Origin of the sequence: Mammaliicoccus sp. RAM2, from assembly GCF_045897195.1 — a bacterium.
GTDB lineage: Bacteria > Bacillota > Bacilli > Staphylococcales > Staphylococcaceae > Mammaliicoccus > Mammaliicoccus sciuri.
Genome location: NZ_JBJNWI010000001.1, coordinates 519,042 through 576,712 on the forward strand (window position 1 = coordinate 519,042; position 57,671 = coordinate 576,712).

Annotated in this window: 64 protein-coding genes and 1 riboswitch (2 of these 65 cut by a window edge); of the genes, 20 read left to right on the forward strand and 44 right to left on the reverse strand. The window is 31.7% G+C overall.

The features are described 5' to 3' along the window. Positions 1-504, reverse strand: partial view of an AAA family ATPase gene (locus ACJTHF_RS02650; RefSeq protein ID WP_078355478.1) — the 5' portion only. Its footprint begins 81 nt before the window's first position; the window shows 504 of its 585 coding nt (coding positions 1-504); its start codon is at positions 502-504; its stop codon lies off the left edge, out of view. Positions 505-799: 295 nt separating this feature from the next. Between ACJTHF_RS02650 and ACJTHF_RS02655 the strand changes: the two genes are divergently transcribed. Next, positions 800-895, forward strand: a complete 96-nt coding sequence (locus ACJTHF_RS02655) for a type I toxin-antitoxin system Fst family toxin (RefSeq protein ID WP_107603061.1) — start codon at positions 800-802, stop codon at positions 893-895. A 157-nt stretch (positions 896-1,052) separates the two neighbouring features. On the opposite strand, the gene ACJTHF_RS02660 is transcribed toward ACJTHF_RS02655, so the two are convergent. Further along, the gene (locus ACJTHF_RS02660) at positions 1,053-1,424 is read right to left on the reverse strand and encodes a hypothetical protein (RefSeq protein WP_058591673.1); all 372 of its coding nucleotides are present in this window, start codon (positions 1,422-1,424) and stop codon (positions 1,053-1,055) included. Positions 1,425-1,587: 163 nt separating this feature from the next. Between ACJTHF_RS02660 and ACJTHF_RS02665 the strand changes: the two genes are divergently transcribed. After that, positions 1,588-1,674, forward strand: coding sequence for a type I toxin-antitoxin system Fst family toxin (locus tag ACJTHF_RS02665; protein WP_107603069.1), 87 nt, complete (start codon positions 1,588-1,590; stop codon positions 1,672-1,674). Positions 1,675-1,839: 165 nt separating this feature from the next. Here the strand turns inward: ACJTHF_RS02665 and ACJTHF_RS02670 are convergent, their stop codons facing one another. Next, positions 1,840-2,247: a GNAT family N-acetyltransferase gene (locus ACJTHF_RS02670; protein WP_058591674.1), complete on the reverse strand. Its 408-nt coding sequence runs from the start codon at positions 2,245-2,247 to the stop codon at positions 1,840-1,842. Positions 2,248-2,347: 100 nt separating this feature from the next. Beyond that, the gene (locus ACJTHF_RS02675; RefSeq protein WP_078355477.1) at positions 2,348-2,557 is read right to left on the reverse strand and encodes a hypothetical protein; all 210 of its coding nucleotides are present in this window, start codon (positions 2,555-2,557) and stop codon (positions 2,348-2,350) included. A gap of 332 nt (positions 2,558-2,889) precedes the next feature. On the opposite strand from ACJTHF_RS02675, the gene ACJTHF_RS02680 reads away from it, so the two are divergent. Further along, on the forward strand, positions 2,890-3,378 hold the full coding sequence (locus ACJTHF_RS02680; RefSeq protein ID WP_232156638.1) for an ABC transporter permease: 489 nt from the start codon (positions 2,890-2,892) through the stop codon (positions 3,376-3,378). Between the two features lie 177 nt (positions 3,379-3,555). On the opposite strand, the gene ACJTHF_RS02685 is transcribed toward ACJTHF_RS02680, so the two are convergent. Continuing rightward, positions 3,556-4,074, reverse strand: coding sequence for a GNAT family N-acetyltransferase (locus ACJTHF_RS02685; RefSeq protein ID WP_084755184.1), 519 nt, complete (start codon positions 4,072-4,074; stop codon positions 3,556-3,558). Positions 4,075-4,180: 106 nt separating this feature from the next. Between ACJTHF_RS02685 and ACJTHF_RS02690 the strand changes: the two genes are divergently transcribed. Next, entirely contained in the window at positions 4,181-4,624 is a 444-nt protein-coding gene (locus tag ACJTHF_RS02690; RefSeq protein ID WP_025905009.1) for a YtoQ family protein, read from the forward strand. Between the two features lie 52 nt (positions 4,625-4,676). Here ACJTHF_RS02690 and ACJTHF_RS02695 read toward each other — a convergent pair whose 3' ends face one another. After that, on the reverse strand, positions 4,677-5,138 hold the full coding sequence (locus ACJTHF_RS02695) for a threonine/serine exporter family protein (protein WP_084755189.1): 462 nt from the start codon (positions 5,136-5,138) through the stop codon (positions 4,677-4,679). A gap of 10 nt (positions 5,139-5,148) precedes the next feature. Next, entirely contained in the window at positions 5,149-5,907 is a 759-nt protein-coding gene (locus ACJTHF_RS02700) for a threonine/serine exporter family protein (protein ID WP_048541818.1), read from the reverse strand. 229 nt (positions 5,908-6,136) lie between these two features. On the opposite strand from ACJTHF_RS02700, the gene ACJTHF_RS02705 reads away from it, so the two are divergent. Next, positions 6,137-6,577: a MarR family winged helix-turn-helix transcriptional regulator gene (locus ACJTHF_RS02705; RefSeq protein WP_049319662.1), complete on the forward strand. Its 441-nt coding sequence runs from the start codon at positions 6,137-6,139 to the stop codon at positions 6,575-6,577. A 45-nt stretch (positions 6,578-6,622) separates the two neighbouring features. Here the strand turns inward: ACJTHF_RS02705 and ACJTHF_RS02710 are convergent, their stop codons facing one another. From ACJTHF_RS02710 to ACJTHF_RS02725, 4 genes are all read right to left on the reverse strand, one after another. Further along, positions 6,623-7,192, reverse strand: a complete 570-nt coding sequence (locus ACJTHF_RS02710) for a DNA-3-methyladenine glycosylase I (protein ID WP_049319661.1) — start codon at positions 7,190-7,192, stop codon at positions 6,623-6,625. Between the two features lie 10 nt (positions 7,193-7,202). After that, complete coding sequence (locus ACJTHF_RS02715; protein ID WP_078355471.1) at positions 7,203-7,688, reverse strand: DUF1648 domain-containing protein; 486 nt, start codon at positions 7,686-7,688, stop codon at positions 7,203-7,205. 87 nt (positions 7,689-7,775) lie between these two features. Then, positions 7,776-8,990 carry a NupC/NupG family nucleoside CNT transporter gene (locus ACJTHF_RS02720; RefSeq protein WP_048541811.1) on the reverse strand — a complete coding sequence of 405 codons (1,215 nt, stop codon included), beginning with the start codon at positions 8,988-8,990 and terminating at the stop codon, positions 7,776-7,778. A 181-nt stretch (positions 8,991-9,171) separates the two neighbouring features. Beyond that, positions 9,172-9,381 (reverse strand): hypothetical protein, encoded by a 210-nt coding sequence (locus ACJTHF_RS02725; RefSeq protein WP_048541810.1) that lies wholly within the window; start codon positions 9,379-9,381, stop codon positions 9,172-9,174. Between the two features lie 201 nt (positions 9,382-9,582). Between ACJTHF_RS02725 and ACJTHF_RS02730 the strand changes: the two genes are divergently transcribed. The 3 genes from ACJTHF_RS02730 (at position 9,583) to ACJTHF_RS02740 (ending at position 12,780) form a co-directional block, all read left to right on the forward strand. Beyond that, on the forward strand, positions 9,583-10,413 hold the full coding sequence (locus ACJTHF_RS02730) for an aldo/keto reductase (protein ID WP_078355470.1): 831 nt from the start codon (positions 9,583-9,585) through the stop codon (positions 10,411-10,413). A gap of 49 nt (positions 10,414-10,462) precedes the next feature. Further along, positions 10,463-11,395: an aldo/keto reductase gene (locus ACJTHF_RS02735; RefSeq protein ID WP_107602289.1), complete on the forward strand. Its 933-nt coding sequence runs from the start codon at positions 10,463-10,465 to the stop codon at positions 11,393-11,395. A gap of 344 nt (positions 11,396-11,739) precedes the next feature. Further along, on the forward strand, positions 11,740-12,780 hold the full coding sequence (locus tag ACJTHF_RS02740) for an NAD(P)/FAD-dependent oxidoreductase (protein ID WP_107602292.1): 1,041 nt from the start codon (positions 11,740-11,742) through the stop codon (positions 12,778-12,780). Between the two features lie 77 nt (positions 12,781-12,857). Here ACJTHF_RS02740 and ACJTHF_RS02745 read toward each other — a convergent pair whose 3' ends face one another. Together ACJTHF_RS02745 and glpT are read right to left on the reverse strand one after the other, a co-directional pair. Then, positions 12,858-13,661: a helix-turn-helix transcriptional regulator gene (locus tag ACJTHF_RS02745; protein WP_232156639.1), complete on the reverse strand. Its 804-nt coding sequence runs from the start codon at positions 13,659-13,661 to the stop codon at positions 12,858-12,860. A 427-nt stretch (positions 13,662-14,088) separates the two neighbouring features. Continuing rightward, entirely contained in the window at positions 14,089-15,450 is a 1,362-nt protein-coding gene (glpT, locus tag ACJTHF_RS02750; protein WP_048541804.1) for a glycerol-3-phosphate transporter, read from the reverse strand. Positions 15,451-15,636: 186 nt separating this feature from the next. Between glpT and ACJTHF_RS02755 the strand changes: the two genes are divergently transcribed. Beyond that, a complete protein-coding gene (locus ACJTHF_RS02755; RefSeq protein ID WP_058591680.1) occupies positions 15,637-16,218 on the forward strand; it encodes a TetR/AcrR family transcriptional regulator in 582 nt (193 codons plus the stop codon). A gap of 13 nt (positions 16,219-16,231) precedes the next feature. Continuing rightward, positions 16,232-16,777, forward strand: coding sequence for a hypothetical protein (locus ACJTHF_RS02760; RefSeq protein WP_106417329.1), 546 nt, complete (start codon positions 16,232-16,234; stop codon positions 16,775-16,777). A gap of 40 nt (positions 16,778-16,817) precedes the next feature. Here the strand turns inward: ACJTHF_RS02760 and ACJTHF_RS02765 are convergent, their stop codons facing one another. Next, a complete protein-coding gene (locus tag ACJTHF_RS02765) occupies positions 16,818-17,843 on the reverse strand; it encodes a hemolysin family protein (RefSeq protein ID WP_078355441.1) in 1,026 nt (341 codons plus the stop codon). A 232-nt stretch (positions 17,844-18,075) separates the two neighbouring features. Between ACJTHF_RS02765 and ACJTHF_RS02770 the strand changes: the two genes are divergently transcribed. Further along, positions 18,076-18,720, forward strand: coding sequence for a FusB/FusC family EF-G-binding protein (locus ACJTHF_RS02770; RefSeq protein WP_058591683.1), 645 nt, complete (start codon positions 18,076-18,078; stop codon positions 18,718-18,720). Between the two features lie 178 nt (positions 18,721-18,898). Here the strand turns inward: ACJTHF_RS02770 and ACJTHF_RS02775 are convergent, their stop codons facing one another. Genes ACJTHF_RS02775 through ACJTHF_RS02790 form a run of 4 tightly spaced genes read right to left on the reverse strand, consistent with a single transcriptional unit; the run spans position 18,899 to position 22,202 of the window. Continuing rightward, positions 18,899-19,501, reverse strand: coding sequence for a response regulator transcription factor (locus tag ACJTHF_RS02775; RefSeq protein WP_058591684.1), 603 nt, complete (start codon positions 19,499-19,501; stop codon positions 18,899-18,901). Further along, positions 19,498-20,604 (reverse strand): sensor histidine kinase, encoded by a 1,107-nt coding sequence (locus ACJTHF_RS02780; RefSeq protein ID WP_058591685.1) that lies wholly within the window; start codon positions 20,602-20,604, stop codon positions 19,498-19,500. Before ACJTHF_RS02780 ends, ACJTHF_RS02775 begins: the two co-directional genes overlap by 4 nt. Next, complete coding sequence (locus ACJTHF_RS02785; protein ID WP_078355440.1) at positions 20,604-21,335, reverse strand: ABC transporter permease; 732 nt, start codon at positions 21,333-21,335, stop codon at positions 20,604-20,606. The genes ACJTHF_RS02780 and ACJTHF_RS02785 overlap by 1 nt, the downstream gene beginning before the upstream one ends. A gap of 6 nt (positions 21,336-21,341) precedes the next feature. Next, positions 21,342-22,202: an ABC transporter ATP-binding protein gene (locus ACJTHF_RS02790; protein WP_058591687.1), complete on the reverse strand. Its 861-nt coding sequence runs from the start codon at positions 22,200-22,202 to the stop codon at positions 21,342-21,344. 175 nt (positions 22,203-22,377) lie between these two features. On the opposite strand from ACJTHF_RS02790, the gene ACJTHF_RS02795 reads away from it, so the two are divergent. Continuing rightward, positions 22,378-23,256: a hypothetical protein gene (locus ACJTHF_RS02795; protein WP_107602285.1), complete on the forward strand. Its 879-nt coding sequence runs from the start codon at positions 22,378-22,380 to the stop codon at positions 23,254-23,256. A gap of 213 nt (positions 23,257-23,469) precedes the next feature. On the opposite strand, the gene ACJTHF_RS02800 is transcribed toward ACJTHF_RS02795, so the two are convergent. The 4 genes from ACJTHF_RS02800 to ACJTHF_RS02815 all read right to left on the reverse strand — a co-directional run bounded on the left by ACJTHF_RS02800 (position 23,470) and on the right by ACJTHF_RS02815 (position 28,116). Further along, the gene (locus ACJTHF_RS02800) at positions 23,470-25,167 is read right to left on the reverse strand and encodes an FTR1 family iron permease (protein ID WP_107609491.1); all 1,698 of its coding nucleotides are present in this window, start codon (positions 25,165-25,167) and stop codon (positions 23,470-23,472) included. Then, positions 25,142-26,380, reverse strand: a complete 1,239-nt coding sequence (gene efeB, locus ACJTHF_RS02805; protein ID WP_058591691.1) for an iron uptake transporter deferrochelatase/peroxidase subunit — start codon at positions 26,378-26,380, stop codon at positions 25,142-25,144. Before efeB ends, ACJTHF_RS02800 begins: the two co-directional genes overlap by 26 nt. A gap of 6 nt (positions 26,381-26,386) precedes the next feature. Continuing rightward, positions 26,387-27,247: an iron uptake system protein EfeO gene (efeO, locus tag ACJTHF_RS02810; protein ID WP_119469613.1), complete on the reverse strand. Its 861-nt coding sequence runs from the start codon at positions 27,245-27,247 to the stop codon at positions 26,387-26,389. Positions 27,248-27,486: 239 nt separating this feature from the next. Next, complete coding sequence (locus ACJTHF_RS02815) at positions 27,487-28,116, reverse strand: PepSY domain-containing protein (RefSeq protein WP_232156641.1); 630 nt, start codon at positions 28,114-28,116, stop codon at positions 27,487-27,489. Between the two features lie 131 nt (positions 28,117-28,247). Next, positions 28,248-28,347, forward strand: a riboswitch (SAM riboswitch). Positions 28,348-28,421: 74 nt separating this feature from the next. On the opposite strand from ACJTHF_RS02815, the gene ACJTHF_RS02820 reads away from it, so the two are divergent. Beyond that, positions 28,422-28,640, forward strand: coding sequence for a hypothetical protein (locus ACJTHF_RS02820; RefSeq protein ID WP_048541782.1), 219 nt, complete (start codon positions 28,422-28,424; stop codon positions 28,638-28,640). 42 nt (positions 28,641-28,682) lie between these two features. Here ACJTHF_RS02820 and ACJTHF_RS02825 read toward each other — a convergent pair whose 3' ends face one another. The 10 genes from ACJTHF_RS02825 to ACJTHF_RS02870 all read right to left on the reverse strand — a co-directional run bounded on the left by ACJTHF_RS02825 (position 28,683) and on the right by ACJTHF_RS02870 (position 39,753). Then, entirely contained in the window at positions 28,683-29,573 is an 891-nt protein-coding gene (locus tag ACJTHF_RS02825) for an NAD(P)/FAD-dependent oxidoreductase (protein WP_232156642.1), read from the reverse strand. Between the two features lie 70 nt (positions 29,574-29,643). After that, the gene (locus ACJTHF_RS02830; RefSeq protein WP_025904984.1) at positions 29,644-30,024 is read right to left on the reverse strand and encodes an RrF2 family transcriptional regulator; all 381 of its coding nucleotides are present in this window, start codon (positions 30,022-30,024) and stop codon (positions 29,644-29,646) included. A gap of 124 nt (positions 30,025-30,148) precedes the next feature. Further along, entirely contained in the window at positions 30,149-31,873 is a 1,725-nt protein-coding gene (locus tag ACJTHF_RS02835) for an ABC transporter ATP-binding protein (RefSeq protein WP_025904983.1), read from the reverse strand. A gap of 311 nt (positions 31,874-32,184) precedes the next feature. After that, complete coding sequence (gene celB / locus ACJTHF_RS02840) at positions 32,185-33,540, reverse strand: PTS cellobiose transporter subunit IIC (protein ID WP_049319640.1); 1,356 nt, start codon at positions 33,538-33,540, stop codon at positions 32,185-32,187. A gap of 21 nt (positions 33,541-33,561) precedes the next feature. After that, positions 33,562-34,065 (reverse strand): hypothetical protein, encoded by a 504-nt coding sequence (locus ACJTHF_RS02845; RefSeq protein WP_049319639.1) that lies wholly within the window; start codon positions 34,063-34,065, stop codon positions 33,562-33,564. Between the two features lie 14 nt (positions 34,066-34,079). Beyond that, a complete protein-coding gene (locus tag ACJTHF_RS02850) occupies positions 34,080-34,403 on the reverse strand; it encodes a PTS cellobiose transporter subunit IIA (protein ID WP_058591695.1) in 324 nt (107 codons plus the stop codon). Between the two features lie 13 nt (positions 34,404-34,416). Beyond that, the gene (locus ACJTHF_RS02855) at positions 34,417-36,405 is read right to left on the reverse strand and encodes a BglG family transcription antiterminator (RefSeq protein ID WP_058591696.1); all 1,989 of its coding nucleotides are present in this window, start codon (positions 36,403-36,405) and stop codon (positions 34,417-34,419) included. A gap of 35 nt (positions 36,406-36,440) precedes the next feature. Further along, positions 36,441-36,758 carry a PTS cellobiose transporter subunit IIB gene (locus ACJTHF_RS02860; protein ID WP_037589330.1) on the reverse strand — a complete coding sequence of 106 codons (318 nt, stop codon included), beginning with the start codon at positions 36,756-36,758 and terminating at the stop codon, positions 36,441-36,443. 18 nt (positions 36,759-36,776) lie between these two features. Beyond that, entirely contained in the window at positions 36,777-38,207 is a 1,431-nt protein-coding gene (locus ACJTHF_RS02865; RefSeq protein ID WP_084755211.1) for a 6-phospho-beta-glucosidase, read from the reverse strand. Between the two features lie 631 nt (positions 38,208-38,838). Then, a complete protein-coding gene (locus tag ACJTHF_RS02870) occupies positions 38,839-39,753 on the reverse strand; it encodes a hypothetical protein (protein WP_058591698.1) in 915 nt (304 codons plus the stop codon). A gap of 156 nt (positions 39,754-39,909) precedes the next feature. Between ACJTHF_RS02870 and ACJTHF_RS02875 the strand changes: the two genes are divergently transcribed. Further along, positions 39,910-40,836 (forward strand): ABC transporter substrate-binding protein, encoded by a 927-nt coding sequence (locus tag ACJTHF_RS02875; RefSeq protein WP_058591699.1) that lies wholly within the window; start codon positions 39,910-39,912, stop codon positions 40,834-40,836. Between the two features lie 94 nt (positions 40,837-40,930). Here the strand turns inward: ACJTHF_RS02875 and ACJTHF_RS02880 are convergent, their stop codons facing one another. Next, a complete protein-coding gene (locus tag ACJTHF_RS02880) occupies positions 40,931-41,662 on the reverse strand; it encodes a class I SAM-dependent methyltransferase (RefSeq protein ID WP_084755212.1) in 732 nt (243 codons plus the stop codon). A 158-nt stretch (positions 41,663-41,820) separates the two neighbouring features. After that, the gene (adcA, locus tag ACJTHF_RS02885) at positions 41,821-43,410 is read right to left on the reverse strand and encodes a zinc ABC transporter substrate-binding lipoprotein AdcA (RefSeq protein WP_107603208.1); all 1,590 of its coding nucleotides are present in this window, start codon (positions 43,408-43,410) and stop codon (positions 41,821-41,823) included. A gap of 175 nt (positions 43,411-43,585) precedes the next feature. Between adcA and ACJTHF_RS02890 the strand changes: the two genes are divergently transcribed. Further along, the gene (locus ACJTHF_RS02890) at positions 43,586-44,527 is read left to right on the forward strand and encodes a nucleoside hydrolase (RefSeq protein ID WP_107603207.1); all 942 of its coding nucleotides are present in this window, start codon (positions 43,586-43,588) and stop codon (positions 44,525-44,527) included. Between the two features lie 67 nt (positions 44,528-44,594). Here ACJTHF_RS02890 and ACJTHF_RS02895 read toward each other — a convergent pair whose 3' ends face one another. Beyond that, positions 44,595-45,257 (reverse strand): ABC transporter ATP-binding protein, encoded by a 663-nt coding sequence (locus tag ACJTHF_RS02895; RefSeq protein WP_058592453.1) that lies wholly within the window; start codon positions 45,255-45,257, stop codon positions 44,595-44,597. Positions 45,258-45,268: 11 nt separating this feature from the next. Continuing rightward, the gene (locus ACJTHF_RS02900; RefSeq protein WP_058592454.1) at positions 45,269-46,318 is read right to left on the reverse strand and encodes an ABC transporter permease; all 1,050 of its coding nucleotides are present in this window, start codon (positions 46,316-46,318) and stop codon (positions 45,269-45,271) included. Between the two features lie 143 nt (positions 46,319-46,461). Here ACJTHF_RS02900 and ACJTHF_RS02905 point away from each other — a divergent pair, with 143 nt between their 5' ends. Further along, positions 46,462-47,166: a DUF5694 domain-containing protein gene (locus tag ACJTHF_RS02905; RefSeq protein ID WP_048541752.1), complete on the forward strand. Its 705-nt coding sequence runs from the start codon at positions 46,462-46,464 to the stop codon at positions 47,164-47,166. A gap of 13 nt (positions 47,167-47,179) precedes the next feature. Beyond that, a complete protein-coding gene (locus tag ACJTHF_RS02910; RefSeq protein WP_058592455.1) occupies positions 47,180-48,208 on the forward strand; it encodes a siderophore ABC transporter substrate-binding protein in 1,029 nt (342 codons plus the stop codon). Positions 48,209-48,596: 388 nt separating this feature from the next. Here the strand turns inward: ACJTHF_RS02910 and ACJTHF_RS02915 are convergent, their stop codons facing one another. From ACJTHF_RS02915 to ACJTHF_RS02950, 8 genes are all read right to left on the reverse strand, one after another. Next, positions 48,597-49,112: a D-lyxose/D-mannose family sugar isomerase gene (locus ACJTHF_RS02915; RefSeq protein WP_049319626.1), complete on the reverse strand. Its 516-nt coding sequence runs from the start codon at positions 49,110-49,112 to the stop codon at positions 48,597-48,599. 14 nt (positions 49,113-49,126) lie between these two features. Continuing rightward, positions 49,127-50,221, reverse strand: coding sequence for a PTS fructose transporter subunit IIC (locus tag ACJTHF_RS02920; RefSeq protein ID WP_232156646.1), 1,095 nt, complete (start codon positions 50,219-50,221; stop codon positions 49,127-49,129). A gap of 23 nt (positions 50,222-50,244) precedes the next feature. Next, entirely contained in the window at positions 50,245-50,553 is a 309-nt protein-coding gene (locus ACJTHF_RS02925; protein ID WP_049319624.1) for a PTS fructose transporter subunit IIB, read from the reverse strand. A gap of 12 nt (positions 50,554-50,565) precedes the next feature. Next, complete coding sequence (locus ACJTHF_RS02930) at positions 50,566-51,432, reverse strand: ketose-bisphosphate aldolase (protein WP_049319623.1); 867 nt, start codon at positions 51,430-51,432, stop codon at positions 50,566-50,568. 12 nt (positions 51,433-51,444) lie between these two features. After that, a complete protein-coding gene (locus ACJTHF_RS02935; RefSeq protein ID WP_078355126.1) occupies positions 51,445-51,909 on the reverse strand; it encodes a PTS sugar transporter subunit IIA in 465 nt (154 codons plus the stop codon). Beyond that, positions 51,910-53,382, reverse strand: coding sequence for a BglG family transcription antiterminator (locus ACJTHF_RS02940; RefSeq protein WP_078355125.1), 1,473 nt, complete (start codon positions 53,380-53,382; stop codon positions 51,910-51,912). 158 nt (positions 53,383-53,540) lie between these two features. Then, positions 53,541-53,975 carry a DUF3995 domain-containing protein gene (locus ACJTHF_RS02945; RefSeq protein ID WP_058592456.1) on the reverse strand — a complete coding sequence of 145 codons (435 nt, stop codon included), beginning with the start codon at positions 53,973-53,975 and terminating at the stop codon, positions 53,541-53,543. A gap of 43 nt (positions 53,976-54,018) precedes the next feature. Next, positions 54,019-54,834, reverse strand: a complete 816-nt coding sequence (locus tag ACJTHF_RS02950; protein ID WP_232156808.1) for a metallophosphoesterase — start codon at positions 54,832-54,834, stop codon at positions 54,019-54,021. 110 nt (positions 54,835-54,944) lie between these two features. Between ACJTHF_RS02950 and ACJTHF_RS02955 the strand changes: the two genes are divergently transcribed. The 3 genes from ACJTHF_RS02955 to ACJTHF_RS02965 all read left to right on the forward strand — a co-directional run. Then, complete coding sequence (locus tag ACJTHF_RS02955; RefSeq protein WP_232156650.1) at positions 54,945-55,730, forward strand: arylamine N-acetyltransferase family protein; 786 nt, start codon at positions 54,945-54,947, stop codon at positions 55,728-55,730. Between the two features lie 10 nt (positions 55,731-55,740). After that, a complete protein-coding gene (locus ACJTHF_RS02960; protein ID WP_058592458.1) occupies positions 55,741-56,178 on the forward strand; it encodes a MarR family winged helix-turn-helix transcriptional regulator in 438 nt (145 codons plus the stop codon). A gap of 174 nt (positions 56,179-56,352) precedes the next feature. After that, positions 56,353-57,671, forward strand: the 5' portion of a protein-coding gene (locus ACJTHF_RS02965; RefSeq protein ID WP_232156652.1) for a DHA2 family efflux MFS transporter permease subunit. 85 nt of this gene lie beyond the right edge of the window; only the first 1,319 of its 1,404 coding nucleotides appear in the window; the start codon lies at positions 56,353-56,355; its stop codon lies beyond the right edge, outside the window.

Here is a 57,671-nt window from a genome sequence, read left to right on the forward strand (position 1 = left end):
ACTCTTTTGAGCGACTTCATTAACAACTTGGTCAACATTTAATTGATCTGTATATATTTTATATTCTGTAACAATATTATCAAAAAACTCAATACAGTCGTCCATTTGAACACGAGCAAACGTTTCTCCCAATTCCAATCTTTTATTCAAACGTCTATTTAAAGTTTTCTTATTTGCATACAGTATATAATGATCTAACCGAATCCCATCTTTTTTTAAGCGTTCAATAATTTCTTGGTAGTACTCAATATTAATAATAGTCATAGGTACAATGATTATACCGTCATATGACTCTGCTATATACTTTAATAAATCATAGTTAAAGTATCTCCATTGATCATGGTCTTGAAAATTATCTTTATGTAAATTCTTTGGTATATTATGACGTATAAAGGAACCTAAATTTTCAGGATCATAAACAAAAGATTTAGATAATCTCTTATTCAATTCGAAAGCCGTAGTTGTTTTTCCAGAACCAAATGCCCCATTTAACCAGATAATCATAAATTCACCCTTTTCTATAGAAGATAACAATTAGTTCATAATATAGATTAAAATTCTATTTAATCATATATTAGAAACATTATATCCTTAACTACAAATAATGAAAATCGGTATTGTCAAAAGTAGTATTTAAGTAAAAATTCAAAAACAAAATGCAGTTTACAAAAAAATTAGGTACAAACATTAAATCAAACACAATTTTATAATAAAAGTTTTTAATTTTTTAATATAATGATATAATTATATCGTCGCCCACCTCTATGGCGTAATTCTACATAGAGAGGAGGTGTTGAGAATGACAACTGCTTTTGTCAATATCATTGCACCCATTATATGTGGATGTGCAATAGCTTACTTTTCTCATTGGTTAGAGAATCGTAAGAAAAAATAAAAGGCGACGTTTAGCCGACACCATTAATAAAACCCCCTCACTATGGCAGTAGTGAGGGGGTTTGGTGTTGAGTCACAACAATTGCTTTTGTTAGTAACATTATACCACCTATTGCATTTCATGTCATGTGTAAAATTGACATTGATGTTCAAAAAATTTATTTACTTTTAGCAATAGACATACCCATTTCATTCTTTATGTCATTTGCTACAGTCTGTAATTCAGGAAAATAATTATTAGCAAAACCTATAATTATTTTGTTCTTCACAAATTCATTTAATTGTCTATCCTCTGGAATAGTCTGATCTATCAATTCCAAAAGTTCTCTATGATTTATATCATCTAAACTTACATTACCCAAATACTTCATAATAGCTAACATAAGTTTATCAAACACCTCATGTTCAAAATCAAAATCCAATAATAATAAACTTACAGAGTTTGTCTCTATTTGATTATCACCAATTCTAACTGATAGTTCGCTTATAGCTTGATAAAGTAATCTAAAACTCTCTTTATTCTCAAGCATATTCAAACACTCCTTGATTTTAAAATAATTAGTATGTGTATTACCACAATCATCTTCTAAATTAATGATAACCAAAACTCTAAATCAAGTCCAAACTAACAGTAAATGAAACATTGCATTTAAAACCCCCTCACTAGTGCAATAGTGAGGGGGTTTTACAGTAATTACTTTTGTCCACATCGTTGCACCCATTATATATGAATGTGCAATAGCTTACTTTTCTCATTGGTTAGAGAATTATAAAAAATAATAGGCGACTTTTAGCCAACACCAATAATAAGTTCAAGCACTACTCCATATAAAGATGAGATATAATGTTAAAATATAACAATTCTTTCTATTTATTACATTATATCATCTAATACATATCATGTCATGTTTAAAATATACATTAATCACCTTATTTTTATATCTTTCAGAACTCTTTGATACACTTATATCTAATAATTCCTGGATATTTCTCCCCTAAAGAAATAATTTTAAATCCTAGTTTAATATAAAAACCTACTGCGTCATTATCCGTTTCAGCTACTAACTTCTGTTTAGGGAATAATTGATGTATTTTATTTATAATCTCAGTTCCTAGCCCTTTATTCTGTATGTGACTTTGAATAGCGATATGTTTAATCACAACTTCTTGTTCAGTACTGATTAACCCCACTAGTCCTACTATACGTTCATTATTACTAACAGAATACAGTTCATTTTCAGTTATACTGTAATACTCTTCAACATCTTTTATATTTTCTATATTCAATATATTTTGAAATAGATCCCTAATAATTGAGTTACTTTCGACACTGGCTATTTTGTTGAATTTCATCAATACCTGCACCTTCTATAGAATTATATTTCACTCTAATATCACACTTTTGATTATTGTTTATTCATCATTAAATATAGCATTAGTATCTTAATATGGTCTATCTAGAACTTAAGTAAGTTAACAATAGTACGACTATTAAATCTACGTGACTAAGCTTTTCCCCAGTTGAAAGTAATATATGTTTTACTATATAATTATTCTTTGTTCTTCTTTGTTGTTTCAAAAACTTTGCGCAGATAATGTATAATTTCCAAAATAAATAATAAATTACAAAAACAATTGAAAATATAAAGAGTATTTTAATCATAAATACCCCTCCTAACATTAATCACTTCTTTCATTTCAATATGAGTAAATAATGAAGAAATCGCACCTATATCTTTATTAAGGAAAACAGATATAGATGATGATTAATATTATCGCTAACACGAAATTTGTTACTAATATCATTCTAAATAGCTTTTTGGAAACTTTTCTATTATACCTCTTTAATCCATATACCTGTACCCACGTGCTAAATGCAGTATATCCTATGATAAATAAAAAAATGATTAAAAATTGTAATGCAATCACTCCCAAATACACCTATTCTACCTATGACTCACTACGTTTAAATTAATTTTACATCAAGTAGCAAAAATGAACTTTCCAATTTCAATATTACCTAGTTATATCGTAGTGAGTAAATTTTATAGTCATTTAGTGCTATTGGGTATTATAACTTTAATATGCTTTATTGCTGGATTTACACCATCTATATATTTAATACAATTATTAATATTTATTCCATATGCACTTTTACTTTCGATATCGATAGCTATATTTACATCGACTTTAAACGTCATCATAAGAGACACTCAAATGATTATACAAGCTTTAATGAGAATGTTATTTTTTGTATCGTCTATTCTTTATCTACCAGATAATAAAATTGTCATAAATATCATCAAATATAACCCCATTTATTTTCTTGCTGAAGGATACCGTTCAGCGACTCTAAATAAAGAATGGTTCTTTATTAATAATTGGGATTTAGTGATATATAACTTTGTTTTTCTGATAATAACGTTTGTAATTGGAGCATATGTTAACTTTAAATATAGAGATTACTTTTCAGATTTTATGTAGAATTTATTATCTCTATTGCGATTTTCATAATAAAAAGAGACCTGAAATTAGGTCTCTTTTTTGTATATCATTTTCTAATTTTTTCTTTTACGGTTAACCAAATAATAACCATAAAGTCCGCAAGCTAAAATAAATAAAAATATAAGCATATTCTGCCTCCTTATATTATATTCATCACTATATTTCTGTCTCAACGATATAATCGGTTGATATGTCATTACCGGCTACGAATTGATGAGATCCTACTATTTTATATCCATGTTTAGTATAGAAGTTGAGTGCTTGATGATTATGCTCCCATACGCCTAGCCATAGTTTTGATTTTTGTTGTTCTTTAGCAATTTCAAAGGCTTTTTTCATGAGTTCACTGCCGATTCCTTTTGACTGAAATTGTTTATACATGTATAAACGTTGTACTTCTAGATAGTCATCTCCCATTGGTTCTGTTTGTGCTGATCCAATGTTGAGTTTCATGTATCCTGCGATTTCTTGATTGATTTTGGCAAAGAAGTACCATGATTCTTTATTTTGCAATTCACTTAAAAGTGTTTCATGATTGTATGCTTCTTCAAAATATTGATTCATATCTTCTTGTGGCATGTCGTCTACAAATGTATCTTTAAAAGTCGTTCTACATATTGTTGATAAAGCTTCTATTTCATTTTCTTGAATAGCTGTTATTTCGATTGTATGCATATTGAGAGCCTTCTTCCATACTATTTTATTAATATTTTTCTAATCATATCAAAGAAAACGATTGTTTTAAATATGTTAAACTAATAAAAAAGGAGTGAATATTCGTATGACAAATTTAACGATTTATTTAGCAGGACAAATTCATGATAATTGGAGAGAAGAAATCACTCAGAAGGCTGAACAACATAATTTACCACTAACGTTTGTTGGTCCACAAACCAACCATGATCGTTCTGATAATATTGGCGAATCTATTTTAGGTGAACAACCTAATAATTATTATAAAGATAATGCCGCTTCTGATATTAATAATTTTCGTACACAAGTATTAATGAATAAAGCTGATGTTGTCATTGCTTTATTTGGTGAAAAATATAAACAATGGAATACAGCAATGGATGCTTCAACGGCGATTGCTTTAAACAAGCCGTTAATACTTATACGACCAACTGACTTAATTCACCCGCTTAAAGAGTTATCTAACAAAGCTAATGTAACTGTTGAGACAGTGGATCAAGCATTAGAAGTACTTAAATATATTTACGAATAAAAATAAAAGGTTATGACGCTTATTATTTACAAATACATGCGTGATAACCTTTTTATTTAACTTTATTTAATTGTCGATGTTTCTTATATTTATAGTAAACTTTCGATAATAAATCTGCTATGAGTAACCCAAGTGCTATTGAACTTGAGATAAGTGCAACTTTTATCATCGTAATTAATGCTTCATGATAATCATTTAATACTAAATTTTTAATCGCTTCATAGGCTGTGCCACCTGGTACAAGTGGTATGATACCAGGAATAATAAAGAGAATAACTGGCGAGAAGAATTTTCTACTCATCATATGCCCTGCCACACCTATAAACAAACCGCCTATAAATGAAGATTGTACGTCAGAACCATTAACCATCATACCCGTTTGAAAAGCACCCCACCCTATGGCACCAACTATACCAGCAGGGGTTAATAAATATTTAGGTGAATTAAATAATAAAGCAAATAAGAAAGCCGTACCAAAACTAAATACAATGTTTAATATTATCGTTATAATCATAATTCACCTCTTATGAGAATATTAACAACACGATACCTACACCGACACCAATGGCAATAGAAGTAAAGGTTGCTTCTAATCCTTTAGATATACCCACTAATAATTGACCTAAAAATAAATCTTGAATCGCATTTGTTATGAGCACACCTGGAACGATCGGCATAACTGCAGATATAATCGCAATATTTAACGCATCTCCTCCAAATAACATTTGATTATAAATGGCGATTAATGCGATGACACTCGCGGCAATAATTTCTGCTATAAATTTAACACGTGTCCATGAATGTAGAATTTCTACTATAGAATAACCTATTGCACCTCCAATAAATGTGGCGATGATATCTTCTTTATGTCCACTAAATAAATATAGGAAGAAAATTGAAATAAAACCTGCAGCAATCATTTTAAACGGTAACGAGTATGGTAATGGGGATTTATGTATAGTACGAATACGCTTCAATGCCTCTTCAGCTGATATTTGCCCTTTATCTAACATTCTAGAAATGTTATTCACGCGATGAATATTACCTAAATTCGTATCTCTTTTACTGACTCTATATACTCTAATATTGTCGTCAATATCTAAAGCGAAATTTATAATTGTTGAACTGACATAACATTGATTATTCGGATACCCTAATCGTTTAGCCATTCTATACATTGTATCTTCAACTCGAAAAGCCTCCGAACCCGCTTCTAACAATACTAAACCAGCATTCATCACAATTTCTTGAACTATAGATTTAGGATAGCGTTGTTGATTCATATACTACACACCTCACTTTATCTTTATATATATAATAGAGTATCAAAAATAACATTACAATCGGACTTTTATTTCTATAAAATTCAATTTTATATAAATGCAAAAACTGAGATTTTATAAAACTGTATTGAGTGCGATAATTTTTTCTATTTTATGAACATTTCGTAAATAACTTGACTTTGTTTTCATTTCATAATAGGCTTAATTTTGACGTAAGGAGGATAATAAAATGGATATACCACCAATCAACAAACAACTTGGATTCATGTTATATGTTGCGTCAAAAGAGCTTATAAAAAAATATACACCAATATTGAAGAAATATAATCTAACTTATACAGGTTATATCGTTCTTGTAGCTATAGATAAAAACGAAGTAATCAATATTAAAACTTTAGGCGACAGACTATACTTAGATTCTGGGACTTTAACACCACTTTTAAAGAAACTTGAAGAAAAAGGATTCGTTAATCGCGAAAGAGCGATTAATGATGAGAGAAATTTACGTGTTTCTTTAACTGAATTGGGTATCGAAACGCAAGGCCAAATCTTAGAAGATATCTATCAAACATTCCAAGATTTAAACATGGATACTGATCATTTTAACGAATTACGTGATTCAGTTGAAACATTTATTCAAACAAATCTTAATAATGACAAAGATGCATAATTTTGAAATAACATAAAGAGGCTGGGACAAGGTTTAAACATTGTCTCAGCCCTTTTTATTTCTATTATAACTATGATATGGACAAGTGATGAGATGGTCATCTATTATACCGATACTTTGTAAGAAAGAATACATGATTTTAGGACCAACAAATTTAAAACCTAATTTCTTTAAGTCTTTGCTTAATTTAATAGAAAGATCTGTTTCTGCCGGCACTTCTGACATGTCATGCCATTCATTTATAATTGGCTCACCATCTACATATGACCAAAGAAAATCTGCAAAACTGCCATATGTTTGTTGTATTTCTTGAACTAATAATGCATTACTTTTTACGGACTTTATCTTACCTATATGTTTAATAACATTATATTCAATTTTAATGTGTTCTAATGCTTCATCTGTTAACACTGCACATTGATCAATTTTAAATTGTTTAAAAGCTACTTGATATGCTTCTCGCTTTTGAATGACCGTTTCCCAAGAAAGACCAGCTTGTGCACCTTCTAATGATAGCATCTCAAAGATGTAATCATCATTTTTATTAATTCTACACCATTCATTTTCGTGATATTTTTTCATTAAATCACTATTTGGCCAAGTACATTCTGACATATATTTCCACTCATTTCGTATTTTCATTTTTATCTAACATATAATTTCGAGCCATAAATATGATAATCGTTATGCCTATCACACTTAATATAATGATTGTTTCCCATACACCCAACTTAAAAGGCATACCAAGCGCTGTATATAAGTCTTTAATGACGAGAAATGTAAATAATGCCATCATTTCGAATTTGATAAAGTAAATTAATAATTTAGCATTTTCTATTTGGGCTTTATTTGGTTGATCATAAAGTGATGGAACATGTATGTATTTATCTATCTTTGGATTACTGACTAAATAATGAAGTATAAGCCATATCAATAATCCTAATACAGGCATAAAGAATATAAAAGTCTTAGTCGACCATGCATCTGCATTTCCTGCAAAATTATAATGACTCGGTATTTTGTCAGGTAAATCGGCAAAGTTAATCATAATTAATATAATAGAAATTAACCACAAAACAATACTCGATATATCTAATACTTTTTTGAGCATGATATATCCCCCTTTATAAAAAAAGCAACAAGTACATTAAATGTGCTTGTTGCTTTTAAGTTTAAACTTTAAAAGTGTTTATTGAACTTACCAAGCAAATAATCCAACGAATGCTGCTGTTAACAGCGATACTAAAATACCTGATAACAACATCATTGGTACGTATTTAGATACGAAATTAGATACATCTTCTTTAACGATACCTTTCAAAGTACCTATTATCATACCAATAGTAGAGAAATTAGCAAATGATACTAAGAATGTACTAATTACTGCTGCTCTATGTGTTGAATATTCACTTATTTCTTTACTAATCGTGCTCATAACAACAAACTCATTTGTTACTATCTTAAGTGCCATTTGTTGAGCAACTACCCATGCTTCCCCAACTGGCATACCAAGTAAAATTGCGAATGGGAACATAAAGATTCCGAGGATATACTCTAATCTTATGTTTGGTAAATATGGAATTGGATCCATAATACCTAGTAATTTATTAATCAAGTCCGCAATCGCAACAAATGCGATAACAAATGCGATAATGATTAATACAAGTTTACCTGCATTGATGACTGAATCACCTAAAAATGAGAAGAATGGCTGTTTTTCCCCTTCGTCTATCTCAGCCACAACATCATCTTCTGGGTCTAAATCAAACGGATTTAAAATTGTTGTTACAATAATCGCGTTAATGATGTTTAATGGTATTGCCGTTAATACATATTCTCCTGGTATCATCGTGACATACGCACCAACAATTGCCCCTGATACAGAACTCATAGACATCATTGCAAGCGTAAGTACTCTGACTTTATTCATAGATGTTAATTGTTTAGATGAAACTGCTAAAGCTTCCGTATTTCCTAAGAACATCATTTCAATTGAGAAGAATGACTCAAATTTAGGTTGTCTTGTTATTTTTGAAATAACCCAACCTAACATTGAAATAAATTTTGGTAAAATACCTAAATACATTAAAATATCGAATACTGGTACAACTAGTAAAATTGGTAGTAACGCTGAAACTGCCATATCCATTTTCCCTGGCCCTGGTGCTGTAAAGCTACCAAATGCAAATCCAATTCCCGAAAAAGCAGATTCTAAAAGCCATGATACGCCATCAGCCGCACCTTTAACGAATCTCGCTCCGAAAGAAAATTGTGTGAAGAACCATGCTAATACTAAGTTAATGACAATTAGTATTAAGACTGATTTCCAATCAACATTCTTTTTGTCTCTAGAAAAAAGAAAAGCGACACCAATGAATACCAACAAACCAATTATGTTGATGATTAAAAACATTGTTTATTGTCCACCCTTTTCGTTTAATTAAAAGCATCATTATTATAACATGCAACTTAAAAGTATGTTACTACATTTTTACATACTATTTACGATTTTTATATAAATAAAAAAACGAATAAACCATCAAGGCTTATTCGTTGAAGTTTCAATCATATACATTTTTACTCGTTAAATTTAATTATTTAGAATATTGATCAAATTGATTAATAGATTGATCGCATTTCATACTGATAGCTAAATATACGATATAACCAGAAACCAGTACCATGATTAAAGCATAAACTGTTAATACATAAATATTAGAAATAATTGCCGTATTAAACAGTACCAACATGAGTATCATGATTGCATCTATAATGCTTAATGATATGACACATACACGCTCCATTTTAACCCTTCTTTTCTCAATAATATGACTCTAGCTATTAGCTACTTATCTTGCGCAATGAGATACATCTTACTACATTCACTATATGAATTCAATACGTTTTCCAAAATATTTATAAGCTGATTATTCCTATCAACAAAAATAGTTATGATATAGTTTACAAGTGTACAGTCATTATATTTATTTAGGAGGCATTTTATCATGGAAAATTATCATTTAAATGATGGACAAGTGTTACCGCAAGTAGGATTTGGTACGTATAAATTGAACGGATCATCTGGTGTGCATGCAATCGTAAACGCATTAAACAATGGATATCGCATATTAGATACTGCATATAACTACGAAAATGAAGGTACTGTCGGAAAAGCGATACAAGAAAGCCATGTTAGTCGCGATCAAATTATCGTAACATCAAAGCTACCTGGTCGTTATCATAGTTATGATCAAGCCATTACTGCTATACAAGAATCGATTTATCGATTAGGTGTAGAATATATTGACTTATATTTAATTCACTGGCCAAACCCTAAACAAGGCAAATATGTAGAAGCTTGGAAAGCACTCATAGACGCACAGAAACTTGGCCTTATTAAATCTATAGGTGTATGTAATTTCTTAGAAGAACATATTGATACATTAGAAAAAGAAACTGGTGTACTACCTGCAGTTAACCAAATAGAATTACATCCTTATTTCAACCAAAAAGATGTACTCGAATATCATCAAGAAAAAGGTATTATAATAGAAGCTTGGAGTCCTCTAGGTCGCGCTTCAGAAGTTATAAACGATAAAGAAATTGGTAAAATCGCTGAAAAATATAATAAAACAATTCCACAAATCATTTTAAAATGGCACGTTCAAAATGGTATTGTCCCAATTCCAAAATCAACATCTAACGAAAGACAACTACAAAATTTAGATGTGTTTGATTTCTATTTAGAATCAGAAGATTTACACGCAATCGATGCATTAACTAAAGCTGATGGACGACTTAAAGATCAAGATCCAGCAACTTATGAAGAATTTTAATTCAAACTTATTCAAATTTAAAACAAACAATGAGAAAAGGATGATTGAAATGGCAAAACGTGTAAAATTAGGTAAATCAAATATTGAAGTTAACCCAATTGGTTTAGGAACTAATGCTGTTGGCGGTCATAATTTATATCCAAACCTAGATGAAGAACAAGGTAAAAATGTTGTAAGAGCTGCCCTAGACAATGGCGTTAATTTATTAGATACTGCTTTCATCTATGGTCCTGGAAGATCAGAAGAACTTGTCGGAGAAGTCCTTAAAGAATACAATCGCGAAGATGTCGTTATCGCTACTAAAGGGGCTCATTACTTTGACGGTGATGATACGAAATTATCTAACGCCCCTGAATTTTTAAAAGAACAAGTTGAAAACAGCCTTAAAAGATTGCAAACTGACTATATCGATTTATATTATATTCATTTCCCAGATGATGAAACACCTAAAGACGAAGCAGTTGCAGCTTTACAAGAATTAAAAGATTCTGGAAAAATTAAAGCAATCGGTGTTTCTAACTTCACTTTAGAACAACTTAAAGAAGCCAATAAAAATGGTAATGTAGATGTTATTCAACATGAATATAATTTATTAAATCGTGAGAATGAACACATCTTAGAATATACCGCAGAACATGATATTACATTTATTCCATATTTCCCATTAGCTGCAGGATTATTAGCTGGTAAATATGATGAGAATACAACATTCGATGATTTAAGAGCAGAAAAACCAGAATTCCAAGGTGAAGCTTTTAAAGAAAATCTAAAAAAAGTAGACAAACTTAGCGAAATCGCTCAAGAGCATGGCGTAGACGTAGCGCATATTGTGTTAGCATATTATTTAACAAAACCATCATTAGATGTGATCATACCAGGCGCTAAACGAGGCGAACAAGTTATCGATAACTTAAAAGCATTAGAAGTGAACTTAACAGAAGAGAACATTCAACTTATAGAATCACTCTTCCCAATCGCATAAGTTTGATAAGAAGGCTGAGACAGGAAAAATTGTCTCAGCCTTTCATTATGTGACAGTGTGTTAGCTTTCATTTTTTATGAATTCTGGTAATTAGAGGGCGGTCACTAAGGGACATTCCTCAGAATTCTGTCTCTAACACCACCTCATTTTTCGACCATACAGTCATCTATCTATCAATCCCGCCCATACAAGTATGCCCACCTAATTTTTATTCATCTAAAAAAATTCACATATGTATTTAAATAAAAATTATGACAATTCCTTCATTGATATTGATTATCATTTGCAAATATAGGATAATAACCGTAAGTTGAAATAATTAGGAGGAATCATGACTGATGAATATTACAGACGTTACGATTATCGGCGGGGGTCCAGCGGGATTATTTGCGAGTTTTTATTCCGGGTTAAGAGGAATGAGCGTAAGAATAATAGATTTCCAAAATAAATTAGGCGGTAAAATGCATGTCTACCCTGAAAAAGTCATTTGGGATATAGGGGCACTTGCGCCAAAACCTTGTTATGAAGTTATTCAAGATTTAGTGCAACAAGGCTTACATTTCGGTCCAGAAGTGTGCTTAGAAGAAAAAGTTATTGATATTAAAAAAGTTGAAGAACAACATTTTATTATATATACAGAAAAAGGTCATGAGTATCATTCAAAATCTGTCATTATTGCTGTTGGTGGTGGCATAATTAAGCCTTTAACTTTAGATATTGAAGGTGCTGAGCGTTTTGAATTGTCCAATTTAAATTATGTTGTGCAGTCTATCCAGAAATTTAAAGACAAACACATATTAATTTCGGGGGCAGGTAACTCTGCATTAGATTGGGCTTGTGATTTATCAGAATATGCGAAAAGTGTTACGCTTTGCTACAGAAAAGAGGAAATTTCTGGGCATGAACATATGAAACAATTATTAGATAAACTTGATATCACTAAAAAACCAAGTATGGTTATTAAACAACTTAACAGTGATCCTAATAAACCAGTTATCACAGAGGTTGTTTTAGAACATGTTGATACAAATGAACAAGAAATCGTACCTGTTGATGAAGTCATCATTAGTCATGGTTTTGATCGTGAATCAGAGTTACTTCATAATGCACAAACAAAAGTCAATTTAGTTAATGATTTCTTTATTGAAGGTTTAGGAAACAGTCAAACTTCAGTACCTGGTATATTCGGTGCAGGTGATATTCTTAAACATGATGCAAAAGTCCATTTGATTGCTTCTTGTTTCAATGATGCCGCAAATGCTGCGAACTTAGCTAAAAGCTATATCGATCCTGAAGCACAAGCAGGCGGTCGCGTATCGAGCCACAATGATATCTTCAAAGAAAAAAACAAAGAAGTTATCAAAAAATATATTGCACAATCTTAATACGAACTATTTACCTTCCAATCTGTTTAACCTTAAAAGAGATTGGGAGGTTTTATTTACATAAAAATACTAAATTTTTATGTACATATCATACTTGAATAATCCTCTTGAAACTTTTTTAAATAATATTTAACTTCCTCATCTGATAAATCTCGCTCATGATCTACTTCATTAAAAAAGCTTTGTCGTTCAATTTGTGCGTGTTTACGTTGTATCATATCACGATACTTTTTTGGCGTAACACCATAATACAATTTAAAAGAATAAATATAAGACGATACATTATAAAATCCATGTTTTTCAGATATGTCGATTATTTTTTCTTGTGTATGAATTAAATCATACGTGCTATTTAACAATCTGATGTCCGTTAAATAATCTTTAAAGTTCACACCCATTTGTTCTTTAAATAATTTCGAAAAATACGATTCAGAAATATGATATTTATCGGTAAATGTATTGATGGTTATACGTTCATTATAATGATCATATATATAATCTTTAATTTCATCAATTATCGGGTTCATATGTCGGTTAACAATTGGACATTCTTTTGAATAAACCGTTAAACGGTCTCTATAAAATTCTAATATTGTAATAAGTTGCTTCATTATTTTTAAATTGCGGTTGTTTTCTTGTATTAAATATAAATCACACAAGCATATTAAATGGTCTCTTAAAGTGACTAATTCTGTTTGGTTTTGTATATACTGATGATATGAAAGTAACTCCGGTATCATCGTTGATATTAATGACTCATACAAATGAATTTGTACAACAATATTCCCTTCTAGCACATCGAGTTTATACCACTCATTATGTTTAACAACAAACGTTTCCCCTTCTTTATATTGGTTACTATTCTCTTTGATCGTAACCATAACATGCCCCTTTAATACTACAAAAAAAGAAATACCTATATGATTGCGATATTTAGTAGCAGAATATTTTAGGTATTTGATTTCATATATATTTCTCACAACAAATCTCCTAATTCTTTGATATCTTAATAAATTTAATCCAAATCCCATAAGTAAACATCGAATTACTTATTTAATAATATAGAATTATAATGACGTTATTATAATTCGAAAACTTTAATCAGTAAATATATAAATTGAAGAAAATCAGATTAAGGTAAATGTTTTAATATTTTGAAAGAATCATACAATTTATAAAGTGAGAATATATTGAATCGTATCATTGAATTTCGCGAACGTTTACCATTCGATATTTCGACTTAATACAACTTCATTAAATACAAAAAGAGACTAAGGTACAACTACCCCAGTCTCAGTTCATATAATATTATGATTTTACAACTTCTTGTCCACGTTTGTTCCAAGTTAAGATAAAACTTAGCATTGCAAGGACACTAATAATTGTCAATAATAAAAATCCTGAATCCCATCCGAACTTATCAACTGTTAGTCCCATAATGATATTAGCCATTACAGCACCACCTAAATAACCAAATAATCCAGTTAATCCCGCAGCAGTACCTGCTGCTTTTTTAGGTACATAATCTAATGCTTGTAAGCCAATCAACATAACTGGTCCGTAAATTAGGAAGCCTATCGCGACTAATGCAATATTGTCTACTAATGGGTTTCCTGCTGGATTTAACCAATATACAATGACAGCGATTGTCACACCTAACATGAATATAAATCCTGCTGGTCCCCTTCTACCTTTGAACACTTTATCTGAAATATAACCACATAATAATGTTCCTGGGATACCTGCCCATTCATATAAGAAGTATGCCCAACCTGATGCATTTAAATCGAAACCTTTTTCTTCACTTAAATACGTAGGTGCCCAGTCTAGCACACCGTAACGAACAAAATAAACAAAGATATTTGCAATAGCAATCATCCAAACCCATTTGTTATTCAATACATATTTAAAGAGAATATCTTTTGTTGATAGCTCTACTTCTAAAGATTTCTGTTCTTTATTCGGATAATCATTTCGATATTCTTCAATTGGTGGTAATCCCATTGATTGAGGTGTGTCCCTAACTAGAATATACGAAACAAGTGCAATAATTAATGCAATAATAGCCGGATAAATAAAAGCACCTTCAAAGCCTTTTAAGTAACCAAACGATAATGTTCCTGTAATCGAAATACCTAACAAAGCTATTGGTGCCATCAATCCACCACCAACATTATGAGCGACATTCCAAATTGCTGTCTTACCACCACGTTCACTAACACTGTACCAATGTACAAGTACTCTACCAGATGGCGGCCACCCCATACCTTGGAACCAACCATTTAAGAAAAGCATAATAAACATGATAAATACACTAGATGTTAAGACAGGTATAAAACCCATCAATAAATTAACGATTGCCGTTAATACTAAACCTAATGTTAAAAATATTCTTGCGTTACTCCGGTCACTTACTGTACCCATAATAAATTTACTAAAACCGTAAGCAATTGAAATAGCTGATAAAGCAAACCCTAATTCCGTCTTACTAAAGCCTTCATCAATTAATGCTGGCATCGCAAGTGAAAAGTTTTTCCTTAATAAATAGTAACCAGCATAACCAAGAAATATACCTATAAAGACTTGAAGTCTCAATTTCTTATATGTATCATCTACCTGTTCACTTGGCAGAGGATCTATATGTTTAGCCGGTTTCAAGAAATTCGCCATACTCATACCTCCTAATATTAATTATTTGTAAAGAATGTAAAGATTTTGTAAATTCCAATTTATAATTTCATCATATGTATTGCAAACGTTAAAGTCAATGCATTTTTATATTTTTATTAATTAATTTAATTTATTTTTTAAACTTTTATTTAACACAGGTGTATTAAAATATGTTAGACTTCTACTATGCCAAAAATTATTAATCATAAAGAAAAAAAAGAACAAATTATTCAATATGCTTTTCAGTCAATTGTTGAAAATGGTGCAAAGGGATCTACGGTTAGACAAATTGCTAAACTCGCACAAATGACACCTGGACAAATTAGATACTATTTTCCAAGTCATTCAGAATTACTCAGTGCAGTTATGTCTGAAGTAGAACTAAAAGTAAGAAGGAGAATCGAAGCAATACTCACGTCTGATAACCAAGACACAATTGATAAAGTAAAAGCATGTTTACTCACCGTTTTACCGTTAGATGAAGAGAGATTAGCTGATATGGAAGTATGGATGGCCTTTCGATATGACAGCCATGAATACGGACAAAGTACTTTAGATGATGGATTAGACGAACTATGTACAACGGTATTAACGATTTTAGAACGCGACAACTTATTAAAAAACAACAGCAATATACATCTTAATTCAATGAGACTTCACGCATTAATTGATGGATTAGCACTTCATAAATTGTTAAATCCAAAACAGACCTCAAATGAAGATATTGAAGCAATTGTATTCGAAGAAATTTCAAAGCTTACGAGATAAAGGAGGATAAGTCATGAATTTTATTGTGTGGCTCATTATTTTTTGTGAAGTTGCATTCTGGGTCGTTATACTACTCGGACTCGTCACAAGATATGTATTCAGACAGAAAAAGCTTGGGCTCATTTTTCTAGCACTAACACCCGTTATTGATTTGATTCTATTAATCACAACAGCAGTAGATTTAATGAATGGCGCAACGGCCGAAACACCTCATGCTATTGCTGCTGTTTATATATCCGTTTCAATTGTCTTTGGTAAAAGTATGATTCAATGGGCTGATGACCGCTTCAGATATTATGTCATGAAAGAAGGCAGCAAACCTGAGAAGCCTAGTGGGTTCGCGTATGCGAAACTGTATGCGAAAAGTTGGTTCAAACATTTACTCTCTTACATTATAGGGACAGGTATTCTACATTCAATCATTTACTTAATTCATGACAAAAGTAGGACTGAAGCTATGGATGGTGTCATCCACATTTGGTCAATAGTGCTCATTATTGATTTAGCCATCACCATCTCGTATTTCATATGGCCACCAAAAAAGAAACAGTCAGAATAAAAGAACCTGAGCCATTTTTTGGCTCAGGTTCTTTTTACGTCTATCTATCGTGTTCATCTTCAATGTTACCGACAATATTTTCAAGTATGTCTTCCATCGTAATCATACCTGCTAATTGACCGTCTTCATTATGAACGATTGCGATATGTGCACGTTGCTTTTTCATTTTATCCAATACGTTTTGAATGGCGTCTGTCTCTTTGACATATATGATTTCGTGAATTAATTCAGTTATATCTTGTATGTTGTCTTTCAATAAATCTTTCGCATGTATATATCCAATAACATTTGTTTTATCATCTTGATACACTGGATATCTTGTATAATAACCATTTTTCACAAATTGAATGGCTTCTTGTTGACTAGATTTACTATTGATCATTGTCATATTGTCTCTAGAAATCATACAATCTTTAACAACAAGTTCATCATAAATAAATACTTTATTAATATGTTCTAATTCTGTTGATGAAATTTCTCCGCCTTGGTGACTTTCTTTAATCAACATCTTCAATTCTTCTTCAGAGTGATATAATTCAGATTCTTTCGCAGGTTTCATACCAAATAAGCTCAATATCATTCTTGCTGACCCATTTAAAATAAAGATAAAAGGATATAATAATTTGTAAAACAGTATAATCGGTCTTGCAAAGAACAATGTAACTTGTTCAGCTTTTTGAATTGCGATAGTCTTTGGCGCCATTTCTCCTACTACAACGTGTAAATATGTTGCAATAATAAATGCGCTTGCTAAAGTTAAGATATGAATAACCGATTCTGATAATCCAAAGCTACTATAAAGTGGATGCAAAATAAACTCAAATGTTGATTCTCCAACCATACCAATTCCGAGTGCTGTAATGGTTATACCTAACTGACATGCCGCTAAATACTCATCAAGATGTTCAACTACCTTTTTAGCTGGTTGAGCGTTCTTATAATTCTGTTCTGCTAAATAGTTAATTCTAGATGACCTGACCTTTACAATCGCAAACTCCGTCGCAACAAAGAATCCGGTTAAAGCGAGTAATACAATAAACGTGATTAAACTAATTGTGGTCCCCAATTATTAATTAATTCCTCCATATAATAAAAAATTCCAACCATATTTGGTTGTCTTTTAATTTTACACTATTTCGAATAATTTTTATAATAATATACATTTGAAATTACATTGCTAAAGGACTATACTAGTGTCTGATAAGGAGGGATCTTAAGATGCTACTAAATGTGTCATGTTCTCTACAATTATTCATACCCAACGATCAAATGAAATAATTTAAAAGAAGGGATTTAATATGAATAATTACATTAAACCATATCAATTCGTTAGTATTAAAGAAAAATCAGAACAGTTATTTAACGTTTATAAATCTGTAAATGATATAAAAACAATCGATACGTTTCAAGCTATAACATACGACCATATTTCACAGCTTTTTGAGGAAAAGTATTCAGAAATAGAAGATTTCACAAAAATCATTATGAATAAAAAGATTTCTCGATCACAAATTGAGAAATTATTATTTGGGCTTAAAAGCTACGTCGTCCCATTTGAACAGCCTTCAAGTAAGCAACTTGAAAAGATCTTTAAAAAGACTAAAAAGTTAAAACAACCAGAATGGGATAACATAGACTTAAAAGAGTCTTCATATATAGGTTGGAATGATTCTGGTAAACAAAAGAAATTTATCGTGCTCTATGAAGACGATAAATTGATAGGCGTATCAGGCGATTTATCACCAACCATTAAGCCTGGAATCTGTAGTATATGTAAGAAAGAATCCAATGTTTCCATGTTTCTATCTACGACGAAATCTAAAGGTGATGGAACATATACTAAAAATGGTAATTACATTTGCCATGATAGTGAACATTGTAATCAACAACTCGATCAACTAAACGGATTATATGAGTTTATACACACCGTAAAAACAAAATAATCAATAAGGAAGCTGAGCACATCATCAAATGATGGCTCAGCTTTTCATTTATCGGACTGGTAATCCTGTTTTCGGGTCGATAAATTTTTTTATCGGTCCGTATTTCTCATTTCTGGACCGGTAATTTTATTTATCGGTCCAGAAATTCCCTAATAACCTTTACTCCCCTTGCACCTCACTATATCCATCCTTTTTCTATTGCTTTCTGCCATGCATCAAACCGGTTATCTGCTTCTAATTTATCTATAATAATCGATGTATAATTTCTGATTGTGCCGTCTGATAAATATAATTCTTTTGATATTTCTTTACTGGATAAGCCTTTGCCTATTTCTTTCAATACGAGTTGTTCTTTCGGACTTAATGGGTTTCTATATTTAAACATTGATGTCATTAAAGATTCACTATATTCTTTATTACCGTCCATCACATTCTTAATTGTTTCTACAAGTTCATCTATTGATCGTTCTTTCAATACATATGCATCAACATCATTTGCTACCGCACTTTCAAAGTATCCTGGTCTTTTAAAAGTTGTAACGATGATGACTTTCGTATTTAAATTTGAATCTTTTACTTTTTTCAATACTTCTAATCCTGTCATTTTAGGCATTTCGACATCTAGTATCGCGACATCTGGCTCGAGAGTTTGAATACGTTCTAATGCATCTTCTCCATTTGAAAAGTCCCCTAAAATATTCAATTCATCATTCATTTCCATCAATTGAACCATGGCTTTCCGTAACATTTCTTGGTCTTCTGCTATAACAATTGATATCATAATGTGTCATCCCCTCTAGGCAATGTGATCGTCATTTTTAATCCTTTATTTAAATTACTTACTTTTAATTGACCTTTTAATGCATGAACACGATATTTAATACTCTTAAAATCATCTTCATCAATGTGTTTCATACCTATGCCGTCATCTATGATTACCAATGTTAAATGTTCATTTTCTTCAACGATTTCACCTGTTACTTTAGTAGCCTGTGCATGCTTAATGACATTGTTAACCGCTTCTCTCAAAATCATTGACAGTGCTGACTGCCGAGTTGGACTGAGTGACTGAGCTCGATCAGCATTTTTAAATTCAAATGATAAGTTCGCATTTTCTAACAATGTCTCCATCGTCTTCACTTCTTCTTCAAAAGACTGCAACTTCAAATCATCTACAATTGCTCTTACTTTAACAAGAGCTTCTTTAGATAATCCATTCACAGATGCCATTTCTTCTTTCGCTTTATCAATATCTTTGTCCACTAACTTCATCGCAAGTTCAGATTTAATACTTAAACTCGCAAACACATGACCTAACGTATCATGTAAATCTTGTCCGATTCTATTTCGCTCTTGTTCAGCAATTAACGTATTGATATGTTCATTTTTACTTCTAATTTCTTCCTTTAATTGTTCAGATTCTAACGCTTTAAAATTTCCAAACATAATAAATATAATGACAATACTCATAGGTATCATAATAATTAAATAGTCTCTATGATCAACTGCAATAATATAAATCGCAATCATAAACGACACAATATACATCAATACTTCGATAGATTTCATTTTAGTTTGAAAGACATATGGAATAATATAAGCTGCATAGAAAAAGAATAATAAATGAGAAGCATTAAAATAATCTACAAAATAAAATATACCTAAAAAATGAACCGTTAAAAGTATTCTTCTAAGTATAGTTCTTTTAGATAAATTTACATAAATCATCATTAAGTAACTTATCGTAAATAGAGCGGTAACCAATATACCGCTCCATAAAGGTCCTCTATGACCAAGTACTGTCAAACTCAATATCGGAAAGATGAGATAAATTAAGTTTGATGAACCTATAGGATTCTCTTTAATTCTTTCTATTAATGTCATTAAACCACTTCCGTCTTTTTACGTATAATCAACGCAATACTTATAAACAGTATACAATAAATTGCCAATATAAGAAGTGAAACAAAGTGTATACCACCTTGAGTTGTCACAGATAAAGAAAGTTCTCTTAAATTATATGTTGGCGTTGCAAAAGATACATGCTTTAGCCAATCTGGAAACTGATCTGTTGGGAACCAAAGTCCACCCAATACAGCAAGTCCTAAATATATGATATTCGCGATAGCACTAGCTTTTTGAATATCTTTTATTTGAGATATGAGAACGCCCATTGATAAAAACATGCTAGAACCAACCCATAACATCAATCCTGAGCCGATCCACTCACCTGCTGACATTTCAACACCTTTATAAAAAGCACCTGTTAAAAATAATGCGATAATAGCTAAACAAAACATGCACATTAATTTCATTACTTTCCCTGCATAGTAATAACTCGGTGATAAAGGTGTTTTGAATAAATTTTTTGACCATCCTATTTTCTTATCTTCAATCATCTCTAATGGAAATGTCATAATACAGAAACTACTTAAACTGAACGTCGCCATACTAAACATATATTCTTTATAAAATTTAGCTTCGTATTCTTTAGGTAAATCCAGTAGCGCTGTGAATATTAAATAAAATACTAACGGTAACATAATCGAAAGTATTAAATATGATTTTTTTCTCGTTAACAATAACAATTCAGATTTAAAATACGCCCATAACATATCTCATCAAACCCTTTCTTCATTTTTTGAAAATATCGTATCCATTAATGACTCTTTAATAATTTCTACCTCATTAAAATCAATGCCATAGTCTATAAAAGCTTTAATAACAGGATTTACATCTTCAGTGGTAATGATGAGCATATCTTTAGATGCTTCAACCGAAACATTTTTAAGAATATTCACTACTTCTTTTTTCGATAAAGGAATTTGAATCATCGTTTTGTTTTCGCTATGACGTATCGCTCTAGGTGTACTATCCATAACAAGCTCACCTTTATTAAGTACAACAACACGGTCAGCCATTCTTTCAACTTCTTCAATATAATGAGAAGTATAAAATATCGTTTTACCTTCTTGTTTCATTTCCTCAATCACTTTCCAAAAATGCTTTCTCATTTCAGTATCCATCGCACTTGTCGGCTCATCCAAAATGACAAAGTCCGGTTTTCCAATAATAGATAATGTAAAATCCAATATTCTACGTTCACCACCAGATAATTTAGCAGCAAATTGTTCAAGTTTATCATTATCAAATCGTGTAATTTCTTTAAAAGTTTCTATCGAAATCGTATCTTTATAAAAAGACTTAAAAAGATAAAACAACTCCTTAACTTTCATCACATCCGGAAAAGCCGTCGTTTGAAACAAAATACCCATCCGCTTCTTATCTAATTGTTGATCATCACTAATAATTTGCCCGTCATTAGGGTATCTGTCACCAATAATCATATCAATCAACGTAGACTTACCAGCACCATTTGGACCAATTAAAGCCGTACATTCACCCTCATTAATTTGAAAAGAAACATCACTCACAACTTTTTTCTGATTATAGATTTTCGTTACATTTTGAACATCAATCATAATCATCACCGTCCTTTATAAGTTACCTATATTATAAAAAATCACACCACCTGTTATAAGTACAAACTGTCACGAATATCATATGACAAATGTCATGAAAGGCATGTAGAATGCAATTGACAATATTTGTAATATATAGATAATTTATTGTAAGAAGTATTTGAGGATGATGAAGATGAATAAAATAACAGTAATAAATAAAAGTAATCACACAAGTGTAGTTCAAAGCATCAGAAATTATATTAAATGGATTAATAGAAATAACATATTAAATCAAAGCATTAAAATTATTATCCATGATGCTCCAATCAGTTCTTATGGTTATCTTTCAGACTGCCAAGTAGACTTTGATAATCGTCATATATATTATTCTTTATATAATATTGAAGAATATCTTGTTGCTAAGAAGAGCTATAACATTGTTGTAAACAGATTGGAATGTGCACTTTCTGAAATTTTATATGATTTAAATTATCATATCGCACAATTCTATACTTTAGAGTACGAAAAAGTTACACATAAAGAACTCATTAATCATTTTGAAAGTTTTGAACAAAATATTCTTCGAATTAGTAATTATTTAACTTACAAATATTTATTTTGTCATAATAATAGTTCTACACCATATAAGGATGGACTCACGTTGAAGTTTGATTCTGAAATAAGTGCTCATTTAAAGAAGGCCTTTGTACAATTTAGAAATTTCATTAAAAAAGAATTGGACTTTCCTATAAAAGTTAATATTCATATTACGCATAAAGAACTCGAAGATTCTTATGGTTACTTCCAATATCCCAAATCTTTATTTAAGTATCCGAGAATAGTCGTTTCCACAAATAGCTATGAACAATTAAAAAAAGAAATGTCACTTTTCGATAGTGATTTAAATATTTTAAGAACTTTAGCGCATGAAATTGGACATTATCAAGATTATATAAGTGACAATATAATTTTAGATGAAAAGATGAGTGAGAAGATAGCATATAAATATGAAGATGAACTCATACAAGAATTTATTGATCAAGTTTATTATGTCAATTACCACGAAAACTAAATTGATTTTTAAGTACTAAATCTGAAACAGAAATCATTTCAAAGGGTATTTTTTAGCGCTGACTCCTGCGGGAACAGCATGATTCGAAGACTACAGGCTGAGAACATGCCCGCGGAAAGCATGCGCATAAAAAATACCACCAAAGTCTAAGACTTTGGCGACACACTAAAAAACGCTAAGACAAATGGCTTTGTCTTAGCGTTTTAAATTACTCTATTTTTTCTTACTCATTGCATAATAAATCACAACTAAAATGACTAATGCTAATTGTGGTATCAATGTTTCGTATGTTGGATAAAATCCTATTAAGTCTATAAATGGTAAGTGATTAATTGTATGTTGTGGTACTATATTTAATATTTGTAATGTATGAATACTTACGCCTAATATTTTAAATGCCAATATAAATATGAATAATGACATGATAAAGAATAAGCGATGTATTGGTATCCATTTTGTAATTTGGTTAAAGAAGATTGCGATTAACGCCAGTATGACGGATGCGACGATAATTCCTAATATTAATGACCATGTTGAGATTTTCCCAACGATACCTAAATAGAAGATAATCGTCTCAGCCCCTTCTCTAAACACAGATAGGAAAGCGACTAACCCGAAAGTAACGATACTTCCAGTAGACATGGCTTTATCCATATTTTTATTGATGAAGTTCTGCCACGAATCTAAACTTGATTTAGAGTGCAACCAGATACCTACGATGATCATTAATATTACAGATCCTATACCTACTAAACCTTCTGTTAACTCTCTTGTTGAACCTAAGTTTTCAAATATTGCTTTAAATATGAAAGCTAACGCAATACTTAATACAATACCGATAACACTACCTGCAACAATCCATTTTGATGCTTTTGTTTGTTCAGATTTACGTGTTACAGTAAGCAATGCCATAATAATAAGCAATGCTTCTACACCTTCACGTAATAAGATTAAAGCTGCATCCCAAAATGTATAGCTCGTCTTAGAAATGGTTGATTTAATTTCTTGATTGAGTGTTTCTAACTGGCTACCAATGTCATCTTTATTATCTTCATCAAGTTGACCTGCATATTGAGGAATTTTTTGTTCTATTTTAGTATACAACGCACCATTTCTCGTGCTAATTTCACTCTCAACATTTGGCCATGCAATAATAAATTGTTGTAACGCTTGCTTTGATTTAGCTAAATCATCATTTTTTATATTTTTAATAGCAGTATCTAAATGTTCATTTAAAATATTAACATCTTGATCACTCGTTTTAGCATCTGATTTTTTCCCTGCATGATAATCATCAAGTTCTTTTTTCAATTGATCGACTTGCATTTGTGCACTACTAGCGTCTACTTTATCTTTCGTTAATTCAATTCTTGTAAACATTAATGCGGTTTCAACTTGACCATATCTGCCAATATCTTCTTCTCGAACAATTTTTTCATTCTTTGTCCAAGTCGCATTTAATTGATTGTTTATCGTTTTTGCTTTATCAAAATCTTTATCTGAAATCGCCTTTGTTATATTTTTAATCAATGGCTGCATTTCATTTTGTAACTGATCTCGTTTCTTCTGTTTATCAACAGGATTTAATACTTTTTCATAATCAATTAAATCAGAAGTCAGTGTATTTAACGCACTTTCTCTATCTTTTTGAGACTTTGTTTTTTTAACTTTTTCGATATCTTGATCTATTTTTTCCACAAGTTTATGGTCTTTTTTATTCGTACTTTGCCAATTACCTTTAATCTCTTTGAAATGCTTGTCGAATGCCTTTTCGTCTTTATCTTGTATAGCCGATTTGGCATCTGTCACACTGATGTAAATATCGCTTAAACTCGTTTCTGCTTTAGCGGTCAAAGATAACAGCATAAATAGTATTGCGACTAAACTAAATACGATTGAATAACGTTTCACCTAAATATCCTCCTTCTTGGACACCTGGTAAACATAGAAAAATACCTGAACCTCGATGTGTAATATATTCGTTTAATTTATCAATGGCACCCATTTTACTTTGGATTTTAATAAATTGTTCAGGTGATTTTTGAAATGCTAAGAAGAGTAATCCTGCATCAAAAGCGCCTGTGTTTGCGTTTATACCATCTGAATATGAAAAAGATCTTCTTAATAAATTCGTTTTAGATGCTTTTGCTAAACTGACATGTGACTCTTTTTCTATCAAGTTCTCGCCATTTTTATCTTTAATATCAGGGTCAAATGTATCAAATTCTTTTTCTTTACCAATTGGTGCACCAGAATGACGGTATCTACCAAATGTAGCTTCTTGTTCACCTAAAGCCGTTCTATCCCATGTTTCTAACAACATTTGAATTCTTCTTGCGACTAAATATGAACCATTTTCAGCCCAACCATCTTGTATAAAGACATACTCATTTAAATCATTTTTATTTTGGACATCAGGATTACCTGTTCCATCTTTAAAAGAGAATAAATTTCTTGGCGTTTCTTTTTTACCACCTTTCTCTTCAAATGAGGTAAATCCTGCTTGGCTCCACTTCATTGAAACCTCACCTTTAGCCACTCTAATTAAGTTTCTGATAGCATGAAAATTAACTTGCGGATCATCTGAACATGCTTGTATACAAATGTCTCCACCTGAATAGTTGTCATCAATTTGGTCTTTAGGAAAATGTGGTAAATCTTTTAATAAATCTGGTTTATGCTTTTTCAATCCTACTTTCTCAAAGAATGAAGGACTTATACCAAAAGTAAGAGACAGACGACTGGCATCTAAGCCAATCGCCTCCCCTGTATCTGGACTTGGTAACATTTTGTTTTTACTAAGCTCTTTTACATATTCACCATTCATTAAATGGACACTATAATTTGTCCATACTTTAAACATTTCTTTAACATCTGAAACTGACATTTTGTTAATGCTCAGAACGACAAAGTAAATATGTTTTTGTTGTTCTGTCGTGATGCCAGACTGGTATTTACCATAAAAATTGATTTTATTTTTTACGCCTTTTTTATCTTTAGCAAAGTATTGAGATGCAAGAAAAGTACCACCTACACCAGTAGAACCTATCAGTAAACCTGCACCTCCAACACCAGCAAGCTTTAGAAAATCCCTTCTAGCTATATGATTTTCATTATTAGACATCAATCATCACTCCGTAATAACAGCCATTTGACTTAAAGATTCCCCTAATTTATCAACAGCTTCAGAAAGTTTTTTCGTTTCATCTTTAGATAGTTTCGTATAATCTTCATATCCACCATCTTTAGTCTTATACTGATCTAATAATTTATTAACATTATCAAATCTTTCTTGTGTTGTGTCAGCAAGCTTTTTATCTTTATCTGCTACTTTATCTTTAAATATTTCAAAGATTTTTTCTGCCCCTTCAATGTTTGCTTTAAAGTCATATAAATCTGTGTGTGAATAAATTTCTTCTTCACCTGTAATTTTAGAGCTAGATACTTCATTTAATAAGTCGATTGAACCTTGTAACATTAATTTAGGTGTCACATCTACTGTATCTACTTTTGCACGTAACTCTTTCGTATCTTTTAATAATTGATCAGCAAGTGGTGCCATATCTTTAGTTGTATTATCTTCCCATAATGCTTTTTCAATTTTGTGATAACCAGACCATTCGTCTTCTTTATTTTCTTCTTTCATATCTGCTAAACGTGCATCAATTTTCGGATCTAAATCACCGAAACTTTCAGCAACTGGCTCAGATCTTTCATAGTACATACGAGCTGTAGGATAAATTTCTTTCGCTTTTTCGATATCGTCTGCTTTAACCGCTTCAACGAATTTTTCAGTATCCGCTAAGAATTTATCCAATTGTTCAGTTGTAAAATCTTTATAAGCTTTTGTTTCTTTTGAGAAATCCGCTTTTTCAGACTTTTTCGTTTCCTTTGTTTCTTTTTTATCTTCATTTTCTTTCTTATCAGCGCTATTCCCACACGCTGTTAAAATTAAAGTACTTGCTAATAAAGTTGTTGCTAACTTTTTCATCATAACACTCCCCATCTAATTGATTATCATTATCATCTTTAATTTATGCCTATAATGTGTAATAGTCAATAAAAATTTTATAGAATTCATGAAAAATACAAATATAAGTCTGTACTTATAGTATTTAGAAACCTTAATTTTTTTAGGATTTCTTTGAAATCATTAATTGAGAATGATAATCATTAAGAGAGCACAAAAAAACATAGGATAAAATGAATTATCCTATGCCTATTAATATATTAATCTGTTTCTTGTTCGAGAATTTCTTTAGATTTAGCATCAATTGTAAATTCTGTTGATTCTTTATTACCTTCTTTTAATTCAATAGAATAAACAAGTTTTCCGTTATCTTCACTTAGTGACCATTCTTTTATATCACCTTTAGCTTTGTCTTGTGCTACTTTGAGTGCATCTTCAAATTTAGCGACATCTGATAATTTGAATGTTTGGTCATTATCATCACTATCTTCTTGTTCTTTTTCAACATTCGTAACAGATTTATCATCTGCATTTATCAGTACTTTATTTTCATTTGTTCCATCAACTAATTCAACTTTATAACTCCAATCACCTGTTTCTTTTTCAAACGATAAATCTTTAAGTTCACCTTTTGATTCTTTTTGTGCAGCTTTTACAGCATCTTCTGGAGAGACTTTAACGTCTTCCCATTTAACTGTATTTTCAGTTGCTTTGTCAGAACTTTGATCATCATCTGTGTTTTGATCGTCGTTACTATTTTCTTTAGTTGTTTGTTCAGTTTTTTCATCATTTTGATTATCTTTTTTATCATTGTTATCATCGTCACTATTACCACATGCTGCTAACACGATACCTGCTAACAATAATAAAGAAAGCATTTTATACTTCATATTCTATTCCTCCTATGCTTCATATTCATTTAATATATAGACCATCTCAAACTTTTTAAACATTTAACTTTTTAAAATTAGACAAAATACAATTAATTCGTTATGATTAAGAAACAATAAAATAGCTCGTAGTCTTATTAAGAGTAGGCGGAGGGAATTGGCCCGATGAAACCTCAGCAACAGGCGTATGTACTGTGCTAAATCCAACAAGTTTAACTTGAAAGATAAGAAGATTCTCTAAACAGCTCTTCTTAATCTTAAGATGAGCTGTTTTATTGTAACTATTAAATTAGGAGGCAATAAGTATGAGAACAAGAGACGATATTTTATCAGAACTATTAGAATTAAAGGCAAATCCACCAAAAAGCTTTTCAGGCTCAATAGCTAAGACCCAGAAGAAGAACTCATTAATCCAAGAGTTATGCAGAGTTGAGAACACAATACTTCAACCAACTTCAGATTCTGAACATCAAAATGTTCAATTCGGTGACTTTGAAATTAATATTAAAATAACTAAAAAATAAGCAAAAAAGGAGTAGGACTATATTTTTCGTCCTACTCCTTTTTTATGATTCCATAATGATTTGCATTGCTACAAATTTTGCGACTTGATTACCATTTGCTGCTGCGTCTATAAGTTGAGATGCCATGAAATCTTTACTCTCTCCTGCTACAAACAATCCTGGTACAGATGATTCACCTAACTCGTTTATTTTTATTTTTCCGTTGTCTTCTCTTTCAATATTGAGCCCTTTTAAAAATTCAAAATCAGTATCCCACTTCACACCAATGATTGCACCGCTTCTATTGATTCGTTCACCATTTTTAAAGATAACTTCATTAATTTGTCCTTTATGATGTTTAAATTCAGCTACTTCGCTTTCTACTAATGTGATATGTTTACTTTCAATAAACGCTTTATCTTCTTCAGTTAATAATGAAAAATCACGACTACTTATAATGATATCGTCTGTCCAATTGTTAATAAGCATCGCCATATTTTTCACATGTTCAGGTTGAACAGCTACAAGTAATGGTTTATGTCTCAATTCATATCCATCACACCATGGACAATAAAAGACAGATTTGCCATAACTTTCTTTTAAACCTTCAATTTCTGGTAATGTTTCTCGCAATCCTGTACATACCATAATTTTTTTAGCTTTATATTGTTGATTGGCTGTTTCAACAATAAAATAATGCTCTTCTTTCAATATGTTTAACACCGTGTCATTGATACGTGTTACATCATCATATTGATCAACATCATGTTCTCCTTTAGCTCTCAATTCTTCTGGTCTTACACCGTCTTGTGTTAAAAATGCATGTGAATGCTGTGTCACTTTATTTCTCGCATTATTATTGTCTATCATTAATGTCTTCTTTAAAGCTCTTCCTAACGTGAGTGCACTCGCTAATCCTGCTGGCCCTCCACCTATTACGATACAATCAAACATGGTATTTCCACCTTTCATAACTATTATAGAGTCGTAATATCTATAATTCATAGATAAAAAAAGATTTAACTTACATTAAATCTTTTAAAGTTTTATTTTTCAAAGCTTGCGTCATTTCATCTTCAGCTGAAGTTAATATCGCTTGTATTTTACATTCAGGACCGTGATCAAAACTATCTTCAAGCGTACTTTGATGACCATCAATTGCTGTAATAATATCATAGACAGTTATGTCTTCCCAATTATTAACTAAGTAATAACCACCTTTTGCACCAGATGCAGATTTAATAACACCTGCTTTTACTAATTGCGTTAATATTTTAGATAAATATGTTACAGATACATTTAACGTTTCAGATAAACTTTTAACATTGATGGGTTGTTGATCTCTTTTAGCAATTAAATATGCCAATGCATGTAACCCATAATCTGATCCTTTAGAAATCTTCATGTTACACCTCTTAATCATAGATATTACCACTCTATAATAACAGCTTTGAAATGAAAGTCTATTATTTAGCTCAAAATATAAAAATGCAGAGACCTTTTTCTTCAAAAAGATCTCTGGCAAAATGTTAAAATTCATCAATTTGTTCAAACTGTGACATGTATAAATCTTTGTATTTACCACCTTTATCCATGAGTTCATCATGACTGCCCATTTCTTGAATTTGACCTTGTTCGATATATACAATTCTATCGACATGTCTAATTGTACTCAGTCTATGTGCAATAATCAGTGAAGTTCGACCACGTGATAAATTCTTAAATGCTGATTGTATTTTATTTTCTGTTTCAACATCTAAAGCACTTGTTGCTTCATCAAGAATAATAATTGGCGGATTCTTCAAGAACATCCTCGCAATTGAAATACGTTGCTTTTGTCCACCAGATAATTTTGTGCCGCGTTCCCCAACTACAGTATCTAAACCTTCTGGCAATTCATCTACAAACGTTCTTAATTGTGCTTGGTCAACTGCGTAATTAATTTCTTCTTCTGTCGCATTTAAATTACCATAAATAATATTATCTCTTAATGTTCCACCGAAAAGAAATACATCTTGCTGTACAACACCAATTTGTTTTCTTAATGATTCCAACTTATAAGATTTAATATCTCGATTATTGATTTTAATCTTACCTTGTAACGGGTCGTAGAACCTTGGTAATAACGAACAAATTGTCGTTTTACCTCCCCCACTCGGTCCTACAAGTGCTACTTTTTCACCTTGTTCAATTTTGATAGAAAGCTGATTTAAGATTAATTTCTCTGAATATTTGAATGATACATCTTCATATTCAATTGTATCTGGTTCATCTATAAATTCGATAGCATCGTCATTATCTTTAATTTCTGGATCCATATTGACAATCTCTTTAAAATTTTTGAATCCTGCAATACCTTTAGGAAATAGTTCAATAACCATATTAATAGACTCTAACGGTTTAAATAACAGATTTGTAATCATAATAAACGCTACAAATCCACCATATGACAACGATCCATTTAATACAAAATAACTTCCTAAAATCAGCACAAAGATTAACGTTAATTTTTGAGCAATATGACTAATTGACAAGTTCCAAGACATATATGAATATGCTTTTAATTTTGTCGCTCTAAAATTATCATTGACCTTTTTAAATCTTGCTAATTCGTGACCCTCATTTGTAAATGCTTGTACAAGACGCATACCACCAACATTATCAGCAATAAGCTCATTAAATCTTGAAACATTGCTAAATAAGTTCTTAAAAGCACCTGACATCTTTTGATTAAAGTAAATCGTTAATACAAAAATAATCGGTACAACACAGAACGTAATAAGCGCAAGTTTCACATCGATCGTCAACATAATGACAAATGAACCCACAAGCGTCATCACAGCTACAAACACATCTTCAGGTCCATGGTGAGCAACTTCTCCAATATCCATTAAATCGTTCGTTAATCGTCCAATGATTTTACCTGATTTTTGGTTATCAAAGAATCCAAAATTCATTTTTTGAATATGCTCATAAAGCTCATTACGAATATCTCTTTCAATATTAGTCCCCAGTTTATGCCCCCAATACGTCACGATGAATTTTAATACAGATTCAACAACGTATATGAATAATAAAAGAAAAACAAAAATCACAATCCAACTCCAATTCTTAGTTGGCAATAGCTGGTCAATAAATATACTCGTTATAAGTGGAAACACTAATTCAAGAATACCTACGAAAACAGCCGAACCAAAATCTAAGAAAAACAATCCTTTATAGGGTTTATAATATTGGAAAAATTCTTTCATAATGGACCTCCTAAATAAATTTCGACCAAATTTAATTATACTATAGAATTATATTTTTTCTGCACTTTTTAAGAATTTATTTAAAATTGTTTTTGTAACCGAAATAAAATGGAGGATGAGGTCATGCGGAGTGGATTTTCGGGTCGATATTTTATTTTATCGGACTGTAAATCTCGTTTGCGGGTCGATATTTTATTTTATCGGTCCGTATTTCTCATTTCTGGACCGATAATTCCATTTATCGGTCCAGAAATCACACAACACAAAAAGGAAGAGGCAACGCCACCTCAGCGTTGCCTCTTCATCTCAAACTTCTATATTAATGCGTCGTTTCCTTTTTCTTGTTCTACTAATTTTTTATCATATATCTTAATAAATGGGAACCAAATTAAGAATGCTACAAATCCACAAATTAATGAAACAAGTACTGCCATTAGACTTCCTGCTGTTCCAATAAATGCCCCAAATCCAATCGGTGATGGCCATGGTACTTGTGCAATAATCGGTTTCACAAGTTCTAATTTAATTGTCCAATACCCTATTGAAGCTGATACCATTGGTGCTAGGAAAAATGGAATGGCTAAGAATGGGTTATAAACAATTGGTAATCCAAATACAAGTGGTTCATTAATGTTAAATAATCCTGGTGCTAATGATGCTTTTCCTAATACACGTAGTTGCTCTGATTTAGCTAAAAATGCGATAAACACACATAGTCCTAATGTCGCACCTGATCCACCCATAACAACGAATGAGTTCTGGAATTCTCCTGCAAATGGAATATTCGCCCCTTCAATATTTAATTGCATGTTTGATAAGACAATTGGTGTAATAAAAGCACTGATAATATTTGCGCCGTGAATACCTACAATCCAAAGTGCATGAATTAAGAAGTAAATCACGAGTATACCAATCCAACTACTTGTTAAGTTAACAACAAATCCAAATGGTACAGCAATAATTTTGAAAATATCCGTATCAAAAGCTACTAATATTCCCGTAAACGCCAGTATAACGAAAGCAACTAAGAATGCTGGAATTAATGCTGTAAATGATCTTGAAACCCCTTCTGGTACCGCTTCTGGCATTTTAATAATCCATTGACGTTTCACACATAGTCTATATAATTGAACGGCTATAATAGACATGATAATTGCTGTGAATATCCCGGTCGTACCTAGCCTACTGACACCATCACCAGACATTTCCCAACCATTAAAGATATTGACATCTTTTTTCATAATATTAACTAAGACCATTTTACCGTCATCCATTACTAACTGTGGAATGGCCATAAAATAAGCAAACATAGACAATAATGCACCGTTAAGTGGATTAACATCTAAATCTTCTTCATCTGCGTAAATTTTAGTATATTCATAACCAATAACTAAACAGAAATACAAGGCTAGTATCCCCATCGTTGCTTTATTGGCTAACATGTACAAATCACCAATTTTTAAAAATGTGCTATTCCAAAATCCTTCTAAAAACGTAAAAGTCTGTGGAATAACGTTTAACACTAAAAACATTGACCCTACAATTGTAAAAGGTATACATGCCATACCAGCTGCCATAATCGCTCTTACAATTCTAAATGAAGCAATTTTCCCCATTGGACCCATTAAATACTTCTCTAAAAAAGCAAAAACTTTATTTTCTGATCCCATATCAAGACCCCTTTTCTTTGATTAGTTCAGTGCATTTTCAAATCTTTGTAGTCGTTTATAATGCCAGTCTTTATTGTGTCGAATATTGTGTAATCTAAATAAGATGAATCCACTGATACATAAACCACATACCAATATGCCAACTACGAAAAGTCGAGATGCTGATTGATCCACAATAAATGGATATAAATATTGGAATAATGGTGTGAATAATATAATTGGTATAAGCAATAGATTGACTGCGCTTATACTTAAAAAGCAATAATAAGTATATTTCGCTTGATTTGTATGATTACCATACATTCTGACTTGTTCTGCAACGCTGATCAAAATCACAATCATCAACACAAGTGGCAGTATCAATGCTAAAGAGCGACTCATCACAAGTGTAAAAAACCAATATAAATTAGAAAAGAAGAACAAAGCAGACATATATCTCACTAATAAAAATCGATTGAAGTACATAGCTTTGAGACTTGTTTCTCTTCTATTTTTTTCAATTTTATTTTTTGTTTCTTGATCCATTTTTCATCCCTCGTTTATACTGCATCATTTACTTTTTGATACAAATACAACATCTCAATTGCGACTTCTTTTAACGTCATTGTTGTCATGAGATGATCTTGTGCATGAACCATAATAATTTCCATATTAATAGACTCACCTGATGCATATTTTTGTAGTAAATCCGTTTGAGATTGATGCGCTAACGTAATCTCTTGGTTTGCTTCATCTAATAGTTGTTCCGCTTCTTCATAGTTGTTTTCACGCATCTTTTTAAAAGCATCATGTATATTTGTACGCGCAGTCCCACTATGTAAAATAATTTCAAAAGCAACAACTTGAATTTCTTCTTGTTCCATAGACTAACTCCCTTTACTTGTGATATTGACCAATCATATAGTTTTTAAAGCTGTTATAATCCTTACAATTCATAAGTTCAGAAATTTTGTCATCTGAATCTATGAGGTTCACGATAATATCGATGATCGTTTTGAGCTCATTGTCGTTATATTTTGAAGGTGATAACATAATGATTAGCTTAATATTGGGAAACTGTTCATTCCAATACACCCCGCCAGGTACAAGTGCTACGGCTATACTTGAATAATCTCCAACTGGCTGTGCTGTATGTGGAACAGCTACTTCATCACTGAATACAACTGTACTCAACTCTTCTCTATACCGAAGTTGTCGTTTCAACTTCTCTTCAAAACAAGGCTCTTCTTTAATACTTAATTGCTTGATCAAAAGCTGATATAGCTGATGTTTAGTGGTTGCTTCTTCGATATAATTAAACGCATGCTCACTACAATATTGACTAAAGAAAGAACTATATTGTTCAAGTGCCATATTCTCTTCTAACACATGATTATATGAGAATTTTGAATCATGATGATGAACAAATGTATTAATTTTCTTAATATCTTGATCATTGAGTAATACATTCACTTGTATAACAGGTACTTTAAATACGATGGTTGATAAATCAATAGATGAAATAATCAAATCAATATTTTCTAATTTTTCGTCTGTTATTTCATAGTAACTAATCACATCAATGATATTCATCTGCAAACTAAATTCTTTTTCTACTCGAACCTTTAACATCTGTGCACTACCATAACCAGTTGCACAAATAACGAGGACATTTAACTTTTCTCTTTGGTAATATTTTTCAATAGCTGCAAGTAAATGTAATGTTAAATACGCCCATTCTCCTTCACTGACATCCTGGTCTTTTAACTCTTCTAATTCACCAAAATAATTTTTTGTCATCGTAAGTGACGCTTCATTTTGTGATTTAATGTCATTCAAAATCGGATTTTCCAAGTGGATATTATTGCGAATCCGTTTAATCAACGGTTGTAAATGGGTAACAAGTCCATACAACAATTGACTATCTGACGACATTGGAAATCCAAAATCCTCTTCTATTTTTCCTAGTATTTGAGACACGCGATAAGATAAATCACACTCTTCGTCGCTTTCTTGTTGTTTTGAACCTTTGCTCATAATATGCAAACTGATATACTTCGCTTCTTCTTCTGGAAACGATATTTGATAAATACGTTCAACACGATTTAAAATTTTTCTCGCGACTGACAATTCATTTTCTGTTAATACCTCTTCATTAGAAGCAATTGTTTTTAAACAATGCCCATCTAACAGTCTTCTGATCATCAGTCCTAAATGTAGTACAAGATTTTGGAGTATATAATCTGATAAATATACTTTAGATTCTCTCGTTTCATCTACAACAATGATTGCCAACTCTTCCATATTAATTTGCTGCAAAAGTGGCGTATCTTGAAAATATTTATTAATAGAATGAAAGAAACTATTTCCTAAGAAATAATCCATTATAAAATGTCGTTTATCTCGTTCATCTCCAGCAATTACAATTCCATGTTGCTGTTTACTCACGAGTTCTAAGTTATATTGTCCAATAACCTTTTTTATATTTGCGATATCGTGAGATATTGTGGATCTCGAGATAAATAATTGTTCGCTTAATTGCTCAATCGTAATAGCTGTCTTATTAAAAAGTAATAAATTCAAAATATAATATTGTCTATCTTTTGAATCATTGATACTTTCTTGATTCACAGATTTAGTACTCAAATATCTTTTTAAAAAGTTTTCAAATTCAATCATTAAATTGATTTTGAGTTGATAACCATACCCTTGTTTAGCAATCAAAGTTGCACCATTTTTTTCAATTTCAGGTTTAAGGGTTTTGATATATTTTCGAATCGTTCTATCTGAGAGTTGCAAGATCGTTGCAATTTCTGAGCTTTTGACAAATTCATTACGTCGCTGTGATAAATAACTGAGTATATCTATTTCTCTTTGACTAAGCATAAGCTTCCCTCATTTCATAGAGAATATTATACTGATTATTCTATGTCTTGCAAAATTACACTTGCCAATTTTTCAATGCCCATTGGAATCGGAACATAGGCTTGTGGCGGGATATTTACTACTGGTTTATTAACTCTATCTCCAGCTTCTTTTAACTTTTTAAAATACATTTTAGTTTGTGGACTCACTAAATATAAATCGAAAGATTGTTTTTCAATCATTTTCCCGCCTTCATTTGCTGAAACGGCATCGACTTCAATGTCATGTCCTTTTTCTTGTAAGTAACTCGTTGTTTTTTTAGCCATAAGTGATGATGACATACCTGCTGCACATATAATTAACGCTTTTTTCATAATAAAAACCTCCAAATGTTATAATTGTTCACCGTTACTTGCAATAACTTCTTTGTACCAATAGAATGAATCTTTTTTAGAACGGTCTAACGTGCCGTGACCTTCATTATCTTTATCTACGTAAATAAAGCCGTATCTCTTTTTCATCTCGCCCGTTCCGGCAGATACTAAATCTATACAACCCCATGGTGTATATCCCATTAAATCGACACCATCTTCATCGACAGCTTTGATAAATTGTTCGATGTGTGTTTTTAAATATTCAATTCTATAATCATCATGAACAATGCCGTCTTCACCAAGTTCATCAATTGCACCAAAGCCATTTTCAACAATAAACAATGGTAAATGATACATATCTGCAAACCAGTTCATCGCATATCTTAAGCCTTCAGGGTCAATTTGCCATCCCCAATCCGAAGCTTGTACATAGTCATTTTTTACTAAATCACGTGTTTCAACATAATCATATTTATCGTTAGATTTCTCATGTGAAATTGCGAATGACATGTAATAACTAAAGCCAATGTAGTCAACTGTGCCTTGTTTCAAATCTTCAATATCTTGATCTGTAATATCTAAATTGAAAGATTTATCTTTGAAATACTGTGTCATATAACCTGGATATGCACCATGAACATGGACATCCGTAAAGTAATATCTCTTTTGCATCGCTTTTTGAGCCATTAAGATATCTTTCGGATTACAAGTTGCTGGATATATTGGACACATTGCTATCATGCATCCTATTTCAAAGTTTGGATTAATGTCATGACCAATTTTAGTTGCTTGAGCGCTCGCAACCAATTCATAATGTGCTGCTTGATACATAATTTGTTCACGATTTTCACCTGGTTGATATTTCACGCCTGAGTTCGTAAATGGCGCAAAATCTTCATCAAAATTAGCTTGGTTATTAATCTCATTGAAAGTCATCCAATATTTAACTTTGTCTTTATATCTTTCAAAACAAACTGTTGCAAAGCGAACGAAGAAATCAATCACTTTCCTATTACGAAAGCCACCATATTCAGTTACAAGATGATAAGGTAATTCAAAGTGAGACAATGTTACGACAGGTTCAATCCCATGCTTCAAACACTCATCAAATAAATCATCATAGAATGCTAAACCTTGTTCATTAGGTTCTTGGTCATCGCCATTCGGAAAAATTCTTGACCATGCAATCGAAGTTCTGAAACATTTAAAGCCCATTTCACTAAATAATTGAATATCCTCTTTATATCGATGATAAAAATCAATTGCTTCATGGTTTGGATAATATTTACCTTCAATAACGCCGTCTGTAATTTCTCGATGTTTCCCGTGAGAAGCTGCAGTCATAACATCTGCAACACTGATTCCTTTACCATCTTCTTGCCAAGCACCTTCAAGTTGATGCGCTGCTACAGCACCTCCCCATAAAAAATCCTCTGGTAGTTTTGACATTGAAACCTTCCTCCTTTAATCAAACATTTCTTAATACAATTTTATTGTAAACGTTTTCATAAATGAGTAGCATATCGAAAAGTTCCGTAGTATTACGGAAGTCTTTTATAATAGGTAGATTTTATGCAGATTTGGATGTTTTATTGTGGTGATTGGATAGCAGATTATAATTACATGAAGTTTTCGGGTCGATAAATTTTTTTATCGAGCAGTAAATCCTGTTTTCGGGTCGATAAATTTTTTTATCGGCCTGTAAGTCTCGTTTTCGGGTCGATATTTTTATTTATCGGCCTGCAAATCTCGTTTTCGGGTCGATATTTTAATTTATCGGCCTGTAAGTCTCGTTTTCGGGTCGATATTTTTATTTATCGGCCTGCAAATCTCGTTTCTGGACCGATAATTTTTCGTATCGGTCCATATTTCCTGTTTCTGGACCGGTAATTTTTCGTATCGGTCCATATTTCTCGTTTCTGGACCGATAATTTTTCGTATCGGTCCATATTTCCCGTTTCTGGACCGGTAAATTTTTTTATCGGTCCATATTTCCTATTTCTGGACCTATACTACCTTTCCAAACAAATACGAAAAGGATGAGACAATCCACACTGTCTCATCCTCTCTTCATTCTTATTTATCTATTGATTGATCTTGCTATTCTAGATACTGTATGACGTTGCCCTCTTATGGCTTTACTTAATGCATATATGTTCTCGACTGGTGCTAATCCACCATACCCTGCATCTCCTATATGTTGAATATCAACGCCTAATGTTTTATTTTTAATAGCCATTTCTCTAATCGTCGCCTCATCCGAACCTTCTTGAGATGTACCGATTGCACTCATCACAAGTGCCCCATGATTATGTGCAACTTGAACAGCTTCTCTCACCTCTTCTTCACTGACACCCCATACTGTTCCAACTGCAGGCACTAATATAATATCTGCCCCAGCTTCTACAAAATTCGTTATAGCTTCTAAATTAACTACCGGCTCATCTACACCTGATCCGTGCATTTTACCCGCAATAATAAGTCCATTAAAATGAGACTTTCCTACTTTAATCGCTTCTAAAATATGATTGTTTGTAACGCCTGTTGCTGGATTCCCAGTTAAACATACAAAATCAAAACCTAATTTTTCAGCTCGTATAAAAGTTTCTTTAGTCGCTTTTCTACCCGCAGAAATATCCAGTTTAACTTCTGCCATATTCGCTTTATCATCAACTGGTTCTAAATTTACCCCAATAGGTCTACCGATAAGTTTCTTTAAATCTTGAACAGAATTGCCAGTACCTTTATAAGCTTCATGGTAAAGACCTTTAATCACTGGTTCATTGACATCTAAAGCATTCAGTAAAATCATATCTGCTCCAAAAGCAGTTGCCATTTCCGCATTTGTAATATCTTGAACTAGAGCAGGCGTATGTACGACAACATTCTCGCTAAGTACCGTTCTACCTTCACTCGCCTTAATACTTTGCTTCAATTCCCCTGATGAAAAGTTCAAAATATCAGACGTATTTGCACTAATTAATCGTTTAACCAAAATATTCACCCCTTCTTTTACTAACACAAACCAAAGATATAGTTAAAAAATGACAAAGTCAAATAAATTTAAAAATAAAGTATTGAATAATTAACTTTAATTGCTATAATTTAAATGATATTGATTATCATTATCAAAAAAATGGGAGGTTTTTTTATGAAAAAATTATTTATATTTAGTTTATGTTTATTATTTTTCTTGGCAGCTTGTAGTAATAATTCAGATACTAAAGAAAAGTCGTCAGAAACAAAATCAGATTCTTCATCTGATACTAAAGTATTTAAACAAGATGATGGTGAAAAAATTAAAATACCTAAAGATCCGAAAAGAATTGTCGTATTACACCCTACATATATAGGTGCATTAGTTGAATTTGGCCATAAACCAATTGGCGTCATTGATTTTGTAAAGCAAAATAAAACTTTATCTGATGCAACTAAAGGTGCAAAAATGTTAGGTCAAAATAATGTTGAAGATATTGCTAAAACAAAGCCAGATTTAATCATCACTACTAAAGAAGATAAAAACATTAATAAACTCAAAAAAATTGCACCAACTGTCCAAATGGATGCTATGAAATCAGATTACAAAGCTGCTACTAAAGAACTCGGGGAAATTGTAAATGAACAAGACAAAGCAGAAAAATGGATAAAAGAGTGGGAAGAAAAACTCAAAAAAGATAAAAAAACGTTAGGCGATAAAGTAGACGGTAAAACTATTACTGTCCTTCAATCAACTCCAAAAGGTCTAACAGCTTTCGGTAAAAACTATGGACGTGGTACAGAGATTGTTTACGGTGGTTACGGAATGGCACAACCTGAAAAATTAGAAAAAGAAACAAAGAATGCTTATATGGCAACTCCATCTGAAGAAGAACTTTCTGATTATACAGGTGATTATATTATCCTAGCAACAATGGGAGAAACACCACAATTCACTCAAACAACTAATTGGAAAAACCTTGATGCAGTTAAAAATAACCATGTTATCGAATTAGATTTACAACAAACGCAATATAATGATCCAATTTCTCTAGAAAAACAAAGAGAAATCATCTTAAAACAACTGAAATCAATGAAATAAAATATTAATTATCATCATTTTAAGCACACATATAAAGTTAAAAAACATCTAACTTTATATGTGTGCTTTTTTATAAATATTAACTGGTCCTATTCTACTTTTTCTTTGCTTTTACTAATAGAAATGGTGGAAATTGTTTCAACTTATTGATACGAGCTTGATCATACATTTTAAATACTTCCTCAGACTGCCCGAGGTCTTTTACACATTGGATTTCAAAGTCATTTTCTATTAAATTATTGAAGATTGTTTCAATCGTATGATGATATTTATAAACATCAGCACCTAACCAATTTGCTGAGCGAGTAGACTCATCAAAATAATGTTCCATTCGTAAAAACATCCCTTTGTCATCTTCTTGTACGACTTCCGGATCTTTAGTAGCTGTTTGTATGGGATGTTCCATTGTAAATAGTAACGTACCACCACTATTTAATAGCTCATTCAACTTCTCGGCACATCGTTTAAAATCTTCGATATAATGAAATACAAGAGAAGATACGATTACATCATACCTTTCATTCGTCTGAAACGCCATAAATGATTCATGGTATAACGAGACATTGTTAGAATTGAATTTTTCGCGACTTGCGCTAATCATATTAAGTGACTCATCAATTCCTGTAATATGTTTAGGATTTAACTTCAACATATGCGCAATCAAATGCCCCATACCACAGCCAATATCAAGTACTGTTTTGCCTTCTAAATCTGGCATTAACCGCTTTATTTCAGGCATTTCAACAACTTCGTTATAACTTAATGCATGATTTCTCTTTTGTTTATAACCTTCAAAGAAATCATCTTGATCATAAATATTTGTCATTTTAACATCCCCCTTTTATTAAATTTAGTATAGCAATCATTTATATAAAAAGTAGACTTATATTTAAGTATTCGATATGATGTAGGTATAGTAATGCCAAAAATAATTACATTATATATAAAAGAACCTGAGACCACCGTGGTCTCAGGTTCTTTGCTTTAATGTGCTAACATTTCTTCTTTTACTTCGTCTTTAGATAATTTAGCTGGATAATATGTTGGCCAGTTATCTAATTCTTTTAAGACTTTATCTTTATCATTGCCAGTGAATATATGGAAATGTGCAGCTTTTTTAGGATAAATATTGTGATCGCTAAACTGTACATATTTCGGTAAATTATCGTTTGATTCACCTTTTAATTTAAATGTGTATCTTACGCCTCTATTACCTTTTTCATATTTCAAGATATCATAGCCATCGTACTCATATTCTCCAGTTGTTGTTTTACCTTCTTTAGTGAAACTGATTTTATTGCCTTCAATTTTGATGTTCTCAACATCTGTTTTATAGCCTTTATCATAATAAGCTTTATATTCTTTTTCAGACATCTTACCATCTTCTTCAGCTTTATGTTCGAAGACTTCATCAAGTGTGCCGTCTTTTAAATATGGATATACTGACTGCCAGTCACCTTCATAATCTGATAGTTTACGGTCTTTTACTTGTGAATCTTTGAAATACCCTTTTTCAATTGCTTTATCATGAGATTCAGCTTTATTGTCATCTTTTGTTGTAATCTTGTCATTTAAAGATTTTTCGATATTTTTAATATTTTCCTTCATTAATGATTGATATGAAAGGTCTTTTTCTTTTAATTGTTCTTTCGTTAAAGATTCCATATTATTAAATGTTAATGGTTTAGCATCTGTTTCTTTACGAATTGTGTCTGTAATTTTTGATGAGATATTGCTTTCATATAAAATATATTTCGCATCTGTATCTTTAATTTCTTTAACAATTTCAGTTAATTCTTTTTGTGATGGATCTTCAGCATTCATACTTTGAACACCTTTTTGTACAAATCCATAACGATTAGCTAAGTAACCTAAAGATTCATGTGATATAAACACTGTATGACCTTCATGACCTTTAGTAGCATCTTTTAATGATTGATCGATATCCGATAATTCATTATTTAATTTTTTATAATTTTTCTCATAATCTGCTTTATGGTCTGGATCTTTCTTAATTAATTCATCTTTAATTCCTTTAATCATTTCTTGGTCAATTTTAGGATCTAACCATACGTGAGGATCAAATCCACCGTGGTGATGATGTTCATGTTCGTGCTCGTGTTCTTCATGCTCTTCTCCATGTTCATGATGTTCATCTTCATCGTGACCTTCCCCATGCTCATGACCATGTTCATGTTGATCTGTTAAAAGTTCAGATTGATCCATACTATTTTGAAGTGATAATTTTTTATCATCCTTTTTAATAGTTGAGGCAATTTTCTTTGCTACTGGATCTAAATCGTCTCCTGTATAAACAAATAAATCCGCTTTACTCGCGTTTAAAATATCTTTTTGCGTTGGTTCATAACTATGTAAATCTGTTCCTGCAGGATAAATAGATTCTACTTCTACATGCTTACCGCCAATTTGTTCTATAAAAGATTTCAGTGGGTAAACCGTCGTCTTAACCTTTAATTTATCAGAATCATTATTTTTGCTATCTGTTTGATTACAGCCTGCTAATACCATACAAATTGCAAAAACAACTGTTAATACCCCAATCCATTTTTTCATTTCGTACACTCCTTTTACAAATAGTAACGTTTACGATTTAAAATTATATACTTATATCTTTTAAAATACAAGACCTTATTTAGAATAATTTTTTATAGTCTGTTTATTTTGTTTAGTTGAAAGCGCTTTAGTATAATGAAATAAAGACATAAATTAATTTAGAGGACGTGTTTAAATGTTACAAAATAGAAATATCATCATGGATTGTGATCCTGGGCATGACGATGCTATCGCATTAATATTGGCTGGCGCTCAATCTAGCCCATTAAATATCTTAGCAGTGACAACTGTTGCGGGAAATCAATCAGTAGATAAGAATACAACAAACGCTTTAAACGTATTAGATATTATGAATAGAGGCGACATTCCTGTTTCAGTCGGTGCGGACAGACCTTTAATCAAGAAAGCTGCATTTGCTGAAAGTATTCATGGTGAAAGTGGCTTAGATGGTCCTGAATTACCGAAAGTTCCAAACTTAAAGCCTACAAATCAGCATGGTGTAAATGTCATAATTGAAGAAGTATTAAACAGTAACGATCCTATAACACTCGTAGCAACAGGACCTTTAACAAATGTTGCGATGGCACTTATTCAAGAACCTAAGATTGCTCATAATATAGAAGAAATCGTCATTATGGGGGGAGGAACATTCGGAAACTGGACACCTACAGCGGAGTTTAATATTTGGGTTGATGCAGAAGCAGCTAAAAAAGTATTTGAAAGTGGTATCCCAGTTGTAGTATTCGGATTAGATGTAACACATCAATTATTAGCAGACGATGCTGTTATTGAAAGATTTCATAAAATCAATAATCCAATATCACATTTCGTAGTTGAACTCTTAAAGTTCTTTAAATCTACATATAAATCGCAATTCGATATGGACGGAGGTCCTATCCATGATGCTTGTACAATTTTATATTTACTGCATTCTGAAATATTCACATTACAAAAAACATTTATCCAAATTGAGCATCAAAGTGACCTCACATATGGCACAATGTCTGTTGATTTGCATAATACTTATAAACAAGAACCTAATGCCTATTTCGCTACAGAAGTAAACGTAGACTTAGCTTGGGACATCATGGAAAAAGCATTAAAAAGTTATGAATAAAAAGTAAGAGGCTAGGATATCATCAATATCCTAGCCTCTTACTTTTTATTCTATTAAATCAACCTCGTTATTCTTCTTTCAACTCACCATCTACCATTTTAAATACTTTATCACAGTATGATGTCAGTCTTTGATCGTGCGTTACGATAATACATAATTTATTTAATTCTTTTGTTTCTCTTCTCAATATTTCCATTACTTCTATTGCATTTTCTGTATCTAATGATGCAGTAGGTTCGTCTGCTAGTATAATGGATGGATTTGTATAAAGTGCTTTAGCGATAGCGACTCTTTGTTTTTGACCGCCTGATATTTCACTTGGTAATTGGGTTAATATTTTATCCAGACCAAGTTGTTTTAATAATCTTGAATGTTCTTCTACATTCATGACATCTTTTTTTACCTTTTTAAGTAATTCAAATTGTTGTTGAACGGTTAAAAACGGTATTAAATTACTTGTTTGAAGTATAAATCCGATTTCTTTTAATCGAAGTTTAGATAATTGTTTTTCATTATAATGATTAATATTTTGACCATTTAAAGATACTGTACCTTCTGATGGTAACTGTAGTGCACCCGCCATTGTTAACAGTGTACTTTTCCCTGACCCGGATGGTCCAATAATGGCAACTAGTTCGCCTTTTTCTAGTTTAAAGTTAGTTGATTTCACTGCTTCTATCGTTCTATTACCGTCTTTAAATGACTTTGTTACATTCTCAAATGCTAACATGATTCCGCCTCCTAACTAATGACTTTCAATGGTTCTACTTTTCGAATGCTTAATACTGAGAATAAACTACCTAAAATTGCAACGATAATAAGCACGATGCCGTATAACAACATTGTTAAATAATCAAATTTGATAGGTACTGCCTCTGGTAAGAACGATCCTGTTAACATCGTTAATCCAAAGCCAATCAATGTACCGATTAAAGCAATAATAATAGTTTGACTCATAACTGAACGTGCTAAAAAGCCATTCGTTAATCCTTGCGCTTTTAAGACACCAAATAAATTTCTCTTTTGTAACGTAATAATGTATAAGAATATACCTATAACCATTGCTGAAATCGCAAATAAGAACACAATCATAAAGTTTAATGTTAAATTTTGCGCTTGATAGCCTGGTAGTTTCGTAATAAATGATTCAATGTCATCTACTTCTAAATCTTTGTTCAATTCAACATCTTTCCAATTTTTATCTTTAACGACTAGCGCATTGATCTTATCGCCTTTTAACATCGGATTTAATTTCCCAATCGTTTCATTATTTGTAAATAAGACAGGTGATGCATTAAATTTAGAACTTACTGAGAAACCGACAATTTTTAATTCTTCATCACTATTTGAAAGTGTTAATGTATCCCCGATTTTGAATCCTTTTGTTTTTAAAGTATGATCTGCAACGACTTCATTATCTTTCTCAAACAGTTTGCCGTCTTCTATTTTAGGCATTAGGAAGCCTTTTCCATCGATACCAAAGACTGTGGCATTCTCTTTGTTTTTACCGTCTGAAGCAATAACAGCCGTTTGCTTTAAGCCTTCACTTTTATCAAATTTGCCTTTTACATCATCTGTATTAATAGATGATTGTGCAACTGTTTGATTGGCATCTTTATTCAAAACAATCGCATCTGCTTTCCATAAATCTACTGCTTCTCTATTCATATTCATCAAACCATTTGCTAACCCCGATAATAAGAATAAAAGATAGCTAATCATAACTAATACGCCAATGATTAGACCAAACTTCGTCTTATTTCGTCTCATTTCATTCCAAGCTAAAAACATTCTGTCAGCCCTTTCCTGAATCTAAATTTTCTATTATTTAATTATAACATTATTATTTAATTATCTTAAAATAATAGCTACATTGTATTTATAAAAGTGTTACTGTATAATTGATAACGATTATCAATTAAGGAGGTGTCACATTGGCACAAAGAGAAATTTGCATTATTGGTACACCACATATTCGGTTAGACCAAAGCAATCAATATTTTTTAGAATCCTATCAACGTTACATAGAAGATGCTAACGTCATTTTGAATAAATTACAGCAATACAATCCAGATTTAATCGCTATTGAATGGGATATTAAAAATAAAGGACAATTGCTTAAAGACTTTAATCTACTATCTCGCAAACAATTGCCGCTTCAACTAAACGAACATCATTTTTTAGCGATACCACTCGCATTGAAATTAAAATTACCAACTGTTATACCAATCGACAACAATCAAATGCAAACACGTAAAATTCGTGCAGCCTTTGCAGATGAATACCTTGAAAATGATAACCCTATAATATACCAACTTTTAAACGAGGCAAAACAAAGTCATCAAAATAAAAAGGCACAAGATTTATCATTATATGAACAATTAACTGAATATCATGATACAGTCATTCCTTTAGAACAAGTTTTTGCCATTCGTTCACTTGCAGATAGTCCTGGTATCGCCTTTTCCCTCGAATGGTCAGAACGTAATCAATTTATGGCAAATCACATTATGAAAAATGCGCTCAACCATGATAAAACGGTTGTCTTTACAGGCATGAGTCATGTCAGAATTTTAAAATTCATGATAGAATCAACAGGTTTATTTAAAGTCGTTCCATCAATAAATATATTAAAATAAAGGAGCATGCATAATGAAGAAGTTACTTTTACTAATGGTCATCACACTTTTATTAGCAGCATGTGGTCAAACAAAAGGAACAAGTGATTCAAACAGCAAGAAGCAAACGGTCACAGTTACTCAAAAATATGAATTACGTGGTAAATACAAAGACGGAAGAGATGCAGAACAAAAAGAGGAAAAAGTCAAAGTCACAAAAGATCCTAAAAAAGTCGTCACATTTGATTACGGTGCAACAGATATCATAAAAGCACTCGGTAAAGAAAATAATGTAGCCGGTATTTCAATAGGTTCAAGTGACTCAATGTTGCCTAAAGAATTAAAATCATTTACGAAAGATAAATATACAAATGTAGGTGAATTAGGAAAACCGAATTTTGAAAAAATAGCTGAAATCGACCCAGATTTAATTATCTTTTCAAATCGTACAGCAAGCAGCGAAACATTAAAAGAATTTAAGAAAGCTGCCCCTAACGCATCATTACTCTATATAGGGTCAGATGATAATGCTGTCATAAAATCAGTATCAGATAATACGACGAAACTCGGCAAAATTTTTGGGGAAGAAAAGAAAGCTAAAGAACTTACAGATCAACTTAAAAACGAAGAACAAAAAGCGAAGAAATCAGTTAAAAATATAGATAACAGTGTCATGCTACTGCTTACAAGTCAAGGTGAATTATCTACTTACGGACCAGGTGGAAGGTTTGGTGGTCTACTCTACGATCAACTTGGATTTAAACCAGCAGATAAGAAAGTCAAACCAAATCCACACGGCCAACCCGTCAGCTTTGAATATGTCGCTTCAAAAAATCCAGAAGTCATATTCTCAATGGATAGAGACAAAGCAACAGACGGAAAAGGAACAAGTAAGAAAGTACTAGGAAACGACGTACTTAAAGACGTAGATGCCGTAAAAAATAATCACATCATAAACTTAGACGCAAAATCATGGTACTTCTCATCAGGTGGTATTAAATCCACTACGAAACAAATACAAGAAATACAACAAATCGCGAAAAAATTACAAGAGCAGAAATAATAAGTATGGATGGTGGTATTGAAGGTGCGCCTATCTTCCATTATTCTGAATTGTGGTAATTAGAGGGACCTCTCTTACAGACATTTTTCGGAATTCTGTCCCTTACGATACTCGTTACGGACATTTCTCAGAATTCTGTCCCTTACAGCACTCGTTACGGACATTTCTCAGAATTCTGTCCCTTACAACACCCGTTACGGACATTTCTCGGAATTCTGTCCCTTACAGCACCCGTTACGGACATTTCTCAGAATTCTGTCCCTTACAACACCCGTTACGGACATTTCTCGGAATTCTGTCCCTTACGACATTCAAACTTTATCATCTTATATGACGAAAAACGCCACTGGCTCCTGCCAGTGGCGTTTCTTCTATTAATATATCTTCCTTACCTAACTACATGAATATCTGTAAATTCATCTAGTTCATCATAACTAGTTGTTGAGAATTCAGATATAACGGCACCTTCTTCTCCTGCTTGAAACCAATGTTTTGTATGTGATGGGATGGTATATTGTTCTCCTGGCAATAATTGTACTTCATGAAATACTGTATAATATTCAGCCTTTCCTTCTGGTATCTTCGCTGATAATTCACCAACATTTCTTTCACCTTCTACATATAAATATACTTCTCCTTTTCTACACCTAAAAGTTTCTATTTTACCTTTCTTCCCTAGTTTGTCTGGATGTATATGTTCTGGGCATGTTTGACGTGGCAACAACACCATTTCTTTAGCGCAATAGCCATTATCATTAACGTAAACAATTAAGTTAAGGCCTTCTGTTTCAATATGATTGAGTCCAAAGTCAGCATATTCTATATTTTCAATTTCATAATCTGTAAAATTTATATTCGATGACAAAAAATATTCTTTCACTTTATTCTTATAATGACTATTCATAACTATCACCTTTATTATGATATTTTAAGATCGTCCCATGAAATCTCTTCTTCTTGTTTTTCTTTAACGACTACTTCAGCATTTACATCTACTCGTTTTTTCAATATTAATATTGTAACTGCTGTTGCTAAAGAGCCAATCAGTAATGCGAAAATAAAACTAAGAGGATTAGTCATAGTTGGTAATGCAAACATACCTGATGCTGGAATATGACTATCTGCTCCCCATAGCATACTGAGACCTCCACCAATAGCTCCACCTATTCCCGTGGCGATAATATTTTTACCTAAATCATTTAAAATAATTGGAAAGCATCCTTCAGTAATTTGGCATACACCCATTGGAAAGGCAGTTTTTAAAGTAGTAATTTCTTGTTTATTAAAAATATTTTTGTTAACTACTTTTCCTATAAAATATGCCATCGTTAAACCAAATGGTGTCACCATAGATGCGAGTATAAGTACCGTAACTGGTTCATAGATACCTTCTGAAAATAATGCGAATACAAATGCAAACACAACTTTATTAATTGGTCCTCCATAATCTATAGAAGATAATATACCTATTATTGCACCATATAAAAATAGTGAAGATGTATTTAAGTTACCTAAATATGTTGTAATCAATTCAGTAAACCAAGTGATCGGTGTACCAACAACATAATACATAATAACACCAGCAATAAAAGTACTTAAAAAAGGAAATACAAGCGTTGGCATGAGTCCTTCCATCCATGATGGAACTTTAATGTAAGTCGTTAATAAGACAACAACTATTCCAACAATATAACCACTTACGAGTCCTCCAAGAAATCCCGCTTCAATACCAGATGCAACCATCCCTACAATTAATCCCGGTGCAATTCCCGGTTTATCTGTAATAGAGTACGCAATAGCTGTTGATACAATCATGGGCAATAGACTCAACCCATATCCACCCATTGTAGTCATAGCATCAGAAAACTTAAATCCTTCTTTAAAATTCTCTATTTCTTGACCACCTGTTAAGTTCCCAATTGCTAACAAAAACCCCGATGCAACAATGATTGGTAAAAAGAATGAAATTGCCGTCATTAAATGTCGTTTAAATCCAATTTCTTTGAGTATCATTATTTATCAAACCCCTTTTTGATTTAAATCGTCAACTCTTCTAACTTTTCAACTAACTTTGTTGGTGATTTAACAACTAAACTCGTTGGAACTTCTACAACTTTCTTCCCTTCAAATCTTTCACGTCCACCTATTTTAATATCCGCTGCAATTAATACCACATCTGCATTATTAATATCTTCTTGTTTAAGTTCATCTTGTGTGCCCGATAATCCTTGAGTTTCTAAACTAATTTCATGTCCTCTATCTTTTGCTACATTTGTTAACTTTTCTTTTGCTATATATGTGTGTGCAATACCTGCAGTACATGCTGCAATACCTACTATATTCATAACATCCACCCCTTAATATAAATTTGCTTTATTAACTGAATTAAATAAGTTTATTTTTTCTACAGCAACTTTCTTAGTTTCTTCAATACAAGATGGGAAGAGCACATTAGGTTCTCTCGCTTCACTATCTTGATTGTCTAAAACATCACGTAGTTTATTCGTAAATGCAATTTTAATATCACTTGAAATGTTAATTTTATTAATTCCGAGTTTAACTGCCTCTTGAATTTCATTATCCGGATTACTTGATCCTCCATGAAGTACTAATGGTATATCTGTCAGATGACTTGTTTCTTTCAAAATATCTAACTTTAATTCTGGTTTCATGTTTTTAGGATATATACCATGCGCAGTTCCTATAGCAATTGCTAAACTATCAACACCCGTTCTTTCAAGAAATTCTTGTGCAGTCGATGGATCTGTATAGATCACTTCAGACACACCACCTTCAACCGTATTACCCGTATCGCCAATCGTTCCTAATTCCGCTTCTACCGATACACCAACAGGATGAGCAATATCAACCACTTTCTTAGTAACCGCGATATTTTCTTCAAATGGTAAATGAGATGCATCAATCATAACTGAAGTAAAACCTAATTTAATAGCATGTATAACTTGTTCATAGCTAGCACCATGATCTAAATGAATACACACAGGCACTTTACTATGATTTGCAAAATATTTAACTTGAGCAACGAAACTATCTGTTAAAAACTTTAACTCATCTGGATGAATCGCAATCATAACTGGTGATTCAGTTTCTTCACAAGCTTGCATTACTGCGTCTAATAACTGTCCAGAACCTGCATTAAATGCTGGTACTGCGAATTTGTTTTCATTAGCTACTCTTAAAATTTCTTTACCACTGATTAACATATTAATCTCCCCTTATGCATTTATAATTAAATCGTATAATTCTTCTTTATTATTGATTTGTTTTATTGCATTAATGAATGATTCTCTAGCTAATAATGTCGCCACTTTTTGCAATAAGATGATATGTGTTGTCGTCGCATCTGTATCTTTTACAGCAAACAATATGACAACTTCAACAGGTTCTTCATCTAGCGTTTCCCAAGCGATTTTATTTTTTAATGTCGCTATTGCGACAGTTGTTTCACCTACAGATCCAGACTTCCCATGTGGTATTGCAATACCGTCTCCAATACCCGTTATGCCTTCACTTTCTCGTAAATATATATCTTCTAAAAATTGCTGTTGATCTTCAATATATTGTTTGTTTTTTAATAAGCTACATAAATCTTCTAATATAGCTTCTTTACTATTTGCATCGCTGTTTATAATCATTAAGTCTTTGTTGATGATAGTTTTTAAATTAATCGTATCTTCCATTTAACTCAACTCCTTTAATGAATAATCAATTAGATCTATATCCTTGTCAGAAAGCACTGGACTGATGCAAATAACTGGTTTCTCAAAATGTTTGTTATCTACTCTTATTGTTGAAAATATAATATCTACTTCTTCCTCAATGAACTTACTGTTCTTCTGCATTTGTCTATGACTCATAGTCGATATTATTTTTAAATTTGGAAAACTATTTTTCAATCTAATTTGAAGCAGTTCAGAAGTCCCAATACCAGTTGAGCAAACAAGCAATACTTTCTTTCTATGTTCTTTTTCTAATTTGAATTTTTCAAAATACAATGAAATATATCCTACTTCCGCTTCATCAATATCTGCATATTCATTTAAATGTTTGTTAATACCTTCAGATATTTCTAACAGTTTAATAAAAGTTTCTTGATATTCTAAAATCAATTCTTTCAACATATTATTTTCAAGCTTTATCCCAATTCTTAGCCTTCCTATCATGGGCAATATATGGTTATATAAATCTTGATATAATTTTTCTTTCTCATTTACATCACTTTTTTCTATACCGAAAAATTGTGATACAAATTCAAGGGTTATTTCATTTGCATTAAATTTATCCTTTTTCATATACTCTTTTTTCTCGATATTTAACGAATACAAGTTTTGAAAAATGAAGAATGCTTCTAATTCATGTAATTCGCAACAAAGATGTTTACTTAAATTATGCGAAAGAATATCTGCTGTTTCTTTTATATTTTTATTTCGTTGCATTTTATCCTTTTCTTCATCATCTAAAGCATCTTGGTTTTGTAATTGATTGACTTTACCTTCTCTATAACGTTTCAACACCATATATAAATGAGTAAATATGTTGACGTCATATGGGTAATATAAATTTACGTTTAACTTTTCTTCTATAAGAAGTATTTGATGATCTAGAAAGTGTTTATCTGATGCATTAATATCTAAGCCCATATCATCTAGCACTTGATTTTTATTTATTGAAAGCAGTATCGCATTAATAGCGCGTCTTATATCAACTTCATTACCTTTTACATAAATGACGTTATGCATATTGTATACATTAATATCAAAGTCATTTAAATATTCGATGATACTTCTAATTCTTCTTTCTTCAGTACTCTCACTAAAATAACTTTGACTAAAAATATGATTTTTCCTTAACTTTTTAGGATGTTGAAATAACAAGTTCATCATAATCTCTAACAAGAAATTTTCTTCTTTGATTGTCACAATTGAATAAATGTTCTTATCAATATAAAATTTATTGATTTTATAACCTTTGCCAGTTTCAGACTCTATCATCTTCTCACCATATTGTTCTTCTGTGACTTCATTAATTTTCTTAACAAGTCTATAGATTGTTTTAGATGAGACTAATAATTTATTAGATACATCATTGGAAGAGATAAAATCGTAAAAGTTTAACTGATTGATGAGTTGCTCTTCCTTAGAGCTGAATAACATGTCATCACCTCCTGTTAAGTGTCATTATACTTTAATTGTAAACGTTTACACTTCAATATCTGTCCTTAACTATGGACAATTTATTATTCACTAATAATTTATTGAGTATTCAATCGCATCAAAAAAACGCCACTAGCTCCTGCCAGTGGCGTTTTCCTTTATCTATTCTGTTTCACTTTCATAACATATCCAAACAATCCGATTCCCCACAATAAAAATAATGGATCCCACACGAATGCTTGTCCAAAGGTTGTAAAATAGTTATGGTTCTCGATTACTTCACACATCTTTAATATGCCAATTATCATGTTTAATCCGCCATATATCATGAGAAAAATACTTCCAATTAAAGATATCATATATATTTTCTTATCAAAATGATTGGTTAATGTTAATGGCACAATGGTTGCTAAAAATTTAAACACACCTATTAATAGTAGGGCGATATTAATCCATACTCCAAACTGTGCACTTAATGTAAAGACCCAAGATCCAACTGTTATGAGACCCGCTTCTCCACCAAGTCCCCAATACAATGAAAATAGCGCATGCACACTACCTGCTATGATAAATAATGATATATACTTTTTCATTTAATCACCTATTATAATCATAAATTTTCTTCGATATATGTTTTTATATTTCGATAACTTGTATTGTATTTTTAATTTCAGTTGCTAAATCAGTCGTTCGCCACTCTCTTTGATATCCGAGACATGGACATATATATTGAATACCACTTTCTTCTATTATATTACGGAAATGCACATGACCCATAATGCTGTATTTGATCGGATAAGCTTCATAAAATTTATCAAAGTCTGATGTACCTATAAATGCGTTAAAATAATCAAAAATTCTATGAGGCATTGGGACTGCAAATTTTCGATTGGTCACAATATGCGTCATTAATATAATATTTTTATCTTTTACCTGTTCTAAATCATTTTTTACGGATTCTGCAGCTAATCGAGACATTTCTAAGTCTGATTTTCCCCAATCGATATGTTCTTTATCTAACCATGTAGAGCCGTAATATTTTCTCCGTTCTAGCCTTTCCATACTAAATTTATTTTGATCTGCAAAGCTATAATCATACCAACCACTATGTCCGACAATCACCCAATCTTCATTCACAATGTATGGACTTGCTATGATACTTTCAGGTTGTGCTTTATAATATTCAAAAATTTCATATGAACTTTTTTCTTCTTGATCTTTTTTCCAATAATCATGATTGCCAGGTATAAACAGCACTTCAACTTTAGAATGACGCTTAACATTTTGAACAAACTGCATCGTCTGTAAATAATGATTTGAAACATCACCCGCTATTAATAAAAGGTCTAAATTCAAATGTGTAATTTCATGAGCTAAAATATACTCAAAATCTTGAGGGTAATAATCTTTACTTCTATCTATATGCAAATCTGAAATGGTACCAATTCTCATATGCATGACCTAGCTTTCTTTAAAATAACGTTGTATATCAATTTTATATTAACATATTCTACCCATGTATCCTTTATAATAGAATTATGATTTAAATAGGAGGTTATTAGTTGAACATTTTACAATTTGAAGACTACTTAAAAATAGACACGGAATTTTTTAATCAAGTTGATTTACGCACTTTGAACCACTATATCGAAAGATTTATGTACACTGTACCTTTTGAAAATATTAGCGTTCAAAATAAAGAACCGATATCAGTAAATGTTGATGATTTATTTAACAAAATTGTTCATCGCCACCGTGGTGGATTTTGTTATGAATTAAATACGATTTTTCAATATTATTTAAAAGAAAAGGGATTTAAGGTTGATCGTGTATCAGGAACAATTCATACACCAGATGACAATTGGAGTAGAGACGGTTCACATATGTCGACAATCGTACATTTAGATCAACCTTATATTGCAGACGTAGGATTTGGTGATTTACCAACAAAAGCTATTCCAATTTCTGACCCAGATAATATTCAATTCATTGATGATACTAACGGGCATTATCGTGCTATTTTAGATAAGGATAGTGTCATACACCTTCAAAAGCAGTTAGATGACCAATCATGGCGCACATCTTATTTAACAAATGAAATCAGTAGACCTTGGGACTTCTTTATAGAACATTTAGATTATAATGAACACAATCCTGATTCAATATTCGTTCAGAAGCTTATTATTACAATGGCCACAGAATATGGTAGAGTCAGCATGTCTTCTGATCATTTAACCATTACGTCTCAAAATCATAAACAAAAAGAAAGCTTCAAACGTGATCAATATAAAGCCATATTAAAAAAATATTTCGGAATAGTTGAGTCAATTCATACGTTGGAAAGTTGAGGTTTTAAGTGTGATATCAAATAGTGAATTACAAGAACTAGATTTATTTGATTTAATTAGTGAACGCCACGGACTTGTACGTTCAAAAATAGAAAATATGTGGAACGAAACACATGACATGCATATTTCAGGATCTGAATGGTACATTATGGCTAAAATTTATAAACATAAAAGAACGATGGCATATATTAACAAGCACGTTAATATCTCTAGACAAGCTGTTCATAAATTTGTAAAACAATTAAACGACAAAGGCCTTGTCGATATACAAGATGTTGAAGGCAACAAGAAAGAAAAGTCCATACAATTAACCGCTCTTGGAGAATCTTGTTATCTTGAAAGTAAACAACATAAAGCGTTGTTAGAACAACAAATTATAGACATAATTGGTCAGGAAACCGTTCATAAACTAATAGAAATTATGAAAATGGATTGGCAAATAGAATAACTTTTTGTAAACCAAGTTGACAATACGACGAAATTTCTGCTAAAGTAAATGAGTTATTATTTTAATAATAATACTAATAATTCAAACTATGCTTTTGCTAGTTGCATACGCTCTCAGCAAAATATTAATACACATTAATCGTGTATTCACTAGTAGAAGGAGATTAAAGAATTCATGAACAAAGCAGAAGTAGAAGTTAAAAGTCCAAAAGCAATGGCTTTAATATTAATGTTAGGTGCATTTATAGGCTTATTTGGAGAAACAGCATTAAACATGGGTTTAACAAATGTTATGGAAGATTATCGTATAAGTGCACCATTAGCTCAATGGTTAACAACTGGTTATCTATTAGTCCTTGCTATACTCGTTCCAATTTCCGCCTATTTAACTCGTTGGTTTACAACACGTCAGCTTGTTTTAGGTGGATTTATTATTTCATTAATAGGTACTTTGTTTGCGGCCAATTCACCTATCTTTGCCATATTGATGATTGGGCGTCTCATTCAAGCTATTGGAACAGGTATTATCCTTCCTGTTATGATGACCGTTATGCTCACAATATTCCCAATCAATAAGCGTGGTATCGTAATGGGTATAATGGGCTTAGTTATTACGCTAGCACCAGCTATCGGACCAACGCTTTCTGGGATTATTATATCAACATTAAGTTGGCATTTTATTTTTTGGTTTAGCGCATTATTTTATATCGTTTTATCCATTTTCGCATACGTTAAAATTAGTAATGTCTCAGAAATTACGAAACCAAAAATCGACTTTATATCTATCATTTTATCAACCTTTGGATTTGCAGGATTAATTTACGCATTAAGTACGATGGCAGAAGTTTCAATCAGTTCTCCTATCGTATGGTTACCACTTATCATTGCGATAATAGCATTAATACTTTTCTGTATGAGACAATTAAATATGAAAGAACCTATGTTAAATCTATCGGTCTTTAAACATCCGATGTTTACGTTAGGTGTCATAATGATTTTCTTATTAATGTTGGTTATATTATCAACAGCTATTTTATTACCTATTTATTTAAAAGGTAGCCTACTTTTATCAGCTGCACTCGCTGGTTTAGTTCTATTACCAGGAAACGCAACAAACTTTGTTTTATCTCCAATTATCGGAACAATGTTTGATAAATACGGCGCAAGATATTTTGGTATATCTGGATTTTTATTAATATTAATTTCGAGTATTGGATTTACAATCGTACTCTCATCATCAACACCTGTCTGGGTAATCATTTGCTTATTCATCGTCCTATTTCTAGGTGTAACGATGGTTATGATGCCCGCTCAAACGAATGGTCTTAACCAACTACCGCCAAACTTGTACGCAGATGGTTCAGCCGCTATGAATACATTAATGCAAGTTGCAGGTTCTGCTGGTACCGCACTAGCTATAACACTGTATACTATCGGACAACAACAAGTGACAGGTAGCTCAAGTGATTTAAATGGAAGAGAAATAATCGCACA

Bases quoted from the DNA above. Each gene is read 5' to 3' on its own strand.
- ACJTHF_RS02910 (WP_058592455.1), top strand. From the start codon at position 47,180: ATGAAGAAGTTACTTTTACTAATGGTCATCACACTTTTATTAGCAGCA.
- ACJTHF_RS02850 (WP_058591695.1), bottom strand. From the start codon at position 34,403: ATGGAACAAGAAGAAATTCAAGTTGTTGCTTTTGAAATTATTTTACAT.
- ACJTHF_RS02745 (WP_232156639.1), bottom strand. From the start codon at position 13,661: ATGGTTACGATCAAAGAGAATAGTAACCAATATAAAGAAGGGGAAACG.
- ACJTHF_RS02890 (WP_107603207.1), top strand. From the start codon at position 43,586: ATGTTACAAAATAGAAATATCATCATGGATTGTGATCCTGGGCATGAC.
- ACJTHF_RS02760 (WP_106417329.1), top strand. From the start codon at position 16,232: ATGAATTTTATTGTGTGGCTCATTATTTTTTGTGAAGTTGCATTCTGG.
- ACJTHF_RS02775 (WP_058591684.1), bottom strand. From the start codon at position 19,501: ATGATATCAATTGTTATAGCAGAAGACCAAGAAATGTTACGGAAAGCC.
- ACJTHF_RS02720 (WP_048541811.1), bottom strand. From the start codon at position 8,990: ATGTTTTTAATCATCAACATAATTGGTTTGTTGGTATTCATTGGTGTC.
- ACJTHF_RS02950 (WP_232156808.1), bottom strand. From the start codon at position 54,834: ATGAGAATTGGTACCATTTCAGATTTGCATATAGATAGAAGTAAAGAT.
- celB (WP_049319640.1), bottom strand. From the start codon at position 33,540: ATGGGATCAGAAAATAAAGTTTTTGCTTTTTTAGAGAAGTATTTAATG.
- ACJTHF_RS02900 (WP_058592454.1), bottom strand. From the start codon at position 46,318: ATGTTTTTAGCTTGGAATGAAATGAGACGAAATAAGACGAAGTTTGGT.
- ACJTHF_RS02655 (WP_107603061.1), top strand. From the start codon at position 800: ATGACAACTGCTTTTGTCAATATCATTGCACCCATTATATGTGGATGT.
- ACJTHF_RS02770 (WP_058591683.1), top strand. From the start codon at position 18,076: ATGAATAATTACATTAAACCATATCAATTCGTTAGTATTAAAGAAAAA.
- ACJTHF_RS02790 (WP_058591687.1), bottom strand. From the start codon at position 22,202: ATGATTGATGTTCAAAATGTAACGAAAATCTATAATCAGAAAAAAGTT.
- ACJTHF_RS02725 (WP_048541810.1), bottom strand. From the start codon at position 9,381: ATGGAGCGTGTATGTGTCATATCATTAAGCATTATAGATGCAATCATG.
- glpT (WP_048541804.1), bottom strand. From the start codon at position 15,450: ATGGCGAATTTCTTGAAACCGGCTAAACATATAGATCCTCTGCCAAGT.
- ACJTHF_RS02735 (WP_107602289.1), top strand. From the start codon at position 10,463: ATGGCAAAACGTGTAAAATTAGGTAAATCAAATATTGAAGTTAACCCA.
- ACJTHF_RS02815 (WP_232156641.1), bottom strand. From the start codon at position 28,116: ATGAAGTATAAAATGCTTTCTTTATTATTGTTAGCAGGTATCGTGTTA.
- ACJTHF_RS02785 (WP_078355440.1), bottom strand. From the start codon at position 21,335: ATGTTATGGGCGTATTTTAAATCTGAATTGTTATTGTTAACGAGAAAA.
- ACJTHF_RS02675 (WP_078355477.1), bottom strand. From the start codon at position 2,557: ATGATTAAAATACTCTTTATATTTTCAATTGTTTTTGTAATTTATTAT.
- ACJTHF_RS02710 (WP_049319661.1), bottom strand. From the start codon at position 7,192: ATGTCAGAATGTACTTGGCCAAATAGTGATTTAATGAAAAAATATCAC.
- ACJTHF_RS02695 (WP_084755189.1), bottom strand. From the start codon at position 5,138: ATGATTATAACGATAATATTAAACATTGTATTTAGTTTTGGTACGGCT.
- ACJTHF_RS02945 (WP_058592456.1), bottom strand. From the start codon at position 53,975: ATGAAAAAGTATATATCATTATTTATCATAGCAGGTAGTGTGCATGCG.
- ACJTHF_RS02920 (WP_232156646.1), bottom strand. From the start codon at position 50,221: ATGATACTCAAAGAAATTGGATTTAAACGACATTTAATGACGGCAATT.
- ACJTHF_RS02935 (WP_078355126.1), bottom strand. From the start codon at position 51,909: ATGGAAGATACGATTAATTTAAAAACTATCATCAACAAAGACTTAATG.
- ACJTHF_RS02690 (WP_025905009.1), top strand. From the start codon at position 4,181: ATGACAAATTTAACGATTTATTTAGCAGGACAAATTCATGATAATTGG.
- ACJTHF_RS02700 (WP_048541818.1), bottom strand. From the start codon at position 5,907: ATGAATCAACAACGCTATCCTAAATCTATAGTTCAAGAAATTGTGATG.
- ACJTHF_RS02845 (WP_049319639.1), bottom strand. From the start codon at position 34,065: ATGGATCAAGAAACAAAAAATAAAATTGAAAAAAATAGAAGAGAAACA.
- ACJTHF_RS02895 (WP_058592453.1), bottom strand. From the start codon at position 45,257: ATGTTAGCATTTGAGAATGTAACAAAGTCATTTAAAGACGGTAATAGA.
- ACJTHF_RS02930 (WP_049319623.1), bottom strand. From the start codon at position 51,432: ATGTTAATCAGTGGTAAAGAAATTTTAAGAGTAGCTAATGAAAACAAA.
- ACJTHF_RS02670 (WP_058591674.1), bottom strand. From the start codon at position 2,247: ATGAAATTCAACAAAATAGCCAGTGTCGAAAGTAACTCAATTATTAGG.
- ACJTHF_RS02940 (WP_078355125.1), bottom strand. From the start codon at position 53,382: ATGTTATTCAGCTCTAAGGAAGAGCAACTCATCAATCAGTTAAACTTT.
- ACJTHF_RS02780 (WP_058591685.1), bottom strand. From the start codon at position 20,604: ATGACATTAATAGAAAGAATTAAAGAGAATCCTATAGGTTCATCAAAC.
- ACJTHF_RS02660 (WP_058591673.1), bottom strand. From the start codon at position 1,424: ATGCTTGAGAATAAAGAGAGTTTTAGATTACTTTATCAAGCTATAAGC.
- ACJTHF_RS02880 (WP_084755212.1), bottom strand. From the start codon at position 41,662: ATGACAAATATTTATGATCAAGATGATTTCTTTGAAGGTTATAAACAA.
- ACJTHF_RS02875 (WP_058591699.1), top strand. From the start codon at position 39,910: ATGAAAAAATTATTTATATTTAGTTTATGTTTATTATTTTTCTTGGCA.
- ACJTHF_RS02715 (WP_078355471.1), bottom strand. From the start codon at position 7,688: ATGCTCAAAAAAGTATTAGATATATCGAGTATTGTTTTGTGGTTAATT.
- ACJTHF_RS02730 (WP_078355470.1), top strand. From the start codon at position 9,583: ATGGAAAATTATCATTTAAATGATGGACAAGTGTTACCGCAAGTAGGA.
- adcA (WP_107603208.1), bottom strand. From the start codon at position 43,410: ATGAAAAAATGGATTGGGGTATTAACAGTTGTTTTTGCAATTTGTATG.
- ACJTHF_RS02855 (WP_058591696.1), bottom strand. From the start codon at position 36,405: ATGCTTAGTCAAAGAGAAATAGATATACTCAGTTATTTATCACAGCGA.
- ACJTHF_RS02795 (WP_107602285.1), top strand. From the start codon at position 22,378: ATGAATAAAATAACAGTAATAAATAAAAGTAATCACACAAGTGTAGTT.
- ACJTHF_RS02865 (WP_084755211.1), bottom strand. From the start codon at position 38,207: ATGTCAAAACTACCAGAGGATTTTTTATGGGGAGGTGCTGTAGCAGCG.
- ACJTHF_RS02755 (WP_058591680.1), top strand. From the start codon at position 15,637: ATGCCAAAAATTATTAATCATAAAGAAAAAAAAGAACAAATTATTCAA.
- ACJTHF_RS02820 (WP_048541782.1), top strand. From the start codon at position 28,422: ATGAGAACAAGAGACGATATTTTATCAGAACTATTAGAATTAAAGGCA.
- ACJTHF_RS02685 (WP_084755184.1), bottom strand. From the start codon at position 4,074: ATGCATACAATCGAAATAACAGCTATTCAAGAAAATGAAATAGAAGCT.
- ACJTHF_RS02830 (WP_025904984.1), bottom strand. From the start codon at position 30,024: ATGAAGATTTCTAAAGGATCAGATTATGGGTTACATGCATTGGCATAT.
- efeB (WP_058591691.1), bottom strand. From the start codon at position 26,380: ATGTCTAATAATGAAAATCATATAGCTAGAAGGGATTTTCTAAAGCTT.
- ACJTHF_RS02915 (WP_049319626.1), bottom strand. From the start codon at position 49,112: ATGAATAGTCATTATAAGAATAAAGTGAAAGAATATTTTTTGTCATCG.
- efeO (WP_119469613.1), bottom strand. From the start codon at position 27,247: ATGAAAAAGTTAGCAACAACTTTATTAGCAAGTACTTTAATTTTAACA.
- ACJTHF_RS02705 (WP_049319662.1), top strand. From the start codon at position 6,137: ATGGATATACCACCAATCAACAAACAACTTGGATTCATGTTATATGTT.
- ACJTHF_RS02680 (WP_232156638.1), top strand. From the start codon at position 2,890: ATGAACTTTCCAATTTCAATATTACCTAGTTATATCGTAGTGAGTAAA.
- ACJTHF_RS02825 (WP_232156642.1), bottom strand. From the start codon at position 29,573: ATGTTTGATTGTATCGTAATAGGTGGAGGGCCAGCAGGATTAGCGAGT.
- ACJTHF_RS02925 (WP_049319624.1), bottom strand. From the start codon at position 50,553: ATGAATATAGTAGGTATTGCAGCATGTACTGCAGGTATTGCACACACA.
- ACJTHF_RS02860 (WP_037589330.1), bottom strand. From the start codon at position 36,758: ATGAAAAAAGCGTTAATTATATGTGCAGCAGGTATGTCATCATCACTT.